The sequence below is a fragment of the Nocardioides sp. genome, assembly GCF_036503465.1.
Taxonomy (GTDB): Bacteria; Actinomycetota; Actinomycetes; order Propionibacteriales; family Nocardioidaceae; genus Nocardioides.
In genome coordinates, this window is the sequence record NZ_DASXWU010000032.1 from 1 (window position 1) to 57151 (window position 57151).

The following is a 57151-nucleotide window of genomic DNA, read 5'->3' on the forward strand; positions in this document are numbered from 1 at the left end:
ACCGGGGCAACGACACTGAATCCAGCGCGACCGGCTCACAACCCCAACACCGGCTCTTCGGACAAGCCACTCCCCGACCCGCCAAACCTCAGCCTAAGCCCGCCCTCCCCAAGGTGTCTTGACACAGAAGGGAGCCATGAGCGAGAGCGCGGCAGAGCGTGTGTCGGTCGACTTGACGCCGGACGAGGCGAGGCTCGTCATCGCGTCACTTCAGCAGTTCGAGCCGTACTGGCCCTCCGAGATGGACGAGCTCAGCCGCGCAGAGCTGTTGGCGGGCATCCGGGCGGCGATGGATCACGTCACCACGTCGCTGGGTTCCCCCGCCTGAGGGAACTCCAGGAGGCCGGCTGTCCCGCCGTCGGCGGCGGTCCCGAGACGGCACCTACACCTGGCACGGCCCCCACGGCCAGGCCCACCTCGTCACACCCAACCGGCACCACCGCGATCCCGCACGCCTGAACGCGCCCGGAGGGTACTGACGTGCCGATGAGCGATCATCCCGTGGCCCGAGCGCGACGTACTCTCGTGTCGTGGCTCTGACCCTGGAGTCGGTCATCACCTGCCCGCTCTGCGGAACGCAGACGGCTGAGACGATGCCCGAGGATGCGTGCTGGTTCGTCTACCGCTGCGAGGGCTGTGGTCAGGACCTGCGTTCCCGGCAAGGCGACTGCTGCGTGTTCTGCTCCTACGGAACGGTCGTCTGCCCACCCACAGCAATCGGAAGCGAGCGAGCATGACGACGCGTGCTGCAGTTGAAGACGAAGAACTGGGCCCGTCGAAGTGCTGGTGCTGCGGGACGATCGAGGACTCCTCGAAGTTGGTCCATCTAGGCAACCATCCTGAGGTCGTCGTCTGCATCAGGTGTGCCCACTCCCTCAGCAAGTGGGCGTGGGAGATCGAGGATCAAGCACGCACGGGTCTCCCAGTTCGCGCACGAGACGGCCTAAGACGATGGCGCAGGACCGTGGTGCAGCACGGCTGGCACCACAACAGGTTCGTGGGCCGAGGTCTGCGCTGGATAGGTCGGTTCACGCCCTGACCGTCGTGCCAACGGCAGGAAGCGCACGCTCATACCGCTGAGCGGGAAGACGTCAAATCCAGCCGAACAGCATCCGATGGGTGAGCGACCCTGGGGCTAGCCACCGGCGGCACCATTCAACAGGAGCACCGTCCTCTCGGTCGCACGAGCATGCGTCCCGTTCGGGCAGATCCCCAAGGCAGTCGAAGCTACGAGCCCCCGCCGCCGGCCTTCCGCCGGTGCATCCGCGGGCCGGCGCCACCCTGCACCTCGGAGCCGTGCGCCTTCTCGCGGAGCGGACCGTCCTCGTGGACGCCCTTCGCCCGGGCGTTCTTCCGATCCAGGGCCTCACGCATCTTCGCCTTCGTGTCGGCGAGGTCGTCGGTGCCTGGGTCCTTGGCGTCGTCCTGGCTCATGCCCTCCACCTTGCCATCCGGGGGAAGCGGGGTCGAGGGGTCACCCAGCCGGCGCCGGTTCGGGCGGAGAGGTCGGCTGCTGGGCGGAGGCCTGGGTGTATCCGAGCCGGGCCGCGGTCTCGCGGGCCGCGTCGGTGACGGGAACGGCGACGACGGCCGTGCCGTAGGCACAGATCTCGGTCCACGTGTCGCCCATCTCGGAGGTGTCGAAGCGCATCGCGACCACGGCGTTGGCGCCGCGGTTGCGCGCCTCGTCGATCATCCGGCCCATCACCTCGTTGCGGCTGTTGACCAGGTTCGAGGTCATGCCCTTCAGCTCACCGCCCATGAGCGACTTGAAGCCGGCACCCATCTGCGAGAACGCGTTGCGCGAGCGCACCGTCAGACCGAACACCTCACCGCACACCTGGCGGATCTCCCACCCGGGCAGGTCGTTCGTCGTCACCACCAGCATGGGTCCTCCATGATCGTCGTCGGCGTCCGCCGCGTGCGGGCGCAGGCACAGCGTAGGGGCCGACCCAAGCCCGACGCGTCGCGGTGGGTCACTCCCAGGTGACCGGGACCCCGTGCGGTGCCATCAGGCCGAGGAACGCCCGCTCACCGTGTCCGGGCCACGACTCGGCGCACACCCAGAACCGGTGCTCGTCCCCCGGCGTACGCCGTGTGGGCTCGGCGAACAGGTGCGCGAGCGGCGCGTCCTCGGTCGCCGTCGCGCCGAGCTCGGCCAGCCGGGCGGCGATCCGCTCCTGCTGGTCGCGCGGGACGTACTGCCACATGACGCTGTGCCACAGCACGGTCAGCGTCCCGGACGTCAGCGTGAGCCGGTCGAGGTACGACGCGGCGTCCGCCCGCTCCACGACGACGGGACGCGTCCGGGTGAGCTCGATCGCTCCGGCCAGCCGGGCATGCCGGGCCGTCATGTCCGGCCAGACGTACGACGTGAGGGTGACCCGGCCGTCCTCGGTGGTCACGTCGACCGGATGTACGTCGCACCCGCCACGCTCCACCACCGAGAGTCGGGCGTGGGTCGGCAGCGGCTCGCCCTCCCACGCCTGATCGAGCACCACCGGGCTCTCGGGGTCGCCCCAGGCGCCACCGGAGCGGTCGGCGAACCGGAACCGGTCCGCCTGCAGGTTGAGCCCGCCGCTCGACCCGATCTCGAAGAGCCGCACCGGAAGCGGCCGCCGGTCGACGAGCCGCAGCAGGCCTCCGACAAGCGCCGCGGAGCGGCCGACCTCGTTGGTCTGCGGCGCCTGCTCGAGCAGCGGGCGGACGTCGTCGGCCCTCCGGTCCAGGAAGTCGACGACCGCCGCGACGCCGTCGCTGCTCCAGGTGCCGCCGGTGGTCGGGAACAGACCCGCCAGCTCGGACGCCTGCCCCGTCAGCACCAGCCGGTGCACGCTGCCGGCCAGACGCAGCGCGAGACCCGAGGGACCCGGGTCGTCCTCGTGCCCGCGCAGCACGGTCGCCGTCGGACCGCCGGCCTCCAGGTCGTCCGCCAAGCGGGACAGCAGCTCGGCGTACATCGGTGAGCCGAGCGACTCGCAGGCGCGCGCCTGCTGCCGGAACAGGTCCGGCTGCCGGCGTGCGCTCATGCGTCGCGGGCCTTGCCGAACGGGTTGGGACCGTGCCCGATCTCCCGCGTGGCGATGAGCGCGGCCAGCAGGTCCTCGTCGCAGCCCCCGGTGACGAACTCGGCGAGCCCGCGCAGCTGGCCCTCCGCTACCTCGCGGTCGGTGCTGGTCATCGCCTCGAACTCGGTGTCGAAGCAGCGATCCGGACGGGACTCGCGCAGGAAGTCCTGGAGGCTGCGCACCCGGTTGATCTGCCGCTCGGCGACCCCGGGCCGCTTCTTCCGCCAGAAGCCGGACGTCGAGGTCATCGACACGTCGCGGCGGTTCAGGACGTACAGCGGCTGCTCGAACGCGGCGTCGGTGAAGTCGAAGAAGCCGGACCACTCCTTCGGCTTGATCCGGTGCCAGAGCACCTCCTTGAAGCCGAGCCGGTCGACCTCTCCCACGTCGATGGAGCCGAGCAGCTGCTGCTGCACGAGCTCGCGGACCGAGGTCGCGAACGCGTCGAGGTCCGCCTCGCGCAGGCCGTAGAAGGCCGACGAGGGCTTCGCCGCGGCACCGCCGAACTTGTCCATGAACGACGAGAGGCCGGCGTACGCGCGGAAGAGCTGCAGCAGGTAGAGGTTGTTCTCGCCGCGCACCAACGTGCGCGGCAGGGTGTTCAGCATCCCCTGCGTGAGCGTGGATCCGGACCGACCGTAGGTGACGACGAAGACGAAGCGCGGCTGCGTCCGCCGAGGTACGGCGGACGGGGGCGTGCTCACAGTGCGTAGTCTTCCAACAGCCGCCGTCCGATGATCATCCGCTGGATGTCGGCGGTGCCCTCTCCGATCAGGAGCATCGGCGCCTCGCGGTAGAGCCGCTCGATCTCGTACTCCTTGGAGAAGCCGTAGCCGCCGTGGATGCGGAAGGAGTCCTCGACGACCTGCGCGCAGTACTCCGAGGCGAGGTACTTGGCCATGCCCGCCTCGAGGTCGTTGCGCTCGCCCTTGTCCTTGACCCGCGCGGCCTTGACCATCAGCTGGTGGGCGGCCTCGACCTTGGTCGCCATCTCGGCGAGCCGGAACTGCACCGCCTGGTGCTCGGCGATCTTCTTGCCGAAGGTCTCGCGCTGCTGGGCGTAGGCCACGCCGAGCTCGAAGGCGCGGTGGGCGACACCGCAGCCGCGCGCGGCGACGTTCACCCGACCGACCTCGACGCCGTCCATCATCTGGTAGAAGCCCTTGCCCGGCTCGCCGCCCAGGATCTGGTCGGCCGAGATGCGAGCGCCCTCGAACACCAGCTCCGTGGTGTCGACGCCCTTGTAGCCCATCTTCTCGATCTTGCCGGGCACGGTGACGCCCTGCGCGGTCTCGCCGAAGCCCTCCTCCTTCTCCACCAGGAAGGTCGTCATGTTCCGGTAGACCGATTCGGCTCCCTCGTCGGTCTTCACGAGCACCGCCACCAGGTTGGCCGAGCCGCCGTTGGTCAGCCACATCTTCTGGCCGTCGATCACGTACGTCGCGCCGTCCGTCTCGTCGCGAACAGCCTTGGTCGTGATCGCGCTGACGTCGGAGCCGCAGCCCGGCTCGCTCATCGAGAAGGCGCCCCGGACCTCGCCGGTGGCCATCCGGGGCAGGTACTTCTTCTTCTGCTCCTCGGTGCCGTGCTGCAGCAGCATCCAGGCGACGATGAAGTGGGTGTTGATGATCCCGCTGACGCTCATCCACCCGCGGGCGATCTCCTCCACGGCGAGGGCGTAGGTGAGCAGTGACTCGCCCAGCCCGTCGTACTCCTCGGGGATCATCAGCCCGAAGACACCGAGCTCCTTGAGCCCCTCGACGATCTTCGTGGGGTACTCGTCGCGGTGCTCGAGCTCGGTCGCGACGGGAAGGATCTCGCGCTCGACGAAGTCCCGCACCGCCTTCAGGATCTCGGTCTGGTCGTCGGTGAGACCGTCGGTCTGGCAGAGGCGACCCATGGCGTGGTGGAGTCCTTCCGTCGGGGTTGCTGCGGCCAGTATCTCCGTCGGGAAGCGGTGCCCGGAACCGACTGTGACCCATTCGAGTGGCCGAGGGACGAGGCGTCTCGAAGGGCGACCTGGCCGAGCGCACGCACGGCGTTCGTCCCTGACGCCGGGCTGCTCGTCTCACTGGCAGACTGCTCGCCATGGCGCGGCGCGTGATCGTCCACATCGGGCTGATGAAGTCCGGGACGACGTTCATCCAGGGTCGGCTCGGCGCGAACCGGGAACGGCTCGGCGCGCAGGGCGTGCTCTTCCCCGGCCCCCACTGGCGGCGGCACGTGAACGCCGTCCAGGACCTGATGAGGCACCAGGCCCGCACCCCCGGCTCGTGGGAGTCGCTGACCCAGGAGGTCAACGCCTACGACGGAACCGCCGTGATCTCCATGGAGTACCTCGTGATGGCCCGCGAACGCGCCATCGACATCATCGCCCGCGCCTTCCGCGATGCCGAGCTACGGATCGTCGTCGGCGCCCGTGACCTGGGCCGGACCGTCCCGGCGATGTGGCAGGAGGCGGTCAAGAACCGCTCGACCCTCACCTTCGCCGAGTACCTCGACGGCATCCGCGACGGCGCCGAGAACGGCCAGCGTTTCTGGCGACAGCAGCACGCGGGCCGCATCGTGACCCGGTGGGCCAAGCGGCTGGGCCCGGAGCGTGTGTACGTCGTCACCCTGCCGCCGCCGGACGCTCCCGGCGACGTCCTGTGGCATCGCTTCTGCGAGGTCGCGGGCATCCGCGACGACTCGTCGTGGGACGAGCCGCCCCGCACCAACGAGTCGCTGGGCGTGGCCTCCGCGCTGGTGATGCGGCGGCTGAACGAGCGGACCGAGGACCTCGAGGTCAGGGACTACAAGCTGCGCGTGAAGGCGGTCGGCAAGCACCTGCTGCCGTCGCACCGGTCCGCCGAGGACCCCATCGGGTTCCGGGTGCCCGACTGGCTGCGCGAGGAGGCGGCGCGCATCCGGTCCCAGATCTCCGGCAGCGGCGTGCACGTCGTCGGCGACCTGGACGACCTGACCCCCTTGGACGTCCCCGGCGTCGATCCCGGGACCGTGGACGCCGAGGCCGAGCTCGAGGCGGCACTGGTCGCGCTGGAAGGGGCCGTGCGGCAGGCCAAGCGGATCCGGCCGCTCTGAGGCCCTGGCCGTGGGTCAGGCCGGTTCCTTCTCCGTCTCCTCCTCGTCGGCCCGACTCTCGTCGGCCCGGTCCTCGTCGAACCGCTCGTCGTCCGACGGCTCCTCGAGCGGGTCCTTCCGCACCGGGTGTCTCCGGCGCCGGCCGAACCATCCCAGCGCCAGGGCGCCGAGGATCCCGATGGCCCCGGCGGCCAGGCCGAGCTTCAACCCGGGCGGGGTGAAGGTGAGCTCGAGCCGGCCCGACCCGCCGGGCGGGAGCATCACCGTCAGCAGGCCCGCCGCGTCGCGACCGACCCTCACCGGGTGCCCGTCGAACGTCGCGTGCCAGCCAGGCCAGCCCAGCATCGCGAAGTGGGCCCGACCACCGCTGCCGGTCGCGGCGATGTCGACGTGCTCGTGCCGGATGTCGTCGGAGACCGCGGCGGTGACCTTCACGCCGTTCGGGACGAAGCTCAGGTGGCTGCCGGGCCAGAGCAGCGGCTGGCTGCGGTGGTAGATCTGCACCTGGGAGCTGTCGGTGACCTGTGTCCAGCCCGCGGGAGGGGTGACCTTCGCGGCGCGAGCCTGCCGGGGGCCGACCACGAGAGTCTCGATCTTCATCAGGTCGGCCAGGGACGGCAGCCCCGGCTGAGGCGACGAGAAGATGCTGTGGTACCCGCACGCCTTGGTGAACCCGTCGTACGACATGCACAGGCTGCGCTGGAACCGGACCATCCCCATGCCGGTGTAGTGGTTGACCGCGTCCACGTCGGTGACGTCGTACATGCTGCCGGGCAGGAAGTAGCGCCACTCCTCCGTCAGCTGACGCAAGGTCTTGGAGTACTGCAGGTCCTTGAAGGTCGCGAACTGCATCACCGTGCCGGAGCGGTCGTCGAAGCGCGCCCTCAGCGTGGAGACGTCGCTCGGCACGTGCCAGCCGCGCGACGACTGGTTCTCGCCGAAGGTCTTCACCTGCAGCGTGACGGTGAGCCCGGTGCCCACGATGAAGACGCCGGCCAGCGCCACCGTGCGCAGTCCGCCCAGGCGCGCCGTCAGCAGCGCCAGGGCGGTGAGGACCACCACCAGCGCGGCACCGGCGGCGAGCCGGTGCAGCACGGCGGGGTTGTTCGCCCAGGCCAGGTACGACGGCACGCCGATCGCCACCACCGACCCGAGGATGCGCCCGCGGACGTGCGTCGTGGCCAGCCCGCGACCTAGCAGCTGGGCGAAGATCACCAGGAGCCCGAGGTAGAGGTACTCGCTGACCCGGAGCGGCCAGCGGAACATCCAGAGCTTCGAGGGGGCGAGCACCAGCGCGAGGTAGCACGCCGACATCACCATCGGTCCGGTCAGCCCGCGCAGCCGTCCCCGGAGCTCGCCCCAGCGCAGCCACGGCAGCAGCGGCAGCACGAACCAGGCCAGGAACGTGGACGGCACCCGCATCGGAGCGATGATCGGCAGGATCGGCGGGACGGCGGTCGGGTTGCTGGCCTGGAGGAAGTCGCTGGGCACCGGCTGCATCTTGCCGGTGTTGGCGAGCATCGGACCGAGGGCGCGCACGGTCATGCTGCTCGTCTCCAGCAGGGGCAGGAAGACCAGTGGGAGGAGCAGCGCCGAGCACACGCCCACGCCGACCAGCTTGAGCACGCCCGGGGTCAACCGCCCCGGACGATCGGTGTCGAGCAGGCCCTCCACGACCAGCGCGCCGCCGATCACGAGGAGCGCCACGACGCCGTACGGGTTGCCCTGCGTGACCGCCAGGGCCCCGACGACGAAGCCCCACAGCGGGTTGGCGGTGCCGCGCAGGACCCGGCGGAGCACGAACCAGACCCACGGTGTGTACGAGAAGGCGATCAGGCCGGACGCCCAGGACCCGGCGTCCCAGAACAGGGTGAAGCCGCAGAAGGGCAGGGCCACCGCGACCGACGCGGCGGCCCAGGGCTTGGCGTCGTACTCGCGGCACACGAAGTAGGTGCCGAGGGCGAGCAGCACCATGAACACGAGCTTGATCAGGAACGTCGTCGTCATCAGGTCGGAGGCGCCGGACATGGCCAGCCAGACCGGGATGTTCAACGGGTCGTAGATGCCGAACAGGGCCTCGGCGGCGTAGTTGCCCCCGGCCCAGCCGTGTGGATCCATCCATGCGGGGTAGACGCCGTCGCGGGTCAGCTCGCCGAGGTGGAACCAGGTCGGCGCGAACTGCGCGGCGGTGTCGCCGCGCTGGTAGAACCACTTGGTCACGAGGTGTGGGATCGTCGCGAAGACCCCGGTGGAGACGACCACGACCAGTGGCCACAGCAGTCCCGGTCCGATCCGGCGTGTGCCCGCCGGGCGTGGCTTCACTCGTCGTCCTCCTCGTGGGTCGCGAAGCGGTCCTCATGCTCGGGCCCGAGGGCGGTCGTCACCGCGGCCGGGACGCCGCCTTCGCGGCCCGTGTGGCTGGTCTCCTTGAGCAGGAACAGCGGCCGCCGCTTGGTCTCGGCGTAGATGCGGCCGAGGTACTCCCCGATCACGCCGAGCAGGATCATCTGGACGCCCCCGAAGCCCGAGATCGCGCAGATCAGCGTGACGTAGCCGGGGGCGGAGTTGCCGTGCACGATCGCGTCTACGAGCACCCACAGCGCGTAGCCGACCGCGACCGCGGTGACCAGGACGCCGAACCAGATCGAGAGCCGCAGCGGCCGGTAGTTGAACGAGACGACGCCGTCGATCCCGTAGTTGAACAGGTCGGACACGCGCCACTTCGTGGTGCCGGCGGCGCGCGAGACGTTGCGGTAGTCGACGACGGCGGTGTCGAAGCCGATCCAGGCGAAGAGCCCCTTGGAGAAGCGGTTGGTCTCGCCCAGGGTCAGCAGCGCCTTGACCGCCGTGCGGTCCAGCACCCGGAAGTCACCGACGCCGTCCTCGAGATCGACGTCGACCAGTCGGTTGATCAGCCGGTAGTAGGCCCTGGAGAGGAAGGTCCGCAGCGCCGGGTCCTGGTCGCGGGTACGCCGCGCCACCACCTGCTGCACCTCGCCGTCGAGCAGCGGGAGCATCTGTGCCAGCAGCTCGGGCGGGTGCTGGAGGTCGGCGTCCATGATCGCGACCTTGTCGCCGCGCGCGTGACTCAGCCCCGCGAGCATCGCGGACTCCTTGCCGAAGTTGCGGCTCAGCGCGAGGTAGCGGAACTCCGGGCGGGCCTTCGAGATCTCGCGCAGGATCGGCAGCGTGCGGTCGCGGCTGCCGTCGTCGACCAGGATGACCTCGTACGACGCGGCCACCTGCGGCAGCTCGGCCGACAGCGCCTCCGCCAGCGGCGGGAGTGAGTCCTCCTCGTTGAAGCACGGGATCACCACCGACAGCTCGGGACGGTGGTGGACCGGGTCAGACACGCCGCCTCCGAGGGGTCGACGAGGGCTTGGTGGACGAGGGCTTGGTGGACGAGGGCTTGGCGGACGAGGGCTGGGTCGCCTCGAGCAGGGGGACCAGGCTCTGCTCGATCCGGCCCACCTGCTCCTCCAGCGGAACGGCCAGAAGCGCGTTCTCGCGCACGCCCTCCTCCAGGCGCCGCACGCGCCGCCCGATCCGCACGGTCGGTAGCGCGGCCTCGGAGCCCTTCCTCAGCAGCTCGCGGGGCGACCTCACCGCGACCTCCCGTTCACAGCGACTCCCGGCGGTAGCGCCCGAGGGCCTGGGTGGTGACGCCGTCATCCCTGCTCTCGGGGTCGAGCAGCAGCTCGGTGACCAGGTCCTGGAGGGTGGCGACCCGCAGGTGGAGCCGCCGCGCCTTCTGCACCTCGCGCTCGAGCTCGTCGGCACGGCGGCTCAGTCGCCGCACGCGCAGGTTGTTGTAGGGGCCGGTGGCGCGGACCGCGAGATCGCGCACCCGTGCGCGCCGGCCGACGGGTCCGGGCGCGGGAGTCGATGCGGGCCCCGAGGTCGTGGCCGGGCCCGCGCTTCGGTCCCGCACGGTGAGCACCAGCGAGGAGATGCACGCGACGGCGGCCTCGGTGAGCTCCGCCTCGGTCACCTGGCCGGGCAACCGGGCGTCGGAGGCCACCGGCTCGAGGTCGGCGAGATCGCCGTGCACGACGTACCCGGCGGCCTCGATCCGCTCGGTGGCGCGCCGCCAGACCTCCGTCGCCTCGGCGGCCTGAGCCTCGGGTACGCCGATCGGCTCGCTCCCGAGCGGGGCGAGGACCTCCTGAGCGAGCAGGTCACGGATCCACACCGAGCGCTGGCGGCTGCCGCCGATCTGCCGGCCCAGCAGCGTGTTGACCCGGCGGAGCAGCTCGGCCTGCACGAGCCCGACCGACGCGTTCGCCCGGGGCACGTCGAGAAGGACGTCCAGCCCGGTGAGTCCGCAAGCCTCGGCGAAGCGCCGCCAGAGCTCCGCCGGGCCGGCGTCCGGCCGCGGTGCGGTTACGATGTGGACGTGGTCGGGAGCCAGGGTCGCCCCCCAGCGCTCCGCGACGCCCGACGGGTCGAGGGTCCGCCAGCCCCACTCGCTGTTCTCGGCGGACTCCGGCTTCGGCTGCCACTCCTCGAGCGGCTTGGTGAAGCCGAACTTCAGCCGCTCCTGCCACGCCGAGACGACCGACCTACCGAGTTCGCGCGCGGTCACCACCAGGTGCACGTCGTACGCCGCGAGGTCGGCGAGGGCGCGGGCCGCCTGCTCCGCGGACGCGACCGAGAACAGCTCGTAGCTGAGCACGGCCGACGGGCCGGACCAGCCGTCGATCTGGCGCACCAGCCGTTGCCAGGCCGTGCGGGCCGACTCGGGGAGCCCGGCGAGGCGCTTGTCCTCGCGCACCGCCATCGCCGCATGGATGCGGTCGAGGTGCCGTCCGACCAGCAGCGTGCCGGCGCCCTCGAGGACCGCACGGTTGGCGTCGAGCACGGTCTGGAGGTAGGTGGTCCCGGACTTCGGTGCGCCCACGTGCAGGTAGACGCGCTCCGTCATCGTGTGCTCCTCGCGGTCGGCCCCCACTCGACGGCCAGACGCCATGTGGCGGGAGGTCCTGTGCGGACGGCTCGCGCGGCATCGTCGAACCCGGCGCGGGAGACGATACGCCCCCCGGACGCCTCGGCCTGCGCCGCCACCCGCGCGGGGTCGAGGGAGCGCACCCGGCCGGACTCGTGCTGCGCCTGCCAGGCGTGGGCGTCCCGCGGCGTCCGGGCGACGCCCTCCAGGTAGGCGCGACCCCCCGTCCGGAGAACCATGGAGCAGAAGAGGAAGAACGCGTCGGTGCTGTCCGGCGTCAGCGCCTCCATCAGCCGGCGCGCGACCACCGCCCGCTGCGACGGCCGCCGCGAGAGCTGGGCACCGAGGGTCATCACGTCGCGGAGGTCGTCGAGGCTGAACTCGCGCGTCGTCACCCGTTTCAGGCCCCGGGCGGTGCCCCGCGGGAGGGCGTAGTCCAGCCCCAGCACGCGCCGCCTCCGGGCGTACGCCGGGAGGTCGAGGCCGGCGCCGCACCCCACTTCGACGACGTGTCCGACGCCGGCCAGCTGAGGGAGCACCCACCGGGCGAACGGTGACGGGCGGCCACGGCCGTCGCCGCTGCGCGACTCCTCGGCGACCCGGCTGTTGTAGGCGTTCCAGTCGCGCCGCCACTTCATCAGCGACCCGAACCAGCCGTCGAACCGCTGGGTGACGTCGGGACCGGGCAGGTGCCGGAACGACGGGTCGGGCACTCGCCAGGTCGGCCCGTAGCTCACCGCGAGCAGTCGATCCGGGTCGGCGGGAGCCGGGAGCCGATGCCCCTCGAAGGGGAGGTCGCGGAGCGGGAGGATCGACTCGCGGGGCACGACCTCGCGCACCGTCGCGGTCTCGTGGAGCCGGTCCTCGACGTAGAAGCAGGCGTAGACGTCGAGGTTGCCCCACCCGCCGTCCGGGACCTTGAACCGGACCGTCACGAAGCTCGCCGACCGGTGCTGCACCTTGAGCCCCGCCCGGCGCAGCGCCCGGCCGATGTCCCACAGCTCGACTGCCATCTCGGCCGGGGTCTGCTTCTCACTGAGGTAGTTCAGGTCGATGTCGGAGTCGTGGCCGATCGCACGGCCGTCGCGTGCTGCCCCGAGCAGGGTGCCGAAGGAGAGCCAGCCGTCGATGCCGCAGTCGTCCCGCATGATCTCCAGCACCCGCCGTGCCATGTCGACCATGGCGTCGACCACGCCGGCCTCGCGACGTCCCTCGAACGGGCGCTGGATCAGCCCCCACTTGTCGATGAAGACCGGGATGCCGTGGTTGTCGACGAAGCTCGGCCGCCCCTCACCGTCGCCGAACCTGACCGTGTCCGAGAACAGCTCGGCGTCACCCGAGATGATGCGCACGTCGGCGGTCCCCTCGAGTCGTCGGCGCATCCGCTTGGGCCACTCCACGGTGGTGACCGACGGCTTGGCGTCGGTGGTGCCGAACGACCAGACCCGCTGGCCGTCCATCAGCACGTCCAGGGACCCCGAGAAGCTCTCGCCGAAGTGCAGACCGTGGTCGTCGACGCGCATCGGACGACCCCGGCGACCCCGCCGACTGAGCGCGCCCGCCCGCATGAGCCTCACGTTCTCTCCTACCCGATCTCCGGGGTCCGACGAGCCCCGGAGACTACCGTCTAGGACGCGGGGGATGCGAAAACCCCGGACGGTACGTGGTGGTCCGTGGTCCGGCGGACCTGCGCCGAGTGGTCCATCACCACCTGGGAGAACGTGCCCTTCGACCCGAAGATCCAGTCGATCCGGGCGCCCTTGGGAAGCACACAGTGCCCGTCCACGTTGCTGCCGCCGGTCGCCGCCTCGAGCGGTGTCTTGCCCGTGATCGGACAGAACGCCTTGGCGACCTCGTTGAAGTCGCCGGTGAGCAGGATCGGGAGACCGTCGCCCTTCAGCTGACCGATCGCCTTGAGCAGGATCTTCATCGCCTTGTCGCGGTCGTCCTGGTTGGCGCGACGCGCCGAGAAGTGCACGTTGATCCAGTACACCTCGGCGCCGGTCGAGCGCTGCTGGAGCTTCACGATCGGCTGCGGACGCCAGCCCCCGGTGAACGGGATCGAGATCGAGCTGTGCCAGGTCAGCCCCCAGTCCGCCCGCTTCCACATGACCGACTGCGGGGCCCCGGCATACCCCAGCGAGTTGCCGGGATAGAAGCGGTAGGCGCCGCGGGTGGCGGAGTCGAGGGCGACGATCTGGTCGGGCTGCGACTCCTGCATGCCGATCAGCGTGGCGTGGCGCATCTTGAAGTAGATGCTCGCCCACTCCGCGCGGATGCGCCCGGGCGCCATGTTCGGCTCGTCGCCGCCGGGCGCCGTGTGCTGGCTGCCCAGCATGTTCATGCTCATGATGGCGAACGGCGTGGTGGCGATCCGGCGTGCGGTGGTGCGCGACAGGTCGGGGACCGACGGGCGTGACGCCAGCCCGGCGCGCGCGATCTGCTCCGGCGTCGCCTGGTCGAGGAACCGGTCGGACGGCAGGTCGCTGCGGCGCAGCTGGACCTGGTGGGCGGGGTCCTGCAGGCCCGTGCCGAGCGTCTTCACGGTCTGGGTGCCGTCGTCGCCGAGCTGCCCCTTCTCGTCGTTGCCCCAGCACGTGAACGAGCCGCCCGCGGGGATCGCGCAGGTGTGCAGCCAGCCGGCGGAGGTGAGCTGGACCGGGTCCGAGAGCGCGGCCACCTGGGTGGGCGTGGGGTCGGGGGCGTCCGACCCGGCATCACCGAGCTGGCCGTAGCGGTCGTCGCCCCAGCACCACAGCCGCCCGTCGTCGGCCGTGGCGCACGTGGAGCCGTCACCGGTGGTCACCTGGGTCCAGGTCCGTCCGCCGCTGACCGCGGCGGGACGTGCGTGGTTGGTGAGGGTGCCGTCGCCGAGCTGCCCCTGCCGGTTGAAGCCCCAGCAGAGCATCTGACCGGTCTGGGTGATGCCGCAGGTGTGGGCCCAGGCCGCGCTGAGCTGCAGCCAGGTTGTGCCACCGGCGACCGCGGCCGGCGCGGTGCGGGTCCTGATCGTGCCGTCACCGATCTCGCCGAAGCTGTTGTGCCCCCAGCAGAAGGCCTGTCCCGCGTCGGTGAGCGCGCACGAGTGCCAGCCGCCGGTCGAGACCGAGCGCCAGTCGCGGGCGGTGCCCACCTGCCGCGGCGTGCCATGGAGGCGGTTCACGGACCCGAGGCCGAGCTGGCCCCAGAGGTTCTGACCCCAGCACCAGAGGGTGCCGGAGGTCCTGGTGGCGCAGGTGTGGGTCCACGCCGCCGACACCGTCGCCCAGTTCTTCGCGCTGCCGACCTGGTGGGGTCGGTGCACCGGCGCGCCGTGGCCGATCCCGAGCTGGCCGTAGTTGTTCAGTCCCCAGCACCACAGGGTGCCGTTCGACTTCACGCCGCAGGTGCTGGCGCCGCTGGTGCTGATCGACGACCAACCGCTGCCCCGGACCTGGGCCGGGGTGTCGCGCTGCGTCGTGGTGCCGTCGCCGACCTGGCCGTAGTCGTTGCGGCCCCAGCAGCGGGCGGTGCCGTCCGATCGGGTCTGACAGGTGGTCTGACCACCCGCGGACAGGCTCACCGAGGCCGGGGTGATCTTCATCAGCAGTGAGCCGTCGTGGCCGGTGGTCGCCGGCTGGGTGTTGCTGGTGCGGTAGGTGACGGCGTAGGTACCCGGCCGGGTGGGGGTTCCGGACACAAGCCCGGACGACGACAGGGTGACGCCGGTCGGCAGGCCGGTGGCCTCGGTCCAGACCACGCGGCCCTGGGTGCGCGGCGCGACCGAGAGCTGGAGACGGATCGCCTCGCCGACCATGCCGGTGAACACCTGGTTGCGAGGGGTGGGAACCGGCCACAGCGCGAGCTGCCGCCAGGCGTCCTGCGCGGCGTCGCGCAGCGTGGGCGAGCCGTCGTACGAACGGCTGGCGGCCAGCGAGTAGCGCACGCTGGCCCGCGAGGGGTCGCAGACCAGGTCGTGCCGGTTGCACACGTTCCACACGGCGTACGAGCCATGGCCGGCCGGCACGTCGGTGGTGGGCTTCAGTACTTCGGGGAACAGCCCGTGGTGGCGACGGTATGCCGCCGGGTCGCCGAGCATCGGGCGGGCCTCCGTGTTGCTGACCCGGTCGGGGTCGGAGATCAGGACTCCGCCGATCAGACGGGCCAGGCCGCCCTGGGCGCCGACGTGGGCGAGCACCCGGTGGACGACGGCGGCGCCCTGCGCGTAGCCGACCAGCAGCACGGGCCGGTCCGGACAGGCCGCAGCGGCCGTGGCCAGAAGGTCTCGCGTGGCACGAACGGCGTCGAACACCGGGGACCGCCACTCCCGCACCTTGCTCCGGCTGAGCACGGTGACCGCCGGGGAGCTCGGGGTCGCGCGGTCACGCAGCACGGCGTTCGGCCGATGCGTGCGCAGCGACACGCTGCGAACCGCCACCCGGCGGTCATGACGCTCGGCCTTCGCGACGACCCGGCGTACGACGTCGTCGACGGTCTTGCCGTAGTCGTGGCCGTGGACGGACGGCTCGCCGTTGCCGTTCACACCGACGACCATCGCGTCGGCACAGCGTGGGGTGGTCTGGTCGACGACCGGTGCGGCCTCCTGGCGTTGCCGCTGGCCCCAGTGGCCGAGAACGACGAGGAGCGCGCCGACCAGCAGGACCGCCACGGCACCGGCGACGAGTCGCCGGTCCCGTAGCAGCCTCGTCGGCGCGCTCAGCACGTCACAGGTCCTGACGGATCAGCGCGTACGGGTCGACGTGCAGGGCACGCGCCCGGTCCAAGACCGCGCGGTCGGTCACGCCACCGTCGCTCACCGTGCCGACGTTGGCGCAGTGGTTCGGCTGCCAGACCTGGGGAACGTGGGTGAACAGGTAGTCGATCCAGTTCGCATACTGCCGGGTGACGCCGGGAAGCGGCAGTATCCCCACGACCTCGTCGCTGGCGAGCGAGACCGGCGTCCAGTTCGCCGAGCCGTTCCACGTGATGCGGGCGTGGTGGTTGTCGCCGAGGTGCCCTTGGATCGTCATCGACTTCATGTGGACGTAGCGGTCGTAGATGCCGTTGCAGTCGGAGTCGTAGGCGAGGTGGGTCATCGGGACTCCACCAGGGCCGGCCTCCGTCCGCAGCACCTTCAGCGCCTGTCGGCCGAACATGGCGTAGACCAGATGGATGTTGCAGCCGCGCTTCTTCATGGTCGCCAGGCGGTGCGCGAGGGCCAGCCCACGGTCGCCGTACGTCGCGGTCTGGGCGATCCTGACTTTGGTGTGACCGTTGATGCCCGTCCCCTGGGTGGCGCCGCTGCAGCGGACCTGGTTCAGCACCTTCAGCACCGGGTCCTTGCTGGTGTGGTCACCGGTGTACGGGTAGAAGTCGAGCCCGACCGGACCCACTTGGTAGGACAGGAAGCCCTGCTTGACCGCCTTGTCCCGCTTCATCTGGTTGAAGACCCGGATGAAGTCGTTGTACCTGCGGTGGTTCTTGATGAGCGTGTAGACGTCGTTCCACTGGATGGTCGCGGCCAGCTCGGTGGCGTTCGCCGATCCGTAGAGCACAACGTCGCGGGTCCGCTGGACCTTGTCGAACGTGTAGAACTTCACGTGCGCGATCCCGTGTGGCCCACGGCACGACCCGTGGCAACGGCGCAGCCAGCTGGTCATCCCGGGCTTGCGGTGCTTGTTGTGCCTGGACAGAGCGATCGCCGTACGCCGCGCGATTCGGTTCGACACGTCGGGGTTCCAGTTCCCGTAGTCCATGATCAGCCGGACGCTCACCCCGCGCCGGTGGGCGCGGATCAGGGCGTCGGCGATGCGGTTGCTCCGGAAGTTCCACGAGGCGATGCGGATCTTGTGACCGGAGGTCACGCTGTTGATCGTCCGGACCAGCTTGTGGACGATCCGGTGTGCGGCCGCGTTCCCGCCGTAGGGGTTGTTGAAGGTCGCGCCGCCCGTCGGGTTGTAGTGGTCCGGCGACGCCTGGGCCGGGCTCGTCATCCCGGCCGCGAGGGCCAGGGCGATCACGGGAAGCACCAGCGCGAGGCACAGCTTCTTCCGTCGGGAAGTGGTCATGTCGGTTCCGTCCAAGTGGCACGGGGGCCCGTCGAGCACGCCGGCTCGAGCCCCGATCGATCCGTGGGAGTGTAACTCACGCCACACCAGTCCCACGTTTCTCAACGGCACCTGACCGTCGAGAGTTGGTGGAAGGACTCAGGCTCCGCAGACCGCCATGGTGTGCCGGAAGCCCTGATCCTTGGCCAGCGTCGTTGCTGCCCGGGAGATACTACGGCCGGGACTCGCGTAGAACGCATGCGCGTACGTCACGAGCCGGTGGCCGTCCTCGCACTCGTACACCTGGGCCTTCACCCAGCCCGCGTCGGTCGTGCAGCCGCGGTAGGAATGGGGCAGCGTGGCCCCGTCCTTCCAGACCTTCGTGCAGGCCGGTCCGGTCGGCGACGTCTTGCTGGAGTGGGTCTTCGCGGTGTGTGACGGCGTCGGCGAGCCGCTGGTCGCGGGGTCCTGCGCCACGGAGCTCGAGGAGTCGGACCCACACCCGGCCAGCGTCCCCGCCGCCAGCAGCGTGGCTGCTCCCAGTGCGGCGATCTTCCCCGTGGTCCGCATGGACGGATCGTACGCCGTCACGGCGTCGCCCCGGGCGCGAACCAGTCGGATGTCGTGGTGACCTCGGCATAGAGGTAGTAGTGGTCGCTGGCACGGTGGAGACCCGCGCCGTCCTGCCGGTAGCCGCTGAAGGAGACGCCTCCCCCGCCCATGATCCAGTCGACGCGCAAGGGGGGCGGAGGCAGGTGGCAGCCGCCGACCGCGTTGCCGCCGTTGGCGGCCACCATCCCGGTCGAGGCCGCGACCCGGCAGAAGAACTCGGTGTGCTCGTTCATGTCGCCGGTGATCAGGACCGGCAGTCCGGTCGCCTTCAGGTTGTTGATCAGGTTGATCTCGACGCCGGTCGCGGCGTCCCGCTGCCCCTCCATGCCCCCGGCCGAGTTGTGGGTCGTGATCATCCAGAACTCCGCGCCGGTGTCGTTGTCGCGGAGCAGGACGTAGGGCAGCGGGATCCGCTGGCTGGAGAACACGTAGCTGACCGAGCCCGACTTCTCCATCGTGAACCGGTCGCTGCGCCAGTAGATCTGGAGCCGCTCCCCGTTGTTGCCCAGGCTCGAGCCCGGCCAGAAGGAGTACGCGGGCATGCGGTTGCGCAGCACCGCGAGCTGGTCGGACTGCACCTCCTGCATGCCGCCGACGTCGGTCCCGCGGGAGGTCAGCAGGGCGGCCGTGATGCCGGCCCGGTAGGTGCCCGGTCCGTAGCCGCCCGCTCCAGCCGTGTGCTGGCTGCCGAGGATGTTGGACTGGGCGATCGTGAAGGTCGAGTGGGCCGGCGACAGCGTGTTGACCTTGCGGGCCAGCGCGATCGCGGGCCTCAGCGACAACGACGTACCCCGCTGCACCCGGTACGGCGAGCTCTTCGGCCGGTTCGCCTGGCGTGACACCTCGACGCGGCGATCGCCCTGTACGTGGCCGGCCCTCAGGTGCCCTCCCGCGGCCGCCGTGTGGGCGAGCTCGTCGCCGTGCCCGGACGAGTCGTCGGCGGCCATCCCCTGCGCCACGACCAGCACCGTCACGGTGGCCACGCTGAGGAGTCCACCCACACCCCAGGTCACGCCGCGTGGCAGCGAGCCCAGCCGGGGGCTGCGCCGGGTCCCGAGGTGCTTGGCCATCGAGGTCGCTCCATGGACGGTCGGGGGGTGAACACAACACCTCTCCGCGACCGGCCCGGCACAGGCCTGGCAACAGGTGGGCGTCGACCCCCGAGTCTAAACGGGCCTCGCTCGGTGCGGGTAGTTTGCGCGTAGTTGCCGGGAACGTCGTCCCCCCGGCGGTAGCGTTGAGGTCCGTGAGCACCGCCCAGTCCGGGCCGGCGAAGCCCGGCCGCGTGTACGCCGCACGCCTGGTCGGTCTCCCCATCTTCGACCCCCAGGGCGACCAGGTCGGCAAGGTGCGTGACCTGGTGGTCGCAATCCGGTCCGAGACCAGCCAGCCGCGGGTGCTGGGACTGGTCGCCGAGGTGTTCGGACGACGCCGGATCTTCGTCCCGATGACCCGGGTCACCCACATCGACAGCGGGCAGGTCTACACCACGGGGCTGCTCAACATGCGCCGCTTCGAGCAGCGGCCGACCGAGACGCTGGTGATCGGCCAGATGCTCGACCGCACGGTCACCATCGAGACCGGGGAGGACGACGACGGCATCACCGGCACCGTGTACGACGTCGCGATGGAGCAGGTGCGCACGCGCGACTGGGTGCTCAGCCGGGTCGCCGTGCAGGAGCCCGGGAAGGGTCTGCGCCGGCGTGGCCAGACCCACGTGGTGGAGTGGCGCGACGTGGGTGGTCTGGTGGGTCGTGAGCCCCTGCAGGGCGCCACCCACCTGATCGCCGCTCTGAACGAGATGCGGGCCGCCGACGCCGCGAACGTGATCCACGACCTGCCGCCGGAGCGCCGTACCGCCGTCGTCGCCGCGCTCGACGACGAGCGGCTCGCGGACGTCCTGGAGGAGCTGCCCGACGAGGACCAGGTCGAGATCCTCGAGCACCTGGACAGCGAGCGCGCCGCCGACGTCCTCGAGGAGATGTCGGCCGACGACGCCGCCGACCTGATCGCGGACCTCGCTCCCGAGACCGCCGCCAAGCTCCTGGAGCTGATGGAGCCGGACGAGGCCGAGGACGTGCGGCGGCTGATGTCGTACGCCGAGGAGACGGCCGGCGCGATGATGACCCCCGAACCGGTGATCCTCGGTCCCGACGCCACCATCGCCGACGCGCTGGCCCAGATCCGCAACGAGGAGCTGCCGGTCTCCCTGGCGGCCATGGTGTACGTGTGCCGGCAGCCGCTCGAGACGCCCACCGGCAAGCTGCTCGGGGTCGCGCACTTCCAGCGGCTGCTGCGCGAGCCGCCCTCGACCCTGGTGGCGGCTGCTCTCGACCAGACGATGGATCCCCTGCACCCCGAGGCCGGCATCGACGAGGTGGCGGCCCACCTCGCGACGTACAACCTGGTCGCCGCCCCCGTCGTCGACGAGGACGGGCACCTGCTCGGCGCCGTCACCGTCGACGACCTGCTCGACCACATGCTCCCGGAGAACTGGCGCGACCAGACACTGAGCACCGCGCCGGAGCGGCACGGCACCGCACCGGAGGTGCGTCATGGCTGAGCGGCGCGGAAGCCGCCTGGACACCCCCAAGGAGCAGCGCCGGACCCTGATCCGCACCCCGACCTACGACCGCGACGCGTTCGGGGTGTTCGCCGAGCAGTTCGCACGGTTCATGGGCACGGCCCGCTTCCTGATGTGGATGACGGTCGTGGTGGTGTTCTGGATCGGCTGGAACACCCTCGCCCCGAAGAGCGCCCGCTTCGACGAGTACCCGTTCATCTTCCTGACCCTGATCCTCAGCCTGCAGGCGTCGTACGCCGCTCCGCTGATCCTGCTCGCGCAGAACCGCCAGGAGTCGCGCGACAAGGTGGTGGCCGAGCAGGACCGCCAGGCCAACGCCCGCGCCCACGCCGACATGGAGTTCCTGGCCCGCGAGGTCGCCTCGCTGCGGATGGCGGTGGGCGAGGTCGCCACCCGCGACTTCCTGCGCTCGGAGCTGCGCTCGCTGCGGGACGACCTCGTCGAGGAGGAGGACGACGAGGCGGCCACCTCGGCCTGACGCGGATCAGATGGTGCAACCGGGACCGCAGTTGGTGGCCGAGCCGCTGACCGCGGCGTCCAGGTCGCGGTCGAGATCCGCATCGCGGCGTTCGGCCGTGTCGTGGAACAGCCGACCGTCGAGCTCGACGTACCAGCCCTGGTCGCGGTAGGCGACGTCGCGCAGCACGAGGCCCTGGGCCGTGATGCTCCCGTCCTGTCGGATGCCCGCAGGTAGACCGTGCGCTCGTTCGACGCGACTCAGGTAGCCGTGCTCGAGGACCGAGCAGGTCCCGTCGCGGACATCGACGAGGACAGCACGCAGCCAGTCGCGGCCACCTCCGGGCGGACCCGGGGTGGGCTGGCGTTCCACAGCACGTGGTCGTCCAGCGCGGTCATCCGGTCGACGCGACATCCGGTGACACGGCGTACGGTGCGCGTCACGTCCACGGCAACGTGGACGGGCGCACCCTCGGGGATCCCCCGCCAACCGGGTCCGGCGACAGCGCGAAGCGCCGTCTGTCCGGTCAGCGCCGCCGGCTCCTAGTGGAGCACCCCTGCCCATGCGCGCTGCAGCCAGGTGGGCTCGCCCGCGTGCTCGAGGAAGACGCCCGGCAGGATCCGGAACAGCTCACGACGGCGGATGCCGCGTTCGATGCCCGCCGGCGTCACCCCCTGAGCGAGCAGCTGACGCCGCGAGATCACCGCGGACTGGGATCTCGGCAGCCGCCCCACCTCGTCCATGCCGAGAATCCTGGTGGACGCACCCGAGGTCGCGTCGCCACCTGAGCGGCGCCTGTGGACAACCGCAGAGGACCTCTCCCGGGTGCTGGGTTGACACCGGCGCGAACTAGGCTGGAGCCACCATGAGCACCCCCACCGTCGAGCGGCTGACCGCCGCCCTGGCCACCGTCCACGACCCGGAGATCAAGCGCCCGATCACCGAGCTGAACATGGTCGACCACCTCGAGATCGACGACGCCGGCCTGGTGGGGGTGACGGTGCTGCTGACGGTGTCGGGCTGCCCGCTCAAGGACACCATCGACCGCGACGTACGCCGTGCGCTCGCCGAGGTCGAGGGCGTCACCGGGGTGGAGCTCACCCTCGGGACGATGAGCGACGAGCAGCGTGCCGAGCTCCAGAAGAACCTCCGCGGCGGACAGGCGGCCAAGGAGATCCCGTTCTCCCAGCCCGGATCGCTGACCAAGGTGTTCGCGATCGCCAGCGGCAAGGGCGGCGTGGGCAAGTCCTCGGTGACCGTCAACCTCGCGCTCGCGTTGGCCAAGGCGGGCCGCTCGGTCGGCATCGTCGACGCCGACATCTACGGGCACTCCGTGCCGGCCATGCTCGGCATCGCCGACCACCGGCCGACTCAGGTCGAGTCGATGATCATGCCGGTGCCCACGCCGTCGGGCGTCTCGGTGATCTCGATCGGGATGCTCAAACCGCGTCGCGACCAGGTCGTCGCGTGGCGCGGCCCGATGCTCGACCGCGCGCTCGTGCAGATGCTCGCCGACGTCTACTGGGGCGACCTCGACGTGCTCCTGCTCGACCTGCCGCCGGGCACCGGCGACATGGCGATCTCGCTCGGGCAACACCTCCCGGGCGCGGAAATCCTGGTCGTCACGACCCCCCAGGAGGCCGCGGCCGAGGTCGCCGAGCGAGCCGGGACGATGGCCTCGATGCTCCACCAGCGGGTCGTCGGGGTCGTCGAGAACATGAGCTACCTGGTCTGTCCGCACTGTGGCCCCGAGCACCGGCTCGAGCTGTTCGGCAGGGGTGGTGGCGAGCGGGTCGCCGCGACGTTGTCGAGCCGATTCGGGTACGACGTGCCGCTGCTCGGGCAGGTGCCGATCGAGGAGTCGCTCCGCGAGGGGGGCGACGCCGGCAAGCCGGTCGTCGACTCCGACCCCACCGCGGGAGCGGCGCAGGTGCTGCTCTCCGTCGCGGAGCACCTCGATGCTCGCGGACGAGGTTTGGCAGGACGCCAGCTCGGGCTCACTCCGAGCGCTAAATTCTGAATCATGTTCGGAGTCGGTCTGCCGGAGCTGGCGGTGATCGCGTTCGTCGCCATTCTCGTGTTCGGACCCGACAAGCTGCCCGAGTTCGCCCGCCAGGCCGGGCGGTTCGCCCGGCAGATGCGGACCTTCGCACACCAGGCCCGCGACGAGCTGCGCGAGGAGCTCGGCCCCGAGTACGCCGACCTGAACCTGCGCGACCTCGACCCCCGCGCCATCGTCAAGAAGCACATCGCGGAGGCGATGAACGAGGCGATGCGCGAGGACGACCCGCGTCCGAAGGTCGTCCCGCTGGGCGTCGGTGAGACCCCGCCGTACGACGTGGACGCGACCTAGCGCCCGGTCCTCACGTCCGGCTCTGGACCGCAGCCACGACCTGCCGGGCCACCAGCACGACCCGGCCCTCCGCCACCGTCACCTCGACGAAGTCGGCGCCGACCCGGCCGAGCACGCCGTCGCGGGTGGTGCCGTCCACGCCGTGCAAGCGACAGCGGACGCCGGTGTCGGCGAGCCGCCGGAGCGCCGAGCCGAGGCCCAGCCTGCTCACCGGTGACCACGCCACCTCCGGCACCGACCGAGCGGAGACACCCTCGACGGCCTTGACCGCCGCGAGCCGGAGGACCCAGTCCTGGGCGGCGCCGTGCACCAGGCACCAGTCCGGGCCGACCCGGCGGAGTCGCCCCGAGACCGGCCCCACACCGAGCAGGTCGAGGGTCACGTCGTCGTCCAACGAGGCCATCAGCCGGCTGACCAGGGTGACCGCGGCGTACTCCGACCGGCTCCGGTCGGCCAGCTCGCTCGCACGATCGGCCTCGTAGAGCGCCTGCGCCTGCTGCTCGAGATCGTCGAGGAACGCGAACAGCCCCTCGTCCGAGTCCACGCCGCCACCCTGCCACGTCCCGGCCACGACCGGCCTCCGCGGGTCGCCTTTCTCCACAAGCTCGCCGAGCCACTTGCCAAAAGCGCATGACGAGACGTTTACTGACGCAAACACGATCAAACAAAGGATTTCGCGGTGCTTCTCGGGGACCGCGGCACCCGCTGCCGCTGCCTGCTCGTCTGGATGTCGGGGACGTCGTCCCTGGCCCTGGTGGCGCTGCTCCTGCGCCCGGGGGCGAGCCGCGCCTGGGCATCGGCGTCCCGCGGCACGCTGAGCGGCTTGCCGCTGGACCGGGCGATGGTCGAGCTCGCGGCGTACGTGCTCCTCGCCTGCCTCGCCTGGTCCTGGCTGGCCCTCACCGCGACCGTCGTCGAGGCCTGGAGCGGAGTGGGCACGGCGCGACGCCGCGCCTGGCAGCCCCCCGACGTCGTACGACGTGTGGTGCTGGCGGCCTGCGGTGTCGCCATCGCCACGGGTGCCGCCGCCCCCTCCGTCGCGAGCGACGGAGCCACCACTCATCGACACCTCCACGGTGTCGCGCTCCTCGACGGGCTCCCGCTGCCCGACCGTGCCGTGGCCCCGAGCGGGCGTGCGGCACCATCCACCGCTCCTCCGCCGGCCCGGCGACGGTCGGAGCACACCCGTCGTCGTCCGCCCCGGCGACTCGCTCTGGTCGATCGCCGAGGCCGACCTGCCGCCCGGTGCCCCCGACCGCGCCGTGGTCTCGCGCTGGCACGCGATCTACGCCGTCAACCGCGCCCTGGTCGGCCCCGATCCCGACCTGCTCGAGCCCGGGCAGCGCCTCCACCTCTGAACCGATGGGACCCGCCATGACCTCTGCCTCCCGGACCCAGCACGACGCCGACGTGGTGCGGCTTCCGGTCGTCCCGACCACGCCGGTCGCCAGCGTCCAGGGCACGCTCGCGCTCGACCTCGGCCCGCGGCTCGACGTTCCCGACCTCGACCTCCGTCCGGGTCGCGCCCACGGCCTGGACGTCGTGGGGATCGACCTGGTCCGGCGCCGCCGGTTCGAGCAGCACGCGGCCCGGATCGGCGCGGCCGTGGTCGAGATCGTCGGCGGCGACCGCCCGGTGTCACAGCTGCTGCGATGGACGACCCCGGAGGTCTACCAGGACCTCGCCCGGCGCGCGCACCTGGTCGCCGCCGCGGTGGGCCGACGTCCGGGTGCCGGGGGCATCCAGTCGGTCCGGCCCCACCTCGTCGCCGCCCACACCAGCTTCGTCTCCGAACAATGCGCCGAGGTCAGCCTGCACGTGCGCTACGGCGAGCGCTCCCGTGCCGTCGCCGCACGGTTCGAGCTGATCCGGGACAGGTGGCAGGTCAGCGCGCTGGAATTTGCGTGACCAGCCGACCGCGAGGAACGAGCGGTCGGCGTGCGGTCAGGCAGGTCGAGCAAGCGCGCGAGCGAGCAGGCGAGCTCGCGACCGCGTGTCGAGACCGGGTGACGGTGCCTGGGGCATCAGGCACCGTCACGGTGGTTTCGAGACGCTCGCAGAGCTCGCTCCTCAACCACCGAGCTGGGCACCTAGCCATTGATGCGCGCGGTCAGGCCCGTCGGGCCGCCGGGGGCTCCGTGGCAGCGCTTGTACTTCTTGCCCGAGCCGCACGGGCACAGCGCGTTGCGGCCGACCCCGGCGAACTCGTCGTCGGCGTTGGACACCGTGGTGCCCGGACGCTGCACGGGCTGGGCCGGCTGCTCGTCGCCGCCGAAGGCCGCCGGCACCGACAGCGCAGACTCGTTCTCCGCCGGCGCGGAGTAGGACAGGTGCTGCGGCGTGCGGTTGCGGTCGAGGCCCTTGGCCAGGATCTGCGGCCGGTGGTCGTGGACGCCGTTCGTCGGTACGTCGGGCTGGTCGAGCGAGCGCAGCTCGCGCTGCAACGGCTCCTCGACGTCCTCGACCTCCTCGTAGTCCTCGTCCTCGTCGGCGATCTGCACCTCGAGGTTGAAGAGGAATCCGACCGACTCCTCCTTGATGCCGTCCATGATCGCCATGAACATGTCGTAGCCCTCGCGCTGGTACTCCACGAGCGGGTCGCGCTGGGCGTAGCCACGCAGGCCGATCCCCTCGCGCAGGTAGTCCATCTCGTAGAGGTGCTCGCGCCACTTCCGGTCGAGCACGGACAGCACGACGCGCCGCTCGAACTCGCGCATCACCTCGGAGCCGATCTCGGCCTCCCGACGCTCGTACGCCGCGTGCGCGTCCGCCTGCAGGGCCTCGATGACCTCGTCGCGGTCCAGGCCTTCGACGCCGCCGACCTCCTCGGCCATCCGGTGCAGGTCGACCGTCAGCGGCCAGAGCTGGCGCAGCTGGGCCTGCAGCGCGTCGATGTCCCACTCCTCGGCGAAGCCCTCGGTCGCGCCGACCACGAAGCCCTCGACGACGTCGTCGATGAACGTGCCGATCTGCTCCTCCAGGTCGGCACCCTCGAGCACCTTGCGGCGCTCGGCGTAGATCACGTGCCGCTGGCGGTCCATGACGTCGTCGTACTTGAGGACGTTCTTACGGGAGTCGAAGTTCTGCGCCTCGATCTGGCCCTGCGCGTTGGCGATCGCGCCGGTCACCCGCTTGTTCTCGATCGGCACGTCGTCGGGGATCTTGAGCACCTGGAGGATGCGGTCGACCCAGTCGGCCTTGAACAGCCGCATCAGCTCGTCCTCGAGCGAGAGGTAGAACCGCGACTCGCCCGGGTCGCCCTGGCGGCCGGAGCGGCCGCGCAGCTGGTTGTCGATGCGCCGTGACTCGTGCCGCTCGGTACCGACGACGTAGAGGCCACCGAGGCTCTTCACGTCGTCGTGCTCGGCGGCGACCCGCGCCTTGATCTGCTCGACCATGCGGGGCCAGGCCGCTTCGTACTCCTCGGCGGTCTCGCCGGTGGGCTCGAGCCCCTTCTTGCGCAGCTCCTCGTCGGCGAGGAACTCGACGGACCCGCCGAGCATGATGTCGGTGCCTCGACCGGCCATGTTCGTGGCAACCGTGACCGAGCCCTTGTGGCCGGCCAGGGCCACGATCTTCGCCTCGTCGGCGTGGACCTTGGCGTTCAGCACCGAGTGCGGGATGCCCCGGGCGCGCAGCTTCTTGGAGAGGTGCTCGGACTTCTCGACCGAGACCGTGCCGACGAGGATCGGCTGGCCCTTGGCGTTGCGCTCGGCGATGTCGTCGACGACCGCCTCGTACTTCGCCTCCTCGGTGCGGTAGACGAGGTCGGGCTGGTCCGCGCGGATCATCGGCAGGTTGGTCGGGATCGGGACGACGCCGAGCTTGTAGATCTTGTCGAACTCGCTGGCCTCGGTCATCGCCGTACCGGTCATCCCGGAGAGCTTGTCGTACAGGCGGAAGTAGTTCTGCAGGGTGACCGTGGCGAGGGTCTGGTACTCCTCGCGGATCTCGACACCCTCCTTGGCCTCGATCGCCTGGTGCAGGCCGTCGTTGTAGCGGCGGCCCTGCAGCATGCGGCCGGTGTGCTCGTCGACGATCAGGACCTCGCCGTCGAGGACGACGTACTCCTTGTCGTGGTGGAACAGCTCCTTGGCCTTGATCGAGTTGTTCAGGAACGAGATCAGCGGGGTGTTCGCCGACTCGTAGAGGTTGTCGATGCCGAGGTGGTCCTCGACCTTGGTGATGCCCGGCTCGAGGACCGAGATCGTCCGCTTCTTCTCGTCGACCTCGTAGTCGACGTCCTTGGTGAGGTTGCGGGCGACCTTGGCGAACTCGTCGTACCAGCGCACCTCGTCCTGGGTCGGGCCGCTGATGATCAGCGGGGTGCGGGCCTCGTCGATCAGGATCGAGTCGACCTCGTCCACGATCGCGAAGCTGTGGCCGCGCTGCACGCACTCCTCGAGCGAGCTGGCCATGTTGTCGCGGAGGTAGTCGAACCCGAGCTCGTTGTTGGTGCCGTACGTGATGTCGCAGTTGTAGGCCTCGCGGCGCTCGTCGGGCTTCATCGACGGCAGGATCACGCCGGTGGAGAGGCCGAGGAAGTGGTGGATGCGGCCCATCCACTCCGCGTGGTACTTCGCGAGGTAGTCGTTGACCGTGACGATGTGGACGCCCTTGCCGGCGAGCGCGTTGAGGTACGACGGCAGGGTGGCGACCAGGGTCTTGCCCTCGCCGGTCTTCATCTCGGCGATGTTGCCGAGGTGCAGGGCCGCTCCGCCCATGATCTGCACGTCGTAGTGACGCTGGCCGATGACCCGCTTGGCCGCCTCGCGCACCGTGGCGAACGCCTCCGGCATCAGGTCGTCGAGGGTCTCGCCGGCCTCCAGCCGCTCCTTGAACTCGGCCGTCTGGGCCTGCAGCTCCGCGTCGCTCATCGCGGCGAAGTCGTCCTCGATCGCGTTGACCGCGCGCGAGACCGCCTCCAGCTGGCGCAGGATCTTGCCCTCGCCGATGCGGAGCAGCTTGTCGATGATGGCAGGCACGGGTGACTCCCCGGGTTCGTCTGGTCGAGGTCTACGTCGAATGAACGCGTCAACTCTACCCAGCGGTTCCCACCGGGCCGATTCCGCGAAAGACGGTCGCGGGGATCACCGCACGAGCGTGGTGAGGGCCGGAGCGAGATCACCGCGGCGCTCGACGACGACCGTGTGCAGGCCCAGCCAGCCCGAGAGCCGCCGGAGCTCCGCCGCCAGCTCCTCGGCCGTTTCGCCCGGCGCACCGGGCTCGGCGTACGCCCCCTTGACCAGGAGCAGCCCGGTCTTGCGGTCGGCCTTGAGGTCCACCCGCCCGACGATCCGGTCGTCGAGCAGGAAGGGCAGCACGTAGTAGCCGTGGATGCGCTTCTCGACCGGGGTGTAGATCTCGATCCGGTAGAAGAAGTCGAACAGGGACTCGGTCCGCTCGCGCTCCCAGACGACGGGGTCGAACGGGCTGAGCAGGGCGCGCGCCCCGACGCGCCGAGGCATGCGGGCGTCGCGATGGAGGTACGCCGTGCGCCGGACGCCCTCGACGGTCACCGGCAGCAGCTCACCCTCCTCGACCAGCTCGTCGATCGCCTCCTGCGCCGCCCGGAGCCCGGCCTTGGGCTGGAGGCGCATCCGGTAGTAGTCGGCCAGGTCACGGGCCGTGCCGACGCCGTGCGACCGCGCGGCACGGCGGACCAGCTCCTTGTGGGCCGCGGCCTCGGTGGGGGTCGGCGCCTCGAGGTGCTCACGCGGGATCACCCGCTCGGGCAGGTCGTAGCGGATCTCGAACTGGCTGTTGCGCCCCGCGATGGCCACGTCGCCGGTCATGTACATGTAGTCGAGCGCCCGGCGCGTCGTCGACCAGTTCCACCCCCAGTTCTCCTTCTGCCGGGGCAGCCCGTCGTCGAGGTCGCGGGCGGTCGAGGCGCCGCGCTCGACGATCTCGGCCCGCAGGCTGGCGACGAGGTCGTCGGTGACGACCGTCCCCCACCACTTGTGACGGCCGTCGCGGTAGGCCGCCATCCGGTGACGCATCACCGGCCACAGGTCGACCGGCATGAAGGCCTGCACGTGCGCCCAGTACTCCACGATCCGGCGCGGCTTCGCCTCCGACGCGCGGCGTACGAGGTCGACGTCGTAGGGCCCCATCCGGGAGTACAGCGGCATGAAGTGGGCCCGCTGGAGGACGTTCACCGAGTCGACCTGGAGCACCCCGGTGCGGGTCAGCGTGCGCGCCAGGGTGCGCATCGTCGGCGGGGAGTGCGGCCGGTCGAGGAACCCCTGGGCCGCGAGGGCGATCCGGCGCGCCTGGGGCTTCGACAGGGTGGCCGTCGCGCCGGCGCGGGTCGGAGATGGCACGGAGCCGAACCTAGTGGCCGGCGCCGACAACCCCAGGGCCGTGTCCTCCGCAGGGATGATTTTCGCCCCGACTCGCCCCAAATCTCTGGCCCCCACCGAAGCCAGCGCCCAGAATCCCAGGATGCAGAACCACGGGGGGCTGAGGAGACGCCTGGTCGGCCGGGTCACGGCCACCACCGCGGCGCTGGCACTGGCCGGCACTGCGGTCGTACTGATGGGTCAGGCGACAACGAGCGCCCAGGGCGCTGTCGATACCGTGGCGCCCGCCGCCGCGCCCGCCTCGGTGACGGTCGAGATCGTGCCGAAGGGCTTCGGCTGGGCCTTCGACCCGCAGAACTACACCCTCCCGGTGGGTGGAACCCTGATGGTCCAGAACACAACGAGCATCACCCACACGTTCACCTCCAAGGCGTCTCGAAGCGACGGCCGACCGTACTTCGACGTCCAGGTCCCCGGTAACAGCACCGTGCCGGTACCCGTGGCATCGACGCTGAAGGACGGTGACTACCACTTCTACTGCAAGATCCATCCCGTCATGACCGGGACGCTGACGGTCGGGGCCGGCGGACCTGTGCCCGACGGACCCCAGTTCGACCAGCCCCTCACCCAACCGCCACGCCTGACCGGCAAGAAAATCAGGATCGTGATGAAGAAGGCCGACGTGCGGGTGCTGCCGCACGGCCCGCTCACGTCGATGTGGACCTTCGGCGGGAGCTTCCCCGGGCCGACGATCGTGCGGCGGGCGGGCCAGGACACGAAGGTCACGTTCGTCAACCACCTGCCGCGCCAGGCCGGGGCAGTGACGATCCACCAGCATGCCGGCCATCAGAAGTCCAAGTTCGACGGTCAACCAGACTCGTTCCTGATCCGGCACGGGAAGTCACGCACGTACGACTATCCCCTCAAGGACGCCGGCGAGCCGCTGCCGGCGGCCCTGCGGTTCTACCACGACCACCGGATGGACAAGACGGCCCGGAACAACTGGTTCGGCCTCCAGGGCCTGTTCCTGACCACCGACCCGCACGACGCGAAGATCGGTCTGCCCCACGGTCGGTACGACATCCCGCTGTCGGTCACCGATCGCAGCTTCACCTCGGACAACCAGCTGACGGATCCCTACAACATGACCGGCATGAGCGGCGGACCGGGGACGGAGACGGTCGGCGACCAGGTGCTGGTCAACGGAAGGTTCCTTCCCTACAAGAAGGTCCGGCCCGGGCTCTACCGACTGCAGATTCTCAACTCCTCGCTCTTCTCCAGCTACAACTTCGCGTTGTCCGACGGCCGCTCGTTCGAGCAGATCGGCACCGGCTCCGGGTTGCTGCCTCACCCGGTGTCCCGGAAGAGCATCCTGCTGGGTCCTGCCCAGCGCACCGACGTCGTGGTCGACTTCCGCGGCAAGAGGGGCAAGAACATCGTGCTGAACTCGATCCGGCGCCACGACGCTCCTGACGGCGGCACCGGCACTCGGCAGGCGCCCCTCATGCAGTTCCGGGTGCGGGGCACCCCGGCGCCGAAGGCGACGGTGCCGTTCAACCTGGCCCAGATCCAGCACTACAAGGTGCCCAAGAAGGTCGCGATGACCTGGCGGTTCGGCCTGAATCGCTACGGCCACTGGACGATCAACGGCAAGCGCTTCAACCCGAAGCGGGTCGACCACAAGGTCCGGCTCGGATCCACCGAGCGCTGGAAGCTGGTCAACACCACGCACTTCACCCACTACATCCATCTGCATGAGGAGCTCTGGCGCACACTCAAGCGCGACGGGGACAAACCGCCGCCGTGGGAGCAGGGCTACGAGGACACCTGGCGGCTGGATCCGGGCGAGACCGTCGTCGTGGCGGCGAGGTTCACCGACTACACCGGGAACTTCATGATCCACTGCCACATGCTCGACCACGAGGACGACGGCATGATGGCGACGTTCCGCGTCGTCAAGTAGACCGGGTCTCGACGCGCGGTCGCGACCTCGTCCCTCGGTCGCGCGCTTGCGGTTCCTGAGGAGCCGAGGGACGAGGCGTCTCGAAGGGCGACCCCGGCCTGCCTACGGCAGGTCGACGATCTTCTCGCGGACGGCGTACAGGACCGCCTCCATGCGCGAGTGGAGCTGGAGCTTCTCCAGCAGGTTGCGCACGTGGTTCTTCACGGTGTTCTCGCTGATGAAGAGCTTCTTGGCGATGTCCTTGTTGTTCAGCCCCTGCGCCACCAGCCGGAGCACCTCGAGCTCGCGCTCGGTCAGGCGGAACGTCGACACCGGGCCGCGATCGGGCTGCGACATCTGCTTGAACTCGTCGATCAGCTTGACCGCCATCGACGGGCTGATCAGGGACTGGCCGTCGGCGACGACGCGGACAGCCTGGGCGACCTCCTCGATCGAGGAGTCCTTGAGCAGGTAGCCGCTGGCACCGCTCTTGACGGCCTCGTAGAGGTCGGACTCCTCGTCGGAGACGGTGAGCATCAGGATCTTGGCGGCCGGCACGGCCTCCTTGATCGCCACGCAGGCCTCGATGCCGGAGATCTTCGGCATCCGCACGTCGAGCAGCACCACGTCGGGGGCCACGCGACTCGCCAGGTCGATCCCGGTCTGTCCGTCACCGGCCTCGCCCACCACGTCGAGGCCCGGCTCGGCGTCCATGAGCATGGTCAGCCCGCGACGGAACAGCTCCTGGTCGTCGACGATGATGACCCGGATGGGCTCCGTACCTGCGCCTGGGGGGGTAGACACGCGCCTAGCATGTCATGATCCCGGGTCGGTATGGGTCGAATGGGCGATCCGGGACCCCGTCCGCGTGACCCGTCCGGGCCATGCACCCTGGTCTCATCGACGCAGTCAGTGCGTGCCATTCATGTCGAGCGCTATGACCCCGTAGTCATAGCCCTTCCGGCGGTACACGACGGCCGGTCGGTGCGTGTCCTGGTCGACGAACAGGTAGAAGTCGTGGCCGACCAGCTCCATCTCGTAGAGCGCCTGGTCGAGGGTCATCGGCCGGGCCGCGTGCACCTTCTCGCGCACCACCGGCGGACCGTCGCCGGTCACCGTCATCGAGGCGACCTTGCGCTCGGGGACGTCCTGGTCGCCGGTCGACTCCGGCTCCGTCGCGGTCGGCAGCTCGCCGATGGAGGGGCGACTGCGGTGGGCCCGCACCTTGCGGTCGTTGGCGCGCCGCATCTGGGCGGCCATCTTGTCGACGGCGAGGTCCAGCGCGCCCATCTTGTCGACCGCGGCGGCCTCGGCCCGGATCACCGGGCCCTTGGAGTACGCCGTGAGCTCGATCCGGACGGCCCGGTCTGCCTGGCGTGGGTTGCGTTCGTTCTCGACCTCGACCTGTACCCGCATGATCCGGTGGTCGTGCTTCTCGAGGCGACCGAGCTTGTCGGCCACATGGTCTCGGAAGCGTTCCGACAGCTCACAGTGCCGTGCGGTGACCACCACGTCCATGGAAATCCTCCTGATGTGCGGTTGCGGGTTACGGGGCGTGTGCCTCCCCGATGAGGCAGGGCCCGATGAGGCTGGGCATGGCAGAGTCCGTCCGGCCGACCTGGTCTTCGTCCCCACACCCGCCTGCTGAGAGGTTCGCGGCTTGACTGCCACTACTGCCCTTCTCCCGCAGGTCCTCGCGTCGGGCGAGTGCTGCGAGGCAGGACTTATGACTAAGCCGCACCGTGATCCACCCACACGGAGGGCGGAGCCCCCCGTGCGTGGTGTTACGTGGGCCGTTTCGCCTGCGGCTGGCATCGGCTAGTCGTCCCGACGGCCCGGGCACCCGGGGCGCCTGGACGACGCAACCACGGACCCGGACGGACTCCATGGTCCGACGCTAGCCCGTGCTCGGTGATCACGGAACCGCAATCCCCGAGTCCGGGATCCGCCGGCGCGTGGCTGCCACGGCGACCGCCGCCAGCGGTGGCAGGCCGACCGCTCGCAACGCCCGCTGGGCCTCGGCCGCGGTGGCTCCGGTGGTGAGCACGTCGTCGCACACCAGCACGTGGACGGGGTGCCCGCGGCGGGCCAGACGTCGGAGCGAGGGCGGGTGGGCGCGGAACGCGCCGGCGAGGTTGACGGCCCGCGCCCCGGCGTTCAGGCCGGACTGGTCGGCCAGACCGGAGCGCGTCCGCAGCAGCGGGACGCAGCGCGCCGGGTGCCCGAGCGCGGCAAGCCGAAGGGCCGCGACCCGGGCCAGGCTCGTCGTCGGCTCGTGCCCGCGCTCGCGGACCGTGCTCGGGCGCGAGGGCACCGGCACGAGGAGGAGTGGCGCCGGATCGGCGTCCCCGGCAAGCAGGTCGGTCACGGCCGCCGCCGCCGCGGATGCGAGCAGCTCGCCGAGCGGCCCGGCCATGGCCAGCAGCCGGTGCTCCTTGTGGCCGAGGATCATCGCCCGGACGGTCCCGTCGTACGACGTCGCCGCCCACGGGTCGGTCAGCCCGGGCGGCCGGGGGCTCGGCCACGCCGGTGCCGGATGCGGGTCGAGACCGTCGCGGCACTGCGTGCAGAGGAGGCGGCCGGCGCGACCGCAGCCGACACAGGAGCTGCCGAGGACCAGGTCGCGGAGCGCATCGAGCACCCGCTGAGCCGACCATCGTGCCGGTCGCCACGCAACCGGTGCCGGGGACGCCTGTGGATCAGCCCGCGTAGGTCAGGTGGTGCAGGTGGTCGATCGGGATCAGCTTGTTCAGGTCGACCGGCGAGATGTCGATCAGCCCCGAGCGCCCGACGGCGTACGGCTTGTCGACCGGCGAGGCGACCAGTCCGCTCACCCGTCCCGACACCTGCGTGGGTGCGGCCTGGTCCGGAGGTGTGGAGCCGTCGACGCTGAGGACCCGCACCTCGGCGCGGGAGGGCGAGAGCTGGTCGAGCACCGCGATGGTGGTCGGGGAGGTCCAGCCGATGTCGCGGATGCGGGTGGTACCGCTCGACACCCACCGGATGACGTGGGTCCTGGTGGCGCCGAGGGCCCGGCCGTCCGCGTCGTACTGGAGGCGCGCGGCGACGATGCGGTCGGCGTTGGGTCCGCGGAGGACGGCGACGATGCGCGAGCCGTCGCGCGACACGAGGAAGCGCCGTACGTCCTCGCCGGTGATGCCGGGCACGGTGACCTGGTGACGACGGCCGTCGGCGAGGTAGACGACGATGGAACCACCCGTGCCGTCCTGGACGTCCCACAGCCGGTCGGCGAAGTCCCAGGCGGGACGCAGCAGCCCGGTGCCGGACAGCGCCTCGGTCGCCCGACCCGTGCCCGTGACCGGGCCGACCAGGAGTGAGCGGTCGGTGACACCGGCGACCTCGTTGCCGTCGAGGCGCACTGCGAACGGGCCGATCCCCAGATCTGCCCGGCCGAAGGGGCCGTCGACCGGGGTCGGCCGCACGATCTGGCCCGAGACCAGCCGGCCGCGCCGGAGGGCGTAGACGTAGGCGCTCGCCGAGTCCACCCCGGGGTCGACGCGGTCGAACTCGTCGCTGTCGACCCGGACCGGGGACGTGCCCGAGGCATCGGCCACGGCCCGGCCGGCGATGCTCAGTGTGAACGCCTTGATCTCCGGGTCCTGGCGCAGGGTCCAGGCGAGCTGGGCCAGGATCTGCTGCGTGGTGTCGCCCAAGGGTCCGGGGTCGGGGCCCTTGAGCGTGACGTCCGCGACGCCGTCCCGGCCCACCGGCAGCACACCGGGGGTCAACCCGTGCGGCAGGAAGGAGCGAGACACGGCGCTCAGGGAGGGGCTCGGGCCACGGACCAGCGCGCGCACGAGCGCCGAGGCGAGCTGGGAGCCCTGCGGCACGTGCACGGGCTCGGGCACCAGGATCCGCCCGGTCGGGTCGAAGAAGTAGACCTGCGCCGACTGGTACTGCTGGTCGAAGAAGGTGCGCGGCACGATCAGGGCGTCCGGCGCCCGTGCGATCCGCCACTCGTCGGACTCGCGGACCATCGGGAACACGATCCGTCGGTCCTCGGCCGGGACCGGACCCCGCCACTCGCCACGCACTCCGACCTGGTCCGCCCCGCGCAGCCGCACCACGACGTGCTCGGTGCCGCGGGCGAGGGTGTGGTCGTTGTAGGTCACGACACGCTCCGGCTGCCACTCGGCCCGGGCCTGGTTGCTGAGGAACTTCTGGGCCGTGGTGGTCTGCAGCGGGGTCGCGGTCATGGCGACGAGGAACCCGGTGACGATGTCCGCTGCCGTCGCCCCCGGCTGCGGACCCTTCGGGTTGTTGTACTGAACCTGGGGAGGGGGCGGCTCGACGTTGTTGCTCGCTTCGACGACGGGGCCCTGGTGGGGCACCTGGGCGCACGCGGCCAGGAGGCCGACGACGACCAGGGAACCGACGAGCCCGGAGGTCCGCCTCGGGATCAGGCGCCTCATGCGACGACCTCCGCGGCGTCCTCGGGCACCAGCGGCAGGGGGCTGTGGCGCAGCGGATGCCCGGCGTGCCGTGGCAAGGTGAGCCGGAACTGGGCACCTTCGTCCGGCTTCCCCCAGGCCTGGAGCCAGCCGCCGTGCAGATGGGTGTCCTCCTGCGAGATCGCGAGCCCGAGACCCGTGCCGCCGCTGGTGCGCGCCCGGGCCGGGTCGGCCCGCCAGAAGCGGTTGAACACCATCGCCGACTCGCCGACGGCGAGGCCTACCCCGTGGTCGCGGACGGCGATCGCGGCCGCCTGGTCGTCGGCCGCGACGGTCACCACGATCTCTCTGCTCTCCGCGTGGTCGATCGCGTTGGTGACCAGGTTGCGCACGATGCGCTCGACCCGGCGTACGTCGGCCTCGGCGACGCACGGTGTGTCGGGCGCAGTCACCACCACACGGGTGCTCCGCGCCTCGGCGAGAGATCGAGTGCTGTCGACGACCCGGCGTACGACGTCGGTCAGGTTGACGTCGTCGAGGTCGAGGACCGCGGCGCCCGCGTCGAACCGGCTGATCTCGAGCAGGTCGACCAGCAGCGTCTCGAACCGGTCCAGCTCGCTCTGCAGCAGCTCGGCCGACCGGGCGGTCTCGGGGTCGAAGCTGTTGCGCGCCTCGTGGAGCACCGAGCCGGCCAGCCGGACGGTGGTCAGTGGCGTGCGGAGCTCATGGGACACGTCCGAGACGAACCGCCTCTGCACGCGGCTCAGCTCCTCGAGCTGGCGGATCTGTCGCTGGAGGTTGGTCGCCATCTGGTTGAACGACGTCGCGAGGCGCGCAAGGTCGTCCTCACCGGTGACGCGCAGGCGCTCCTGCAGCTGCCCCGCCGCCAGCCGCTCCGCCACCCGGCGGGCCATCCGGATCGGAGTCACGATCTGCCGGGTCAGCAGCCAGGTCAGCGCGGCGATGAGCAGCAGCAGCAGGACGCCGGCGGTGAACAAGGAGCGGGTCACCAGTGCCAGCGACTGCTGCACGTCGTCGAGGGGGAACAGGTAGTACACGGTCCGGGTCGTGTCGTCGGCGGTGATCGTGAACTGGGTGCCGACCGCGATGCCGGGGATCTCCTTGAACGTGTCAGGCCCGGTCTGGGTGCGGATCGTGGTGAACGTCCAGGCCGGCGGCGTGGAGCGCGGGCTGCTCGAGACGTCGTCGAAGTGCCGCACCAGCGAGTCGGGGACGCTGGTCACCGCCTGCTTCGAGGTGGCCTCCGGACCGCGCTCGTTCAGGGGCTGGTGCTGGTCAGTCTCACCCGCGCCGACCATCACGACACTGAAGCCGCGGGCGTTGCCGCTGTCGGCGAGCCCGCTGTAGAGGTCGGTGGCCTGCTGCTCGGCGTTGGTGTCGTTGCCGGGCCACGCCTTGAGCAGCTGGTGGGCCTGGTCGTTCTCGTTGGCGACCTCGACCAGCACAGCCTCGACCCGGTGGTCGACCAACCCGTGCTCGACCTGGCGCAGGAGGAACCACCCCACGGCGGTGAGGACGATCGCCGAGAGCAGAACCGTGCTGACCACCACCCGGGCCTGGATCGACCGGCGCCAGAAGGTCAGCCCCCGGCGTAGGGCCTCGGGGACGGTGCGGGCGACCATCTCATCTCACCGTCGTCTTCCCCGGCACGCTCATTGCTGGCCGGAGCTGCCGGCCTTGTATCCCACGCCGCGCACGGTCAGGACGATCTCGGGGTTCTCCGGGTCGGCCTCGACCTTGGAACGCAGGCGCTGGACGTGGACGTTGACCAACCGAGTGTCAGCGGCGTGGCGGTAGCCCCAGACCTGCTCCAGCAGGACCTCGCGGGTGAAGACCTGCCAGGGCTTGCGGGCCAGGCACACCAGCAGGTCGAACTCGAGGGGGGTCAGGCTCACCGGCGCCCCGTCGCGGGTCACCGCGTGGCCGGCCACGTCGATGGTGAGCGGGCCGATGCTGAGGCTGTCGGCTCCGGGCGCGTCGTTGCGGCGTACCCGGGCGCGGATGCGGGCCACGAGCTCCTTGGGCTTGAACGGCTTGACGACGTAGTCATCGGCGCCCGACTCGAGACCGACGACGACGTCGACGGTGTCGCCCTTGGCGGTGAGCATGACGATGGGTACGCCGGACTCGGCCCGGATCTCCTTGCAGACGTCGATGCCGTCCTTGCCGGGCAGCATCAGGTCGAGCAGAACGACGTCGGGGCGGTAGGAGTGGAACGCCTCCATCGCCTCGTCACCGCGCTCGACCACGTGGGAGTCGAAGCCCTCCTGACGCAGGACGATCGACAGCATCTCCGACAGGGACGCGTCGTCGTCGACGACGAGCACGCGCGCACGGAAGTCCTCGGCCTGTGTCACGCTGTTCATCTTGCCAGTCGAGACGTCGAAATCCCGGTCAGTAGCGGTACTGCTCCGACTTGTAGGGCCCGTCGACCGGGACGCCGAGGTACGTCGCCTGGGTGTCGGACAGCGACGTCAGCTTCACGCCGAGGGCGTCGAGGTGGAGCCGGGCGACCTCCTCGTCGAGGTGCTTGGGCAGCACGTAGACGCCGACCGGGTAGGCCTCGGGCTTGGTGAAGAGCTCGATCTGGGCCAGCACCTGGTTGGTGAAGGAGTTCGACATCACGAAGCTCGGGTGACCGGTGGCGTTGCCGAGGTTCATCAGCCGGCCCTCGGAGAGCACGATGATCGAGTGGCCGCCCGCGGACTCGGGGAAGGTCCACACGTCGACCTGCGGCTTGACGTTCTTGCGCTCGATGCCGTCGTACGCCTCGAGACCGGCCATGTCGATCTCGTTGTCGAAGTGCCCGATGTTGCCCAGGATCGCCTGGTGCTTCATCCGCGACATCTGGTCGACGGTGACGACGTCGCGGTTGCCGGTCGCGGTGATCACGATGTCGGCGATGCCGAGCACGTCCTCGAGGGTGGTGACCTGGAAGCCGTCCATCGCGGCCTGGAGCGCGCAGATCGGGTCGATCTCGGTGACGATCACCCGGGCGCCCTGACCGCGCAGGCTCTCCGCGCAGCCTTTGCCCACGTCGCCGTACCCGCAGATGACCGCGACCTTGCCGCCGATCAGGACGTCGGTGGCGCGGTTGATGCCGTCGACGAGGCTGTGCCGGCAGCCGTACTTGTTGTCGAACTTGGACTTGGTGACCGAGTCGTTGACGTTGATGGCGGGGAAGAGCAGCGAGCCCTCCTTCATCATGTCGTAGAGCCGGTGCACGCCGGTCGTGGTCTCCTCGGTGACGCCGCGGATCTCGGCGGCGATCTGGGTCCAGCGGGCGTCGTCCTCCTGGAGTGAGGCTCGCAGGACGTCGAAGATCACCTTCTGCTCGTGGCTGGCGGCGGTCGCCGGGTCGGGCGCCTCGCCCTTCTTCTCGGCCTCGACGCCGAGGTGGACCAGCAGCGTGGCGTCGCCGCCGTCGTCGAGGATCATGTTGGCCTTCTGGCTCTCACCGTCCTTGGCGGGCCAGTTGAGGATCTGCTGGGTGCACCACCAGTACTCCTCCAGCGTCTCGCCCTTCCACGCGAACACCGGGACGCCCTGCGGGTCGGCGACGGTGCCGTTCGGGCCGACGACGACAGCGGCGGCCGCGTGGTCCTGGGTGGAGAAGATGTTGCACGACGCCCAGCGGACCTCGGCGCCGAGCGCGACCAGGGTCTCGATCAGGACCGCGGTCTGGACCGTCATGTGCAGCGAGCCGGCGATCTTCGCACCGGTGAGCGGCTTCTCCGCGCCGTAGCGCTCGCGCATCGCCATCAGGCCGGGCATCTCGTGCTCGGCGAGGCTGATCTCCGTCCGGCCGAAGTCGGCCAGGCCCAGGTCGGCGACCTTGAAGTCCATCGTGCTGCCTCCGCTCTCCGGCCGCTGGTCTGCGACCGCGTTCTGAAGAGATTAGGGCTCCGTGACCCCGACGACAGAATCCTCGACACCCCTCCCGGCCCGCTCGGGCAGCCACCGCATCACGGCGATCGCCACGACCGCCGTCGGGATGCCCAGGAGGGCCACCAGCGTCGGGAAGCCGAGCACGTGCGAGCCGAGCGAGAACGCGACGTACACGGTCAGGGCGATGACCTCCTCGACGAGCCCGAGCACGCTGGTCACGGTGGCACGCGCCGGACCGGCGATCGTGTCCTGGACCCGGGTCTCCCCCACGAGCATCGCGTTGTTGAGGAGGCCGTAGCCGAGGGCGATGGCCAGGAAGCCGAGGTACGGCGTGGAGATCGCGCCGACCGAGACCAGGACGGCGCCCGCTCCGAGCATCGCGCCGATGAGCGATGCACCGAGCCGCGCGGTGCGGCCGACGGTGGCGGTGCCGACGACCTGGCCGATGACAGTGATCGCGATCAGGATCGGCACCGTCGTCGTCGCCACGCCGTGCGCACGGGCGACCAGCGGGAAGTACTCGTCGTACGCCGTGAGTCCGACCATCGTCCCGGCTAGGAGCAGGACCCGGCGGACGTCCGGGTGATGGCGCGACTCCGCGAGGCCGGCCCGGAGCATGGCGACGTACGTCGACGCCGCGCGCTCGGTCTCGTGGAGTGCGCCGTCGTCGCCCTCTTCCTGAGGTGCGCGCCGGGCGCGGGCCGAGACGGGGAGGGTCGCCGCGAGCGCCCCCTGCGCGACGGCGATCGCCACCGAGGTCCAGCCGACCAGCGCGTAGCCGCCGACGTGGAACAGGTACGCCGCCGACGCGGTGGCCACGAGGTTGGCGACCATGGCGGTCGAGTGCGCCCATCCGATCAGGCGGGGGTAGCCGGCGCGCTCGCCCCGCTCGACCAGCTCGTCGTACACCAGCGACTCGAAGGTGCCGGACATCAGCGCGCTCGACAGACCCCAGCACACGAAGCCGAACGCGAACCCGGTGAACGTCTGCCAGACGGTCCACGACCCGAACCCGACGGCGTAGATCGCCGCGGAGAGCACGAGCAGGCGACGCCGGTCGAAGGTGTCGGCCCAGGCGCCGGACGGCACCTCGAACAGGAAGCTGGTCAGGGACCAGACGACGAACAGCACCGAGATCTGTGCCGGCCCGATGCCGTGGTCGGTGAACAGCAGCGAGTAGACCGCGTACAGAGGTACGAGGTCCCGCGAGGCGTGATAAGCCAGGACGCGCGGCACGAAGCCGTCGCGCCGGGCCTCAGACCTGAATCAAATGTGGCCGGAGAAGTGGCGCATGCAGGCAGGTTAGACCCTCAGGGGACGCGTCAGGTGCGCGCGATGTCCGGCTCGAGGTAGATCAGGCGCGCGATCGGTTCGGCGGCGCGGATGGAGGACTCGGCGGCGTCGATGGCCCTGGCGACCTCGGCGGCGGAGTCCGCGGCGGGGACCGCGATCTTGGCCGCCACGAGCAGCTCGTCGGGGCCGAGGTGCATCGTCTTGAGGTGGACGATCCGCTCGATGCCGTCGACGCCCTCGAGCGCGGAGGCGATCCGGCGCTCGACGGTGGCGGAGGCGGACTCGCCGATCAGCAGGCTCTTGGTCTCGATCGCGAGCACGACGGCCACGGCCACCAGCAGCAGGCCGATCAGCGCGGTGCCGATCACGTCGAACCACAGGTTGTCGGTGAGCAGCGACAGCCCGACGCCGAAGAGGGCGAAGACCAGACCGCAGAGAGCCGCCAAGTCCTCGAGCAGGATCACCGGCAGCTCGGGCTCCTTCGCGCGGCGCACGAACTCGACGTACGACGCGTCGCCCTTCACGTGTGAGGTCTCGCGGATCGCGGTGCGGAACGAGAGGGCCTCCATCACGATCGCGGCGAGGAGGACCACGATCGGGACCCACGCCCACCTGCTGTCGAGCAGCGAGTCCTCCGGGTGGCCGTGGGTGGCGTGGAGCTCGTGCGCCTTGTGGTAGGCCTCGTAGAGCGCGAACAGACCGCCCACGCTGAACAGCACGATCGACACCACGAACGCGTAGAGGTAGCGCTCGCGGCCGTAGCCGAAGGGGTGCGCCGCGGTCGGGCGACGACGCGCCTGCCGGCCACCGAGCAGCAGCAGGCCCTGGTTGCCGGAGTCGGCGACGGAGTGGATCGCCTCGGCGAGCATCGACGACGCACCCGTGAGCAGGAACGCCAGGAACTTGGTGGCCGCGATGCCCGTGTTGGCCAGGAGCGCCGCGACCACTGCCTTGGTGCTGCCTTCGGTCGACATGCGCCGCAGGGTACCGGGGTCACCGAACGACGGCCCCGCTCCGATCGGCCGGCAGCGCCAGCAGCACGACGACGCCGGCGAGACCCACCAGGGCCGAGGCGACGTCGAGCATCGCGACCACGCCGATCCACTCGGCGCCGACACCGCCGACGACCGCGCCGAGCAGGCTGGCCGCCCAGATCATCGCCTGGAGGGTGCCGAACACACGTCCTCGGTAGGGCTCCGGCACGCGTTGCTGGGCCAGGGTCTCGACACCGACCGACGACCCGACCGCGACGGCCCCGGCGATCGCGCTCAGCGCGACCGCGACGGCGACCAGCGGCACGTTGAACCGCACCAGCAGGAGGACGCAGGCCACGAGCGACCCGGCCCCGCAGAGCAACCGCGGCGAGAGCCGTGCGCCGAGGGCGCCGACGACGACCGAGCCGGCGATCCCGGAGGCGGCGTGGACGGCCTTCAGCAGCGCGTACAACCCGGCCCCACCACCGAGCACGTCACGCACCCACGGCGCCTGGAGCGGGTCGAGCATCGTGCCGCCGAAGGTCATCAGCGCGAAGACCACGAACAGGACGGCGATCGACCGCTCGCGATGCACCAGTGCGATCCCGTCACGCCACTCGACGAAGAACCTCCCTGGCTCTGCCGGCTCCTCCGGTGGCACCGGTCGGGTGCGCATCAGCGCCACCAGCGTGGCGGCGACCACGAACGACACCGCGTCGGCGACCGTCACCGCTCCGAGACCACCCACCGCGTAGACCACCGGTCCCAGGGCGAGACCCCCGAGGCGGCCGACTCGGTTGTTCAGGGCGTTGAGAGCGTTGGCGGGCACCAGCTCGTCGGGGCCGACCAGGGTCGGCAGGAGGGCGTTCTCGGCCGGCATCGAGAACGCCGAGAGCGCCGACTGAGCCGCGGCCACGGCGTACACGACGGGAAGAAGGGACGAGTCGGCCACGAACGCGAGCAGCGCGAGAACGACCAGCCCCTGGAGGAGGTTCACGACCACCAGCAGCCGGCGGCGGTCCCAGCGGTCGACGAGAACCCCCGCCACCGAGCCGAGCACGATCCCGGGCGCGAGCTCGGCGACGGTCATCCCGGCCGTGGCGATCGTCGAGCCGGTGCGCGCATAGACGACGTACGGGAGCACCGCGAAGAGCATCCAGTCGCCCGCCACCGACACCAGCCCGCCCCAGAAGAGCAGGGAGAAGTCTCGGTGTCGGAGTACCCCGATCACCGAGACGCGACGACGCCCAGGGGGCGCGCGGTCGCGTCGTCGAACAACGCGTCGACCCGGTCACCGGACCCGTCGTCGTGCAGGCCGACCACCAGTGCGGGACGGCCGCAGCGCTCGGCCCGCCGCGTGGGTACGGCGTGTGCGCGGGGCCTGCGGGCCCGCAACGCCCGGGTCTCGGGCGCGGTGAGGGTCAGCCCGAGCAGCGACGTGGTGAGCACCTCGCCACAGGTGGCACACGACGCCTGCCAGCCACGGCGGACGTGGGGGTCCGTGCCGTCCAGCCGGTCGTAGGGCCGCACCACCACCTCGCTCCCGCAGCGGGTGCAGGGCACCCGGCCGGCAGCGATCGCGGCGGGCCACCAGCTGTGCGACCAGTCGGCCATCCGGCCGAGAACGGCGCTCGGGCGGCTGACCGCGGTCAGGTGCGGGCGCAGGGCCGGGTTGTCGAGCGACCAGGACGACGCGAGCCCGTCGGGCTCGCACCGCTCGCAACGCGCCTGGACGACGCCGCCGCGCGCGTCACGCCGCATGCTCGACGAGGTGGCTCCGCAGGTCGCGCAGGACACCCGGACGGTGCGCCAGGCGACGCCGTGCCGCGCGACCCAGACCTGGGCGAGCGGGTCGTCGGCCAGCTCCGTCTCGAGCAGCTCGCGGATGCGGGCGCGTCCGCGCGTCAGCCGCATCGACACGGCCTCGGGCGAGAGCCGCAGCCGACGTCCGATCTCGGTCGGGCCGAGCTCGTCGACGTACGTCGCCACCAGGGCCTCCCGGGTCTCCGGCGGGAGCAGCCGCAGGGCGCGGTCGAGGAGCTCGGCGAGCTCGTCGCGCTCGAGCAGGTCCGCGAGCTCGTCGTGACCGACGTCGGGCGGCTCGGTGCTGACCTCGTGTCCCCGGACGCGTCCGTGTCGGACCAGCCAGCGACGGCACACGTTCCGGGCGATCGCGTCGAGCCACGGACGACTTCCCGACGGGTCGAGCAGACGGTCCCTGATCCGCCAGGCCTCGAGCAGGGTCTCCTGGGCGAGGTCCTCGGCGGCTACGGGAGTGCCGGTGATCAGCGCACACAGCCGCGTCACCCGACGCCGCTCCGGCTCCGACCACCACGCGTCCACGACCGCCCCCTCGGGCGTCAGTATCTCCACGTCTCCTGATCGCGCGAGAGGGTCCGGACACAACGGCGTTCTGCCACCGATCCGGATGACGCAGCCGCGACCCGGCTCAGTCGTCGACCAGACCCAGGCGGAGGTACTCCGCGCCGTACCGGCCGTTCAGCACCAGCGACGCGTAGCGGGCGATCTCCGTGTCACCGTCGGCGGTCACCGTCTCCACGCGTACGCCGTGCTCCACGGCCGTGGCCTGGAGCCGGCCGCGGTCCTCGCGGACGACCGGGTCGTCGGCGCCGTCATCGAAGACCAGCAGGACCGGCCGGGTCTCCGTCCCACCCTCGGCGAACGGGTCGTCGAACACGTCCCGGGGCCGGGCCGCCTCGATCAACGGCATCAGGTGCTCGGCGTCGCCGGCGATCGCCGACTGGCCCGAGGCTCGCCGGATGGTCTCCGAGACCCGTCGGGCGGCCCTGGCAGCCAGGCTGGAGCCGCCCCAGACGACCGGGTTGGTGTCGGCCAGGGCGAGCGCCAGGATCTTGCCGGGGTTGACCGCGATGTCGCGGTGCGGCGAGCAGGCGATGGCGACGTCGTCGAGCGCCTTCGCCACGTCGGCGTGGTCGGCGCGTGGGCCGAGGCCGACCTGGTCGAGGTACTCCAGCACGACGACGGCCGTGGCCAGCTGGTCGCGCGTCACGGTGGGCACGATCGTCGACCACCGGCCCTCGGCGTGCTGGGCCACCAGCGAGCCCTCGGGCGAGGCCACCACGACCTGGCAGCCACGGCGTACCGCCTCGGCGACGGCCCCCGCGGTCGCCCGGTCGGAGCCGTCGGGGGCGAGCACGACGACGAGGTCGAGACCACCGGCCCAGCCGGGCAGGGCCGGACCGGGCCAGGCGACGAACGGTACCGGGCACCACGGCTCGAGCACGGCGCGGAGCAGGCGCGAGTCCGGTCCGGCGGCGACGATCGCCCGAGGGCGCGCGGCATCGCGGGCCGTGGCCACGGCGGCGGCGACCCCGGACGCCGACTCCGCCGCCTCACGGCGTACCCGCGCGCCCGCCTCGGCGAGCTCGCGCAGCCGGCCGTCGGCGGTCGCCAGGGCGGACTCGTCGTCCAGCCGCGACTCGTCGAACCAGGTGGCCATGGGAGTACGACGCTCAGGCCGGCTTGCGGGCCTCGTCGACCAGCAGCACCGGGATGTCGTCGCGCACGGGATAGGCCAGGCCGCAGCTCTGGCAGACGAGCTCCTCCCCCACCGGCTCGAGCAGGCCGTGGTCGTCGGGGCAGCGGATGATCTCCATGAGCTTCGGGTCGAGGTTCATCTGGCGTGGCTCCTGATCAGAGAGAGGACGTCGTCGCGGACACGGGTCATGGTCTCGTCGTCGGCACCTTCGACGTTGAGGCGCAGCAGCGGCTCGGTGTTGGACGGTCGCACGTTGAACCACCAGTCGTCGGTGGTCACGGTCAGCCCGTCCAGGTGGTCGAGCACCGCGCCCCGCGTCCCGGCGTACGCCGACTCCACGGCGGCGAGCGTGGCGGTGGGGTCGAGGACCTCGGAGTTGATCTCCCCGCTCAGCACGTAGCGACGGTAGTCGTCGAGCAGCTCCGAGAGCGACCGGTCGGAGCTCGCCAGGGCGCCGAGCGTGTGCAGCGCGGCGAGCATCCCGGAGTCCGCGCGCCAGAAGTCGCGGAAGTAGAAGTGCCCGCTGTGCTCGCCGCCGAAGACGGCGTTCGTCTCCGCCATCCGGGCCTTGATGAAGGAGTGCCCTACCCGCGTGCGGACCGGCGTGCCACCCAGCTCGGTGACCAGCTCGGGCACGCGGCGGCTCGTGATCAGGTTGTGGATCACCGAGGCGCCGGGCTCCTTCGCGAGCTCGCGGGCGGCGATCAGTGCCGTCAGGGTCGAGGGCGACACCGCCCCGCCGAGCTCGTCGACCACGAAGCACCGGTCGGCGTCACCGTCGAACGCCAGCCCGATGTCGGCGTTCTCCGCCACGACGCGCTTCTGGAGGTCGACGAGGTTCTCCGGCTCGATCGGGTTGGCCTCGTGGTGCGGGAACGTGCCGTCGAGCTCGAAGTACATCGGCACCAGCTCGACGGTCCCGCCGTCCGTGCCGCCGATCCGCTCGAAGACCACCGGCGCCGTCAGGCCCGCCATCCCGTTGCCGGCGTCGACGACCACCTTGAGCCGTCGCCCGGCCACCGGGGCGAGCCGGAGGAGGTGCGCGGCGTACGCCTCGAGTACGTCGCGCTGAGTGATCGTGCCCGCCTCGCCGCTCGGCGGCTGCGGGTGACCCACGGCGTCGCGGATCTCCAGCAGCCCGGAGTCGGCGCCGACCGGTCGGGCGCCGGCGCGGCACAGCTTGATCCCGTTGTACGCCGCGGGGTTGTGGCTGGCGGTGAACATCGCCCCGGGATGGCCGAGGTCGCCGGACGCGAAGTACAGCTGGTCGGTGGACGCGAGCCCGATCATCACCACGTCGGCACCGGCGTCTGCGGCGCCGGCCGCGAACGCCGCGGCAAGCGGCGGTGAGCTCGGCCTCATGTCGTGCCCGACGACCACCGTCGACGCCCGGGCGACGCGGACGAACGCCGCACCCGTACGCCGGGACAGCTCCTCGTCGAGCTGGTCGGGCACCGTGCCCCGCACGTCGTACGCCTTGAAGACGGCGTGCGTGTTCGCCGGGTCCGTGGTGGCCACGGGCCGAGCCTAACGACCCGAGCCGGGGCCGAGACGCGTCACTCCGAGGTCAGGACCCGTAGGTGACCGCGCCGCGCGGTCTCACGTCCGACGCCGGACGGGCCCCCGGTCCGTCCTGCCTCGCCGGGCGACCGGGTCGCCTCGACCAGTGGTCGCCCGGCCTCGCGCACGGCGTCCGCGAGCGCGAGCAGGTCATCCGGCGACGGCGGGATCGTGCTCGGGTCCGGCGCGAGCCGCAGCACCTCCCAGCCCCGCGGGGCGGACAGCCGCTCCCCGTGCACGTCGCAGAGGTCGTAGGAGTGCGGCTCGGCGTACGTCGCGAGCGGCCCCACCACCGCCGTCTGGTCGGCGTACACGTAGGTCAGCGTGGTGACCGCGGGACGGTCGCACGCGGTGCGCGAACAGCGCCGGGCGGGGCTCACGGCGCCGACGGTACCCCCGGCCCCGCGGTACGCCGCTGAGGCACGCGGAGGTGCCGGACACCTAGGCTGGCACCATGACCTCGCCGGTGCCCGCCTCCCCCCGCCGGAGCCTCCGCGACCGCCGCGGTCGCGGGATGCGCGGGCCGGCGATCGCGCCGTCGCTGCCGGGGCGTCCGGAGCTGCCGACGCCCGGCGAGCGGTTCGACCAGCTGGTCCTCGACACGGTCCGCGACATCGATACCCGCTGGCAGGAGCGGCTCGGCCTGGTCGAGTACGCCGTGGAGGACACACCGCAGCTGCCGGACGACTGGAGCGGCGAGACGGTCCCGCTGGCGTCGCTGGTCCGTGGGCACGGCACGACCCCCACGCGGCTCGTCGTCTTCCGCCGCCCGATCGAGCACCGCTGCGAGAACCGGGCCGACCTCGAGGCGATGGTGCTGACCGTGCTCGTGGAGCAGATCGCCGAGCTCCTGGGCATCGACCCCGAGGACGTCGACCCCCGCTACTCCCGCGAGGACTGAACGCCCCGACCTAGTCCTGACCCAGACTGATCTGGGGCACCAGGCCTCGCGTGAGCAGCTCGTGCATCGGCACCACCGAGGCGCCGTCTCCGGTGAGCAGGACGGCCGCCCGGATCCGGGTGCTCTCCGGCACCACCTCCAGGAACGCCGTGCCCTTCGGCAGCGGGACCTTCGCCGTGAGCCCCTGCTGCTGGCCGACCCTCCGGTCGAGCAGCTTCTTGCCCGAGGCGTCGTACGCCGAGACGGTGGCGGCGCCCGCGGAGTCGGCCGCGACATACAGCGTCGCGGTGACCGGGGTCGCCCCCTTGCCCCGCGCGACGGGAAGCAGGGTGGCGGCCTGGTCGCGGATCACCGGGTCGGGGACGGTGAACGCCTGGTCGGTCCCGAGGTCGGTGAGCACCGACGCCGTGACCGGGCCGTCGGCGGTGACCTGGACGCCCACGGCGCCGTCGCCGAGGGCCTTGGCCAGCACCTTGGTCAGGGACACCGACCTCGTGGCGCCCGCCGGAACGGTGACGGTGTCCAGCCCGGCGGGGGCGAAGCTGGTGTCCCCGGTGACGATCTTGACCTGCACCCGCACGCCCTCCTCGCCGGGGTTGGCGAGCTGCAGCGTCCGGGTCCCCTTCCCGGTGGGGAGACCGAGCAGCTGGCTGTCCGCCGCCGGGCCGTCCTGGCGGGGCAGCCACTCGCGGCGCACCTGGTGGGTGAGCAGGTTCGTCCGGCTGTCGAGCACGTGCACGGCCAGCCGGCCCCGCGTCACCTGGACCTGGGCGCTCAGCAACATCCGGCGCGGCACGATCCGGCCGAGGTCGAGGGAGATCGTCCGGTGGGCCGGGATCGTGATCCCGTGCAGCTTCCGGGCCGTGAACGGGTGGGAGCCGTACAGGGTGATGTCGGCGTCCGCCGAGCCCGAGTCGGGGTTGACCAGCTCGATCACGGAGTCGTGCTCGGCACCGGCGCCGAGCCCGGTGAACCACTGCTGCGGAGACGGCACGCTGCACGCTTGGTAGGTCAGCGGACTCGTCCCCGAGCGCAGCCCGAGGAGACCCGGCGCCAGCGCGTCCCGGCCCACGACCACCGGGGCATCCGTGCCGGGGACCCGCGCCACCGCGCCCGTGCGCACCGGCATCGACGACGCCGCGCCCTGCGCCCGGACCGACACGTCTCCGGATCCGCCGCTCGCCGTCGACACCCAGGCGTCCGGCGAGCCCGGCACTCGGGCGGGACAGACCACGGTCGCGCTGGTGAGGCGGGTGAGAGCCGGCGGTTGGGTCCGGTCGTGCACCGGCGGCTGTCGCACCATCGCCAGGACGCCGACCGTGACCAGCGGGATGACGACGGCGAGGACGCTCACGGCGTCGAGCCGCGGCGTACGCCGACGCCGGACGACGTCGCCCATCCGGACCCGCTTGCCGGGGCTCATGAGTCGTCCTCCTCGTGACGGCGTCTCGCGCGCAGCGTCGGCAGGCTCAGCACCAGGACCGCCACCAGGCCGACGCCCTCGACCGCGAGCAGCACGGGTCGCTCCACCGACCCGGGGCCGTCGACGGCCCGCGGGTCCACCTCGGTCTCGATCCGCCAGGTGCGCGTCGACTGGGTCTCCGTCCCGGCCTGACCGAGCCCGTCGGTGGCGTCGAGGCCGGCGGCCACGGACCCGTCGTACGGCGCCGGCAGGACCAGGTAGCGGATGCCGGCCCCGGCCAGGTCGTCGACCACGGCCGGCGTCGGACGCGAGACCAGAGCGCGGACGTCGTCGTTGAACGCCCGGTCGGGCTCGGACGCGTAGAGGACCTCGTCCTCGCCGAGGGTGTCGCCCGCACCCCGCCGGATCGTGTAGGTGAGTCCGTGGGCGACGTCGCCGCGGATGACCAGGATCCCGGCCGCCGGTTCAGCGGTCGCCTCGTCGGTCATGAACGGCGGGATGCCGGTCTGCTCGTCGTTGGCCAGGTCTCCCGGACCCTGCCAGACGAACCACCCGAGCCCGACCGCCGGGACGATCGCCGCCACCGCGGCCAGCCCGAGCAGCAGCACCTCGTGGTGCTCACGGCGCGAGCGGCGCAGGATCATCACCAGGCCCTGCGCACCGAGCATGCCGGCGAGCACGAAGCAGCCGTGCAGCACCACCGTCAGCACCGCGATCCCGGGGCGCACCGATCCCGTGGGCAGCGAGAGCGGTACGACGGACAGGCCGGTCGCGGTGATCGCCGCGACGGCGGCGACCAGCCAGGTGACCAGGACCGGGATGCGCGTCGCGCGGGGAATCAGGGCGAGGAACGCGAGGGCGACCAGCAGCGCGCCCAGCCACCACGGGCTGCCGAGGCCGGGGCCGAACCGGCCGAGGAGGAAGTCCCCGAACGACAGCGAGGGATAGGGCTGGCGGCCGGTCTCCATCAGCAGCAGCGAGGCGGCACCGTGCCGGATCGCCGGCAGCCACCACGGCAGGAGCAGGACCGGCGTCACGGCGAGCGCGAGCAGCGGCGGACCGACCACGTCGCGACTCCGCGGGAGGCGGCGCGTCACGGCGTACGCGAGTCCGAGGACGATCACCGCGAGGACGACCCCGAAGGCCCACGCCACCGGCTCGAACGCCGCGGCGAGGGCGAGCAGGAGGCCGGTGCGCCACGCCGCGCGCCAGCGGCGGTCTCGCTCGGGGTCGCCGAAGCCGAGAGCCGCATGGGCCAGGAACGGCAGGATCACCGACACGGCGACCACGCCGAGCCGGCCGTCGCCGAAGGCACCCGAGGTGACCGGGACCAGGGCGTAGCTGACCGCGCCCAGCGCGACCAACCAGCGCGGCGAGCCGCCGGGATCGACCAGGCGCCCGACCACGCGGAGCATCCGCCACGAGCCCCACAACGCGAGCGGGACGGCCAGGAGGAGCACGGCGGCGACAGCGGCGGCGGCGCTGTTTCCCAGCACCCAGCCGAGCAGGCCCATGACCACGACGTACGCCGGAGCGGGGACGGCGGTGCCGGTGCCGAGCGGGTGCCACGACTCCGTCCACAGGCCCAGCAGCTGGGTGGCTTGCGCCGGCGCCGGCGCGAGGCCGCCGCCGGTCACCTGGCCGAACGCCTCGCGGGCGCCGAACACCGACAGCAGCACCACGAGCGCGAGCGACAGCGCGAGCGGGTTGGTGAAGAAACGGGCGACGAGCCCGGTGTCCTCCTCGGGCGTGTCGTCGTCGACCACGGCCGGGCGCCGGAGCGGCACCGGCGCCACGGCCTCCTTGGCGGCCCGCCGCCGGTCGGCCACGTCCTGGGCCTGGTTGAAGGCGGCGGCGACGATGTCGCCGACGAAGTCGAGCCCGTGCCGGTAGGGCAGCCACCAGGGCGCCAGCAGGGGGCGGGGATCGTGGTCGCCGGAGGTACCCGGTGACCTGCGCGCCTTGCGAGCGCGGCGGATCTCGTTCGGGCTGAAGTAGACGGAGAACATTGCGGCCAGGTCGTCGAGCGCCTCACCCGGGGAGCGGACGACGAAGAACCCGGCCATCCGCACCAGCGTCCCGACGAAGAGCCGGACCAGCTGCCACGGCAGCTTCCGAGCGGGGACGTTGGCCAGGAGGGTGAACAGCGCCGCACGGCGTTCCTGGTAGTGGGTGTGCCGCCCCGTCAGCGGCGTACGCCGGGTGCCGCGGTGGGCCGCCTCGGCGTGGAACACGATCGCCTCGGGCACCACGACCGTGCGGTGGCCGCGGTGCGCGGCCCGCCACCCGAAGTCGATGTCGTTGCCGAAGATCGGCAGGTTGTCGTCGAAGCCGCCGAGCTCGTCGAGCACGCTCCGACGTACCAGCATGCCGGCGGTGTTGACCGCGAGGACCTCGTGCGCCTCGTCGTGCTGGCCCTGGTCGTACTCGCCGGGCTCGAGTCCGGTCTCCCGACGCCCGGTCCCGGAGATGGTGACGCCCACCTCGAGCAGGCGTTTCAACGACGGCCACTCGCGAAGCTTCGGGCCGAGGATGTCGGCGCGCGGGTCGGCGGCCGCCGCGGCCAGCAGCCGCTCCAGCGCGTCGGGAGCCGGGTTGCTGTCGTCGTGCAGGAGCCAGACCCACTCGGGCCCACCCGCCTCGAGGACGGGGATCTGCTCCAGACCAGTGCGCACCGCCTCGGGGTACGCCGCGCGGCCGGTGAGCGTGACCACCTCGTCGAAGGCATCGACCAGGAGATCGGGGCTCGCGTCGCGGCTGCCGGTGTCCACCGCCACGACGCCGCACGGCGGAGTGGTCTGCGCCCGGACGCCGTCGATGACGGCCGGCAGCCACCGGGCCCCGTCGTGGCTGACGAGAAGAGCCACGACTGCCGGATCCACGGTCGATCACACTAGCGGCGGGGTGGAAACCCCCGAATTCGCCGGCAGGGTGAGCCGAGTCACCAGGCTCCAGGCGCCGTCACCCGGGGCGCTTCACACAGCCCGCTTCTTCAGCTTCCGGCGCTCACGCTCCGAGAGCCCGCCCCAGATGCCGAAGCGCTCGTCGTTCATCAAGGCGTACTCGAGGCACTCGCCCCGCACCTCGCACGTCAGGCAGACCTTCTTGGCCTCCCTGGTCGAGCCGCCCTTCTCGGGGAAGAACGCCTCCGGATCGGTCTGTGCGCAGAGCGCGCGCTCCTGCCAACCCGCTTCCTCGGCGTCCGCGTCGAGGAGAAACAGTTCCCTCACGGTTCTCGCCCTTTCGACCCTGTTGTGGTGTGGCGTTGATGTGTGTGGCTGCTACCGGCTCGAACGCCCATACCGTTCGAAGAACACTGTGGGAATTACACGCCTGTCGTACACCGGAAGTCAAGGCGGGATCTGGTATTGGCATTTCCCTGCGGACGTGGCCCCGACCCGCTAGCATCCCGCGGTCCCGGGTGCGGCAGGCTACCCACATGCACCGCATCACCGTGCTCTCGGGAGGCGTCGGCGGCGCGACGTTCCTGACCGGGCTGCTGCACGGCGTACGCCGCGGGCTGGTGCCGGGCGTCGACCCCGACGCCGTGGTCACGGTGGTCGCGAACACCGCCGACGACATCTGGCTGCACGGGCTCAAGGTCTGCCCCGACCTGGACACCGTGATGTACACGCTCGGCGACGGCATCGACCACGAGCGCGGCTGGGGCCGTCGCGACGAGACCTGGAACGCCAAGGACGAGCTCGCGGCGTACGGCGTGGAGCCCACCTGGTTCGGCCTCGGCGACCGCGATCTCGCCACCCACCTGGTCCGCACCCAGATGCTCGACGCCGGCTACCCGCTCTCCCAGGTGACCGAGGCGCTGTGCCGGCGCTGGCTGCGCCCCGTCCACGGTGACGGCGTGCGGCTGCTGCCGATGAGCGACGACCGGGTCGAGACCCACGTCGCGATCGCCGACCCGGACAGTCCCAGTGGTCGCCGGGTCGTGCACTTCCAGGAGTACTGGGTGCGGTTGCACGCCGAGGTGCCGGCCGAGGCGGTGGTCGTGGTCGGGCTCGAGGAGTCCTCGCCGGGGCCGGGGGTGATCGACGCCATCACCGACGCGGACCTGGTCGTCGTCCCGCCGAGCAACCCCGTGGTCAGCGTCGGGACGATCCTCGGCGTGCCGCGCGTCCGGGAGGCCGTGGTCGCGACGAAGGCGCCGGTGGTCGGGGTCTCCCCCATCGTCGGCGGCACCCACGTGCGTGGGATGGCGCACCAGCTGCTGACCTCGATCGGTGTCGAGGTCGCCGCGAGCGCGGTCGCGCTGCACTACGGGGCCAGGAACGGCGATCCGGACGGCGGCGTGCTCGACGGGTGGCTGGTCGACACCGTGGACGAGGCGGAGACCGGCCGCGTGCGGTCGGCCGGCATCGCCTGCGAGGCCGTCCCGCTCCTGATGACCTCGCCCGAGGCAACGGCCGAGATGGCCGCGGCCGCGGTGAGGCTGGTCTCGTGAGCAACCCGTGATCACCGTCTGGGCCCCCGACGGGGTCGGGGAGGTACGCCACGGCGACGACCTCGCCGACCACCTCCTGGGCGCGTTGTCGGAGTGCGACCTCGCCGACGGGGACGTCGTCTGCGTGACCAGCAAGGTGGTCAGCAAGGCCGAGGGCCGGGACGTGGTCGGCGACCGGGCCGAGGCGATCGTGCGCGAGACCCGGCGGCTCGTGGCTCGCCGCGGCTCGCTCTCGATCGTGGTCAACCGGCTCGGGCTGACGATGGCCGCGGCCGGCGTCGACGCCTCGAACGTCGAGACGGGGCGGGTGCTCCTGCTGCCCGAGGACCCCGACGCGACGGCTCGGAGGCTGCGGGCCGATCTCCTGGAGCGGACGGGTGCCGGCGTGGCGGTCGTGGTGACCGACACCGCCGGGCGCGCCTGGCGGGAGGGGCAGACGGACATCGCGGTCGGGGCCGCCGGGCTGCGCGTGCTCGACGACCACGCGGGCCGGGTCGACCCCTACGGCAACACACTCGCGGTCACCGCACCCGCGGTCGCCGACGAGCTGGCCGGGGCAGCCGAGCTCGCCGCCGGCAAGCTCGCCCGACGGCCGTTCGTCGTGGTGCGAGGACGTGGCGACCTGGTGCTCCCGCCGGGCGAGGACGGACCCGGTGCCGCCGCGCTGCTCCGTCCCGAGGGCGCGGACCTCTTCGGGCTCGGTGCACGCGAGGCCGTACTGGCCGCGCTGCGCGGCAGTGACGACGACCGGGCCGCCTTCGGCGGGCCGGCGGACGCGGTCGAGCTCCGCGACCTGCTCGCCGGACTGACCGGCGCCGAAGTGGGTCTGGTCGACGGGGCGATCGAGGTGGTGTCGGAGGACGGCAGGACCGGCTGGGTGGTCGCGGTCGCGGCGTACGCCCACGGATGGCTGGTGGACGAGCGCGCGCCCGTCGGAGTTCGGTTGCGCCCGATCACTACGTAGACTCGCCGCACTCCACCCCGTCCGGCCGTCACGAAGAGAGAGCTCAGCACAGTCATGGCCAAGTCCTCGAAGTCGTCCGCGTCGTCACGGACCACCCGCACGGAGCGGCAGAAGGTCGTCGAGCAGATGCGTGCCCGGCAGAAGGCGGCCGAGCGTCGGCGCGGCGGCATCATCGTCGCGGTCTGCGTGCTCGTCGCCGTCGGCATCATCGTCGCGGCGGCCTGGGGTCCGGTGGTGGACCACTTCCGCACCTCGAAGTACTCCGGCAAGCCGCTGGCGCGGATCGGCGCGCCGGCCGGCGCCTGCCAGAAGACGACGACCAAGCCGGCCAACGGCAACCAGCAGCACATCCCGGACGGGTCGCCGGTCAGCTACCCGGACAGCCCTCCGGCGTTCGGCGAGCACTACATCGACCCGGACCCGATGGCGCGCAAGTTCTACACCAGCCAGGACCGGCCGGCGCTCGGCACGCTCGTGCACAACGAGGAGCACGGCTACACGATCCTCTGGTACGACGACAGCGTCGCCGGCGACGACAACCAGATGAGCCAGATCCGCGCGATCGCCGACAAGTTCTCCGGCACCACCGACCTGCGCCACAAGTTCAAGGCCGTGCCGTGGACCAAGGACGACGGCAAGCCGTTCCCCGACGGCCAGCACATCGCCTTCACCCACTGGTCCGTCGGCGGCACCGCGAACGCCGCGGCAGGTCAGGCCAAGCAGGTCGGCGTCTGGCAGTACTGCTCGTCGGTCTCCGGTGCGGCCCTGCAGACGTTCATGAGCGACTACCCCTACACCGACTCCCCCGAGCCCAACGGGATGTGACCGCTCAGGTCAGGTCGGTCCGTCCGGTTGCTCGCAGGCGGTCCACCAGCGCCTTCACGTCCTGAGCCCGGTCGCGCGTGGTGACCAGCACGGCGTCCGGGGTGTCGACCACGACCACGTCGTCGACGCCGACCAGGGCGACGAGACGCCCGCCGCCGGGCACCACGACGCCGCTGCTCGCCTCGGCCACCACCGCCCCGGGATCACCCAGCACCTGCAGCTCGCCGTCCCCTCGGAGCCGGCCGAGCACGGAGGCCAGGGAGTGGAAGTCGCCGATGTCGTCCCAGCCGAGGTCCGCCGGGACGGTCGCGACGCGTCCCTCGGCGGCGGCCGGCTCGGCGACCGCGTGGTCGATCGCGATCTTGGTCAGTCCCGGCCAGACCTCGTCCATCGGAGAGGGGTCCGCGGCGAGGTCACGCAGCGCGGTGGCCAGGTCGGGATGCCAGGTCGCGAGCAGGTCGAGCAGCACCGTCGGACGCACGACGAACATGCCGGCGTTCCAGCGGTAGTCATCCGAGGCGAGGTAGGCCGCGGCAACGTCGGGCGGCGGCTTCTCGACGAACTCGCGCACGACGAAGGCCCCACGGTGCGCCGAGAGGGAATCGCCCTGCCGGAGGTAGCCGAACGACGTCGCGGGGCGGGTCGGCTCGATGCCGATCGTCACCAGCCAGTCGTTCCGCGCCACGTCGATCGCCAGGGTGACGGCCTCGGCGAACGCATCGAGGTGCCCGATCGCGTGGTCGGCCGCGAACGAGCCCATCACGGCGTCGGGATCCTCCCGTTCGAGCAGGGCCGCGGCGTACCCGATGGCGGCCATCGACTCGCGAGGCGCCGGCTCGCCGATCACGCGCGCCGGCTCGACGCCGGGCAGCTGCGCGAGCACGGCATCGCGGTGGCGGGCTCCGGTCACCACCAGCAACCGGTCCTCGGCGAGCGGCGCGAGCCGGTCGGCGGTCTCCTGCAGGAGCGAGCGCCCGCTTCCGGTCAGGTCGTGGAGGAACTTGGGGGACCTCGAGCGCGACAGCGGCCACAGGCGCGTCCCCGAGCCGCCCGCCGGGATCACGGCCCAGAAGTGCTCGATCGCAGCCATGGCCGAAACCCTAGGGCGTTGAGCCTGTCCGTAAGGTGACCTCGCGATGACGACGTTCCCCCAGATCCTGTCGGGGCTCCTGGCCGCCGACGCCGGGCGGCCGCTGGTGACCTTCTACGACGACGCGAGTGGTGAGCGCACGGAGCTGTCCGTGACCACGTGGGCCAACTGGGTCGCGAAGGTCTCCTCGCTCCTGGCCGACGAGCTGGACGTCGAGCACGGCAGCCGGCTGCTGGTCGACCTGCCGCCGCACTGGCTGGGGACCGTCGTGCTGGGAGCGGCGTGGGGATGTGGCTTCGAGGTGGTCTGGGAGGGCGACGACGGTGACGTGGACGCCGTGGTCACCGGGCGGGACGGGCTCGGCCGGTGGGCGTCCGAGGCCGGCCGCATCCCGGTCGTGGCCTCGGCGCTGCGGCCGCTGGCGGGGCGGTTCCCGGACGGCGTACCA

General features: G+C 71.4%; 54 protein-coding genes (1 of these 54 cut by a window edge). 15 read left to right on the forward strand and 39 right to left on the reverse strand.

Annotation, left to right across the window (positions count from 1 at the left end):
* The first annotated feature begins 136 nt into the window (after positions 1 to 136).
* Together VGK78_RS04960 and VGK78_RS04965 are read left to right on the forward strand one after the other, a co-directional pair.
* Positions 137 to 328, forward strand: a complete 192-nt coding sequence (locus VGK78_RS04960) for a hypothetical protein (RefSeq protein ID WP_331526345.1) — start codon at positions 137 to 139, stop codon at positions 326 to 328.
* 265 nt (positions 329 to 593) lie between these two features.
* The gene (locus tag VGK78_RS04965; protein WP_414690634.1) at positions 594 to 737 is read left to right on the forward strand and encodes a GDCCVxC domain-containing (seleno)protein; all 144 of its coding nucleotides are present in this window, start codon (positions 594 to 596) and stop codon (positions 735 to 737) included.
* Positions 738 to 1227: 490 nt separating this feature from the next.
* Here VGK78_RS04965 and VGK78_RS04970 read toward each other — a convergent pair whose 3' ends face one another.
* The 5 genes from VGK78_RS04970 to VGK78_RS04990 form a co-directional block, all read right to left on the reverse strand.
* Positions 1228 to 1434 carry a DUF5302 domain-containing protein gene (locus tag VGK78_RS04970; RefSeq protein WP_331526347.1) on the reverse strand — a complete coding sequence of 69 codons (207 nt, stop codon included), beginning with the start codon at positions 1432 to 1434 and terminating at the stop codon, positions 1228 to 1230.
* A gap of 40 nt (positions 1435 to 1474) precedes the next feature.
* Positions 1475 to 1888, reverse strand: a complete 414-nt coding sequence (locus VGK78_RS04975) for a YbjQ family protein (protein WP_331526349.1) — start codon at positions 1886 to 1888, stop codon at positions 1475 to 1477.
* 88 nt (positions 1889 to 1976) lie between these two features.
* Positions 1977 to 3029: a DUF2332 domain-containing protein gene (locus tag VGK78_RS04980; RefSeq protein WP_331526350.1), complete on the reverse strand. Its 1053-nt coding sequence runs from the start codon at positions 3027 to 3029 to the stop codon at positions 1977 to 1979.
* The gene (locus VGK78_RS04985; protein ID WP_331526351.1) at positions 3026 to 3772 is read right to left on the reverse strand and encodes a hypothetical protein; all 747 of its coding nucleotides are present in this window, start codon (positions 3770 to 3772) and stop codon (positions 3026 to 3028) included. The genes VGK78_RS04980 and VGK78_RS04985 overlap by 4 nt, the downstream gene beginning before the upstream one ends.
* The gene (locus VGK78_RS04990) at positions 3769 to 4968 is read right to left on the reverse strand and encodes an acyl-CoA dehydrogenase family protein (protein WP_331526353.1); all 1200 of its coding nucleotides are present in this window, start codon (positions 4966 to 4968) and stop codon (positions 3769 to 3771) included. Before VGK78_RS04990 ends, VGK78_RS04985 begins: the two co-directional genes overlap by 4 nt.
* Positions 4969 to 5156: 188 nt before the next feature.
* Between VGK78_RS04990 and VGK78_RS04995 the strand changes: the two genes are divergently transcribed.
* Positions 5157 to 6149: a hypothetical protein gene (locus tag VGK78_RS04995; RefSeq protein ID WP_331526354.1), complete on the forward strand. Its 993-nt coding sequence runs from the start codon at positions 5157 to 5159 to the stop codon at positions 6147 to 6149.
* A gap of 15 nt (positions 6150 to 6164) precedes the next feature.
* Here VGK78_RS04995 and VGK78_RS05000 read toward each other — a convergent pair whose 3' ends face one another.
* The 9 genes from VGK78_RS05000 to VGK78_RS05040 all read right to left on the reverse strand — a co-directional run bounded on the left by VGK78_RS05000 (position 6165) and on the right by VGK78_RS05040 (position 18802).
* Entirely contained in the window at positions 6165 to 8471 is a 2307-nt protein-coding gene (locus VGK78_RS05000; RefSeq protein ID WP_331526355.1) for a hypothetical protein, read from the reverse strand.
* On the reverse strand, positions 8468 to 9502 hold the full coding sequence (locus VGK78_RS05005; protein ID WP_331526356.1) for a glycosyltransferase family 2 protein: 1035 nt from the start codon (positions 9500 to 9502) through the stop codon (positions 8468 to 8470). The genes VGK78_RS05000 and VGK78_RS05005 overlap by 4 nt, the downstream gene beginning before the upstream one ends.
* Positions 9495 to 9755, reverse strand: a complete 261-nt coding sequence (locus VGK78_RS05010; protein WP_331526357.1) for a hypothetical protein — start codon at positions 9753 to 9755, stop codon at positions 9495 to 9497. The genes VGK78_RS05005 and VGK78_RS05010 overlap by 8 nt, the downstream gene beginning before the upstream one ends.
* A gap of 13 nt (positions 9756 to 9768) precedes the next feature.
* Positions 9769 to 11073 carry a DUF6752 domain-containing protein gene (locus VGK78_RS05015; RefSeq protein ID WP_331526358.1) on the reverse strand — a complete coding sequence of 435 codons (1305 nt, stop codon included), beginning with the start codon at positions 11071 to 11073 and terminating at the stop codon, positions 9769 to 9771.
* Positions 11070 to 12617: a hypothetical protein gene (locus VGK78_RS05020; protein ID WP_331526360.1), complete on the reverse strand. Its 1548-nt coding sequence runs from the start codon at positions 12615 to 12617 to the stop codon at positions 11070 to 11072. Before VGK78_RS05020 ends, VGK78_RS05015 begins: the two co-directional genes overlap by 4 nt.
* A gap of 104 nt (positions 12618 to 12721) precedes the next feature.
* Positions 12722 to 15796, reverse strand: a complete 3075-nt coding sequence (locus tag VGK78_RS05025) for a cutinase family protein (RefSeq protein WP_331526361.1) — start codon at positions 15794 to 15796, stop codon at positions 12722 to 12724.
* 1 nt (position 15797) lies between these two features.
* Entirely contained in the window at positions 15798 to 17141 is a 1344-nt protein-coding gene (locus VGK78_RS05030) for a phospholipase D-like domain-containing protein (protein WP_331526362.1), read from the reverse strand.
* Between the two features lie 138 nt (positions 17142 to 17279).
* A complete protein-coding gene (locus VGK78_RS05035) occupies positions 17280 to 17690 on the reverse strand; it encodes a hypothetical protein (protein ID WP_331526364.1) in 411 nt (136 codons plus the stop codon).
* A gap of 17 nt (positions 17691 to 17707) precedes the next feature.
* On the reverse strand, positions 17708 to 18802 hold the full coding sequence (locus VGK78_RS05040) for an endonuclease/exonuclease/phosphatase family protein (protein ID WP_331526366.1): 1095 nt from the start codon (positions 18800 to 18802) through the stop codon (positions 17708 to 17710).
* Between the two features lie 176 nt (positions 18803 to 18978).
* Between VGK78_RS05040 and VGK78_RS05045 the strand changes: the two genes are divergently transcribed.
* Together VGK78_RS05045 and VGK78_RS05050 are read left to right on the forward strand one after the other, a co-directional pair.
* Positions 18979 to 20295 (forward strand): magnesium transporter MgtE N-terminal domain-containing protein, encoded by a 1317-nt coding sequence (locus VGK78_RS05045; RefSeq protein ID WP_414690633.1) that lies wholly within the window; start codon positions 18979 to 18981, stop codon positions 20293 to 20295.
* Positions 20288 to 20794: a DUF1003 domain-containing protein gene (locus VGK78_RS05050; protein ID WP_331526367.1), complete on the forward strand. Its 507-nt coding sequence runs from the start codon at positions 20288 to 20290 to the stop codon at positions 20792 to 20794. Before VGK78_RS05045 ends, VGK78_RS05050 begins: the two co-directional genes overlap by 8 nt.
* Positions 20795 to 20800: 6 nt before the next feature.
* Here VGK78_RS05050 and VGK78_RS05055 read toward each other — a convergent pair whose 3' ends face one another.
* Both VGK78_RS05055 and VGK78_RS05060 read right to left on the reverse strand, forming a co-directional pair.
* Positions 20801 to 21145, reverse strand: coding sequence for a hypothetical protein (locus VGK78_RS05055; RefSeq protein WP_331526368.1), 345 nt, complete (start codon positions 21143 to 21145; stop codon positions 20801 to 20803).
* A gap of 170 nt (positions 21146 to 21315) precedes the next feature.
* Positions 21316 to 21516 carry a hypothetical protein gene (locus tag VGK78_RS05060; protein ID WP_331526370.1) on the reverse strand — a complete coding sequence of 67 codons (201 nt, stop codon included), beginning with the start codon at positions 21514 to 21516 and terminating at the stop codon, positions 21316 to 21318.
* A 122-nt stretch (positions 21517 to 21638) separates the two neighbouring features.
* On the opposite strand from VGK78_RS05060, the gene VGK78_RS05065 reads away from it, so the two are divergent.
* Positions 21639 to 22793: an Mrp/NBP35 family ATP-binding protein gene (locus VGK78_RS05065; RefSeq protein ID WP_331526371.1), complete on the forward strand. Its 1155-nt coding sequence runs from the start codon at positions 21639 to 21641 to the stop codon at positions 22791 to 22793.
* Positions 22794 to 22796: 3 nt separating this feature from the next.
* Positions 22797 to 23126, forward strand: a complete 330-nt coding sequence (locus VGK78_RS05070; protein ID WP_331526372.1) for a sec-independent translocase — start codon at positions 22797 to 22799, stop codon at positions 23124 to 23126.
* Positions 23127 to 23136: 10 nt separating this feature from the next.
* On the opposite strand, the gene VGK78_RS05075 is transcribed toward VGK78_RS05070, so the two are convergent.
* Together VGK78_RS05075 and VGK78_RS05080 are read right to left on the reverse strand one after the other, a co-directional pair.
* Positions 23137 to 23670, reverse strand: coding sequence for a hypothetical protein (locus tag VGK78_RS05075; RefSeq protein WP_331526373.1), 534 nt, complete (start codon positions 23668 to 23670; stop codon positions 23137 to 23139).
* Between the two features lie 116 nt (positions 23671 to 23786).
* Positions 23787 to 24182 carry a hypothetical protein gene (locus VGK78_RS05080; RefSeq protein WP_331526374.1) on the reverse strand — a complete coding sequence of 132 codons (396 nt, stop codon included), beginning with the start codon at positions 24180 to 24182 and terminating at the stop codon, positions 23787 to 23789.
* Between the two features lie 77 nt (positions 24183 to 24259).
* Between VGK78_RS05080 and VGK78_RS05085 the strand changes: the two genes are divergently transcribed.
* The gene (locus VGK78_RS05085) at positions 24260 to 24484 is read left to right on the forward strand and encodes a LysM domain-containing protein (RefSeq protein WP_331526375.1); all 225 of its coding nucleotides are present in this window, start codon (positions 24260 to 24262) and stop codon (positions 24482 to 24484) included.
* Positions 24485 to 24500: 16 nt separating this feature from the next.
* A complete protein-coding gene (locus VGK78_RS05090; protein WP_331526376.1) occupies positions 24501 to 25034 on the forward strand; it encodes an Rv3235 family protein in 534 nt (177 codons plus the stop codon).
* Positions 25035 to 25216: 182 nt separating this feature from the next.
* On the opposite strand, the gene secA is transcribed toward VGK78_RS05090, so the two are convergent.
* Entirely contained in the window at positions 25217 to 28111 is a 2895-nt protein-coding gene (gene secA / locus VGK78_RS05095) for a preprotein translocase subunit SecA (protein WP_331526377.1), read from the reverse strand.
* Between the two features lie 105 nt (positions 28112 to 28216).
* Entirely contained in the window at positions 28217 to 29452 is a 1236-nt protein-coding gene (locus tag VGK78_RS05100; RefSeq protein WP_331526378.1) for a winged helix-turn-helix domain-containing protein, read from the reverse strand.
* Positions 29453 to 29573: 121 nt separating this feature from the next.
* On the opposite strand from VGK78_RS05100, the gene VGK78_RS05105 reads away from it, so the two are divergent.
* Positions 29574 to 31394 (forward strand): multicopper oxidase domain-containing protein, encoded by a 1821-nt coding sequence (locus tag VGK78_RS05105; RefSeq protein WP_331526379.1) that lies wholly within the window; start codon positions 29574 to 29576, stop codon positions 31392 to 31394.
* A 102-nt stretch (positions 31395 to 31496) separates the two neighbouring features.
* Here the strand turns inward: VGK78_RS05105 and VGK78_RS05110 are convergent, their stop codons facing one another.
* The 15 genes from VGK78_RS05110 to VGK78_RS05180 all read right to left on the reverse strand — a co-directional run bounded on the left by VGK78_RS05110 (position 31497) and on the right by VGK78_RS05180 (position 47421).
* Complete coding sequence (locus VGK78_RS05110; RefSeq protein ID WP_331526380.1) at positions 31497 to 32177, reverse strand: response regulator transcription factor; 681 nt, start codon at positions 32175 to 32177, stop codon at positions 31497 to 31499.
* 105 nt (positions 32178 to 32282) lie between these two features.
* Positions 32283 to 32891, reverse strand: a complete 609-nt coding sequence (gene hpf / locus VGK78_RS05115) for a ribosome hibernation-promoting factor, HPF/YfiA family (RefSeq protein ID WP_331526381.1) — start codon at positions 32889 to 32891, stop codon at positions 32283 to 32285.
* Positions 32892 to 33288: 397 nt separating this feature from the next.
* The gene (locus VGK78_RS05120; protein WP_331526382.1) at positions 33289 to 34014 is read right to left on the reverse strand and encodes a ComF family protein; all 726 of its coding nucleotides are present in this window, start codon (positions 34012 to 34014) and stop codon (positions 33289 to 33291) included.
* A 58-nt stretch (positions 34015 to 34072) separates the two neighbouring features.
* Positions 34073 to 35806, reverse strand: coding sequence for an LpqB family beta-propeller domain-containing protein (locus tag VGK78_RS05125; RefSeq protein ID WP_331526383.1), 1734 nt, complete (start codon positions 35804 to 35806; stop codon positions 34073 to 34075).
* Complete coding sequence (gene mtrB, locus VGK78_RS05130; RefSeq protein WP_331526384.1) at positions 35803 to 37428, reverse strand: MtrAB system histidine kinase MtrB; 1626 nt, start codon at positions 37426 to 37428, stop codon at positions 35803 to 35805. The genes VGK78_RS05125 and mtrB overlap by 4 nt, the downstream gene beginning before the upstream one ends.
* 30 nt (positions 37429 to 37458) lie before the next feature.
* A complete protein-coding gene (gene mtrA, locus VGK78_RS05135; protein ID WP_331526385.1) occupies positions 37459 to 38172 on the reverse strand; it encodes an MtrAB system response regulator MtrA in 714 nt (237 codons plus the stop codon).
* Between the two features lie 28 nt (positions 38173 to 38200).
* The gene (gene ahcY, locus VGK78_RS05140; protein ID WP_331526386.1) at positions 38201 to 39652 is read right to left on the reverse strand and encodes an adenosylhomocysteinase; all 1452 of its coding nucleotides are present in this window, start codon (positions 39650 to 39652) and stop codon (positions 38201 to 38203) included.
* 51 nt (positions 39653 to 39703) lie between these two features.
* A complete protein-coding gene (locus tag VGK78_RS05145) occupies positions 39704 to 40930 on the reverse strand; it encodes an MFS transporter (RefSeq protein WP_331526387.1) in 1227 nt (408 codons plus the stop codon).
* Positions 40931 to 41016: 86 nt separating this feature from the next.
* Positions 41017 to 41961, reverse strand: coding sequence for a cation diffusion facilitator family transporter (locus tag VGK78_RS05150; RefSeq protein ID WP_331526389.1), 945 nt, complete (start codon positions 41959 to 41961; stop codon positions 41017 to 41019).
* 19 nt (positions 41962 to 41980) lie between these two features.
* Positions 41981 to 43192 carry an MFS transporter gene (locus tag VGK78_RS05155; RefSeq protein WP_331526390.1) on the reverse strand — a complete coding sequence of 404 codons (1212 nt, stop codon included), beginning with the start codon at positions 43190 to 43192 and terminating at the stop codon, positions 41981 to 41983.
* On the reverse strand, positions 43189 to 44334 hold the full coding sequence (locus tag VGK78_RS05160) for a sigma-70 family RNA polymerase sigma factor (protein WP_331526392.1): 1146 nt from the start codon (positions 44332 to 44334) through the stop codon (positions 43189 to 43191). The genes VGK78_RS05155 and VGK78_RS05160 overlap by 4 nt, the downstream gene beginning before the upstream one ends.
* Before the next feature lie 76 nt (positions 44335 to 44410).
* Positions 44411 to 45442: an SIS domain-containing protein gene (locus VGK78_RS05165; RefSeq protein WP_331526393.1), complete on the reverse strand. Its 1032-nt coding sequence runs from the start codon at positions 45440 to 45442 to the stop codon at positions 44411 to 44413.
* 13 nt (positions 45443 to 45455) lie between these two features.
* The gene (locus VGK78_RS05170) at positions 45456 to 45620 is read right to left on the reverse strand and encodes a Trm112 family protein (RefSeq protein WP_331526394.1); all 165 of its coding nucleotides are present in this window, start codon (positions 45618 to 45620) and stop codon (positions 45456 to 45458) included.
* Positions 45617 to 46999 (reverse strand): phosphomannomutase/phosphoglucomutase, encoded by a 1383-nt coding sequence (locus tag VGK78_RS05175; protein ID WP_331526395.1) that lies wholly within the window; start codon positions 46997 to 46999, stop codon positions 45617 to 45619. The genes VGK78_RS05170 and VGK78_RS05175 overlap by 4 nt, the downstream gene beginning before the upstream one ends.
* A gap of 38 nt (positions 47000 to 47037) precedes the next feature.
* Entirely contained in the window at positions 47038 to 47421 is a 384-nt protein-coding gene (locus VGK78_RS05180; protein ID WP_331526396.1) for a DUF3499 domain-containing protein, read from the reverse strand.
* A gap of 74 nt (positions 47422 to 47495) precedes the next feature.
* Between VGK78_RS05180 and VGK78_RS05185 the strand changes: the two genes are divergently transcribed.
* On the forward strand, positions 47496 to 47942 hold the full coding sequence (locus tag VGK78_RS05185; protein WP_331526398.1) for a metallopeptidase family protein: 447 nt from the start codon (positions 47496 to 47498) through the stop codon (positions 47940 to 47942).
* 10 nt (positions 47943 to 47952) lie between these two features.
* Here the strand turns inward: VGK78_RS05185 and VGK78_RS05190 are convergent, their stop codons facing one another.
* From VGK78_RS05190 to VGK78_RS05200, 3 genes are all read right to left on the reverse strand, one after another.
* Positions 47953 to 49365 carry a DUF5719 family protein gene (locus VGK78_RS05190; protein WP_331526399.1) on the reverse strand — a complete coding sequence of 471 codons (1413 nt, stop codon included), beginning with the start codon at positions 49363 to 49365 and terminating at the stop codon, positions 47953 to 47955.
* Positions 49362 to 52247 carry a glycosyltransferase family 2 protein gene (locus tag VGK78_RS05195; protein WP_331526400.1) on the reverse strand — a complete coding sequence of 962 codons (2886 nt, stop codon included), beginning with the start codon at positions 52245 to 52247 and terminating at the stop codon, positions 49362 to 49364. Before VGK78_RS05195 ends, VGK78_RS05190 begins: the two co-directional genes overlap by 4 nt.
* Positions 52248 to 52340: 93 nt before the next feature.
* Positions 52341 to 52595 (reverse strand): WhiB family transcriptional regulator, encoded by a 255-nt coding sequence (locus VGK78_RS05200; RefSeq protein WP_331499199.1) that lies wholly within the window; start codon positions 52593 to 52595, stop codon positions 52341 to 52343.
* Positions 52596 to 52804: 209 nt separating this feature from the next.
* Between VGK78_RS05200 and cofD the strand changes: the two genes are divergently transcribed.
* Genes cofD through VGK78_RS05215 form a run of 3 tightly spaced genes read left to right on the forward strand, consistent with a single transcriptional unit; the run spans position 52805 to position 55613 of the window.
* A complete protein-coding gene (gene cofD, locus VGK78_RS05205; RefSeq protein WP_331526401.1) occupies positions 52805 to 53824 on the forward strand; it encodes a 2-phospho-L-lactate transferase in 1020 nt (339 codons plus the stop codon).
* A 7-nt stretch (positions 53825 to 53831) separates the two neighbouring features.
* Positions 53832 to 54788, forward strand: a complete 957-nt coding sequence (locus tag VGK78_RS05210; RefSeq protein ID WP_331526402.1) for a coenzyme F420-0:L-glutamate ligase — start codon at positions 53832 to 53834, stop codon at positions 54786 to 54788.
* A 54-nt stretch (positions 54789 to 54842) separates the two neighbouring features.
* Positions 54843 to 55613, forward strand: coding sequence for a DUF3105 domain-containing protein (locus VGK78_RS05215; RefSeq protein ID WP_331526403.1), 771 nt, complete (start codon positions 54843 to 54845; stop codon positions 55611 to 55613).
* Between the two features lie 4 nt (positions 55614 to 55617).
* On the opposite strand, the gene VGK78_RS05220 is transcribed toward VGK78_RS05215, so the two are convergent.
* Complete coding sequence (locus VGK78_RS05220) at positions 55618 to 56703, reverse strand: mannose-1-phosphate guanylyltransferase (RefSeq protein WP_331526405.1); 1086 nt, start codon at positions 56701 to 56703, stop codon at positions 55618 to 55620.
* A gap of 46 nt (positions 56704 to 56749) precedes the next feature.
* On the opposite strand from VGK78_RS05220, the gene VGK78_RS05225 reads away from it, so the two are divergent.
* On the forward strand, positions 56750 to 57151 hold the 5' portion of the coding sequence (locus VGK78_RS05225; RefSeq protein ID WP_331526407.1) for a TIGR03089 family protein. 321 nt of this gene lie beyond the right edge of the window; the window shows 402 of its 723 coding nt (coding positions 1–402); the start codon lies at positions 56750 to 56752; its stop codon lies beyond the right edge, outside the window.

Coding starts and splice junctions, on each gene's coding strand:
- hpf (WP_331526381.1), bottom strand. CDS start 32,891: ATGGACGTGGTGGTCACCGCACGGCACTGTGAGCTGTCGGAACGCTTC.
- VGK78_RS05105 (WP_331526379.1), top strand. CDS start 29,574: ATGCAGAACCACGGGGGGCTGAGGAGACGCCTGGTCGGCCGGGTCACG.
- VGK78_RS04960 (WP_331526345.1), top strand. CDS start 137: ATGAGCGAGAGCGCGGCAGAGCGTGTGTCGGTCGACTTGACGCCGGAC.
- VGK78_RS05220 (WP_331526405.1), bottom strand. CDS start 56,703: ATGGCTGCGATCGAGCACTTCTGGGCCGTGATCCCGGCGGGCGGCTCG.
- ahcY (WP_331526386.1), bottom strand. CDS start 39,652: ATGGACTTCAAGGTCGCCGACCTGGGCCTGGCCGACTTCGGCCGGACG.
- VGK78_RS05060 (WP_331526370.1), bottom strand. CDS start 21,516: ATGGACGAGGTGGGGCGGCTGCCGAGATCCCAGTCCGCGGTGATCTCG.
- VGK78_RS05050 (WP_331526367.1), top strand. CDS start 20,288: ATGGCTGAGCGGCGCGGAAGCCGCCTGGACACCCCCAAGGAGCAGCGC.
- VGK78_RS04995 (WP_331526354.1), top strand. CDS start 5,157: ATGGCGCGGCGCGTGATCGTCCACATCGGGCTGATGAAGTCCGGGACG.
- VGK78_RS05185 (WP_331526398.1), top strand. CDS start 47,496: ATGACCTCGCCGGTGCCCGCCTCCCCCCGCCGGAGCCTCCGCGACCGC.
- VGK78_RS05215 (WP_331526403.1), top strand. CDS start 54,843: ATGGCCAAGTCCTCGAAGTCGTCCGCGTCGTCACGGACCACCCGCACG.
- VGK78_RS05015 (WP_331526358.1), bottom strand. CDS start 11,073: ATGACGGAGCGCGTCTACCTGCACGTGGGCGCACCGAAGTCCGGGACC.
- VGK78_RS05125 (WP_331526383.1), bottom strand. CDS start 35,806: ATGAGGCGCCTGATCCCGAGGCGGACCTCCGGGCTCGTCGGTTCCCTG.
- VGK78_RS04975 (WP_331526349.1), bottom strand. CDS start 1,888: ATGCTGGTGGTGACGACGAACGACCTGCCCGGGTGGGAGATCCGCCAG.
- VGK78_RS05040 (WP_331526366.1), bottom strand. CDS start 18,802: ATGGCCAAGCACCTCGGGACCCGGCGCAGCCCCCGGCTGGGCTCGCTG.
- mtrA (WP_331526385.1), bottom strand. CDS start 38,172: ATGAACAGCGTGACACAGGCCGAGGACTTCCGTGCGCGCGTGCTCGTC.
- VGK78_RS04980 (WP_331526350.1), bottom strand. CDS start 3,029: ATGAGCGCACGCCGGCAGCCGGACCTGTTCCGGCAGCAGGCGCGCGCC.
- VGK78_RS04965 (WP_414690634.1), top strand. CDS start 594: ATGCCCGAGGATGCGTGCTGGTTCGTCTACCGCTGCGAGGGCTGTGGT.
- VGK78_RS05150 (WP_331526389.1), bottom strand. CDS start 41,961: ATGTCGACCGAAGGCAGCACCAAGGCAGTGGTCGCGGCGCTCCTGGCC.
- VGK78_RS05170 (WP_331526394.1), bottom strand. CDS start 45,620: ATGAACCTCGACCCGAAGCTCATGGAGATCATCCGCTGCCCCGACGAC.
- VGK78_RS04990 (WP_331526353.1), bottom strand. CDS start 4,968: ATGGGTCGCCTCTGCCAGACCGACGGTCTCACCGACGACCAGACCGAG.
- cofD (WP_331526401.1), top strand. CDS start 52,805: ATGCACCGCATCACCGTGCTCTCGGGAGGCGTCGGCGGCGCGACGTTC.
- VGK78_RS05165 (WP_331526393.1), bottom strand. CDS start 45,442: ATGGCCACCTGGTTCGACGAGTCGCGGCTGGACGACGAGTCCGCCCTG.
- mtrB (WP_331526384.1), bottom strand. CDS start 37,428: ATGGTCGCCCGCACCGTCCCCGAGGCCCTACGCCGGGGGCTGACCTTC.
- VGK78_RS05190 (WP_331526399.1), bottom strand. CDS start 49,365: ATGAGCCCCGGCAAGCGGGTCCGGATGGGCGACGTCGTCCGGCGTCGG.
- VGK78_RS05065 (WP_331526371.1), top strand. CDS start 21,639: ATGAGCACCCCCACCGTCGAGCGGCTGACCGCCGCCCTGGCCACCGTC.
- VGK78_RS04970 (WP_331526347.1), bottom strand. CDS start 1,434: ATGAGCCAGGACGACGCCAAGGACCCAGGCACCGACGACCTCGCCGAC.
- VGK78_RS05090 (WP_331526376.1), top strand. CDS start 24,501: ATGACCTCTGCCTCCCGGACCCAGCACGACGCCGACGTGGTGCGGCTT.
- VGK78_RS05020 (WP_331526360.1), bottom strand. CDS start 12,617: ATGCGCGTCGACGACCACGGTCTGCACTTCGGCGAGAGCTTCTCGGGG.
- VGK78_RS05035 (WP_331526364.1), bottom strand. CDS start 17,690: ATGCGGACCACGGGGAAGATCGCCGCACTGGGAGCAGCCACGCTGCTG.
- VGK78_RS05070 (WP_331526372.1), top strand. CDS start 22,797: ATGTTCGGAGTCGGTCTGCCGGAGCTGGCGGTGATCGCGTTCGTCGCC.
- VGK78_RS05030 (WP_331526362.1), bottom strand. CDS start 17,141: ATGACCACTTCCCGACGGAAGAAGCTGTGCCTCGCGCTGGTGCTTCCC.